Source organism: Alteromonas lipotrueae, assembly GCF_019249255.1.
Taxonomy (GTDB): Bacteria; Pseudomonadota; Gammaproteobacteria; order Enterobacterales; family Alteromonadaceae; genus Alteromonas; species Alteromonas lipotrueae.
The window spans coordinates 57,672-109,179 of the sequence record NZ_JAESDJ010000014.1; the positions used below are offsets into that span (position 1 = coordinate 57,672).

At 41.0% G+C, this 51,508-nt stretch carries 36 protein-coding genes (1 of these 36 running past the window's edge); 32 read left to right on the plus strand and 4 right to left on the minus strand.

Annotated features, from left to right (window positions below; translation table 11 throughout):
* The 14 genes from KYS23_RS16680 to KYS23_RS16745 form a co-directional block, all read left to right on the plus strand.
* Positions 1–761, plus strand: the 3' portion of a protein-coding gene (locus KYS23_RS16680; RefSeq protein WP_041452624.1) for a DNA-directed RNA polymerase subunit alpha. 229 nt of this gene lie to the left of the window's left edge; 761 of the gene's 990 nt are visible here — the last part of the coding sequence; its start codon lies off the left edge, out of view; it ends in the stop codon at positions 759–761.
* 41 nt (positions 762–802) lie between these two features.
* A complete protein-coding gene (gene rplQ / locus KYS23_RS16685) occupies positions 803–1,204 on the plus strand; it encodes a 50S ribosomal protein L17 (protein ID WP_013786212.1) in 402 nt (133 codons plus the stop codon).
* 254 nt (positions 1,205–1,458) lie between these two features.
* On the plus strand, positions 1,459–3,015 hold the full coding sequence (locus tag KYS23_RS16690; protein ID WP_218419445.1) for a hypothetical protein: 1,557 nt from the start codon (positions 1,459–1,461) through the stop codon (positions 3,013–3,015).
* Positions 3,016–3,017: 2 nt separating this feature from the next.
* Positions 3,018–5,312: a coiled-coil domain-containing protein gene (locus KYS23_RS16695; protein ID WP_218419447.1), complete on the plus strand. Its 2,295-nt coding sequence runs from the start codon at positions 3,018–3,020 to the stop codon at positions 5,310–5,312.
* A 108-nt stretch (positions 5,313–5,420) separates the two neighbouring features.
* Positions 5,421–5,738 (plus strand): hypothetical protein, encoded by a 318-nt coding sequence (locus KYS23_RS16700; protein ID WP_218419449.1) that lies wholly within the window; start codon positions 5,421–5,423, stop codon positions 5,736–5,738.
* The gene (gene wecB, locus KYS23_RS16705; protein ID WP_218419450.1) at positions 5,735–6,865 is read left to right on the plus strand and encodes a non-hydrolyzing UDP-N-acetylglucosamine 2-epimerase; all 1,131 of its coding nucleotides are present in this window, start codon (positions 5,735–5,737) and stop codon (positions 6,863–6,865) included. Before KYS23_RS16700 ends, wecB begins: the two co-directional genes overlap by 4 nt.
* Positions 6,855–8,075, plus strand: a complete 1,221-nt coding sequence (wecC, locus tag KYS23_RS16710) for a UDP-N-acetyl-D-mannosamine dehydrogenase (RefSeq protein WP_218419452.1) — start codon at positions 6,855–6,857, stop codon at positions 8,073–8,075. The genes wecB and wecC overlap by 11 nt, the downstream gene beginning before the upstream one ends.
* A 100-nt stretch (positions 8,076–8,175) precedes the next feature.
* Positions 8,176–11,619: a glycosyltransferase gene (locus KYS23_RS16715; RefSeq protein ID WP_218419454.1), complete on the plus strand. Its 3,444-nt coding sequence runs from the start codon at positions 8,176–8,178 to the stop codon at positions 11,617–11,619.
* Complete coding sequence (locus KYS23_RS16720; RefSeq protein WP_218419456.1) at positions 11,619–13,703, plus strand: glycosyltransferase family 4 protein; 2,085 nt, start codon at positions 11,619–11,621, stop codon at positions 13,701–13,703. The genes KYS23_RS16715 and KYS23_RS16720 overlap by 1 nt, the downstream gene beginning before the upstream one ends.
* Complete coding sequence (locus tag KYS23_RS16725) at positions 13,703–15,298, plus strand: heparinase II/III domain-containing protein (protein WP_218419458.1); 1,596 nt, start codon at positions 13,703–13,705, stop codon at positions 15,296–15,298. The genes KYS23_RS16720 and KYS23_RS16725 overlap by 1 nt, the downstream gene beginning before the upstream one ends.
* Positions 15,299–15,314: 16 nt before the next feature.
* Positions 15,315–16,385, plus strand: coding sequence for a GSCFA domain-containing protein (locus KYS23_RS16730; protein ID WP_218419459.1), 1,071 nt, complete (start codon positions 15,315–15,317; stop codon positions 16,383–16,385).
* Positions 16,382–17,140, plus strand: coding sequence for a hypothetical protein (locus tag KYS23_RS16735; protein WP_218419461.1), 759 nt, complete (start codon positions 16,382–16,384; stop codon positions 17,138–17,140). The genes KYS23_RS16730 and KYS23_RS16735 overlap by 4 nt, the downstream gene beginning before the upstream one ends.
* A 55-nt stretch (positions 17,141–17,195) precedes the next feature.
* Positions 17,196–18,017, plus strand: coding sequence for a class I SAM-dependent methyltransferase (locus KYS23_RS16740; RefSeq protein WP_218419463.1), 822 nt, complete (start codon positions 17,196–17,198; stop codon positions 18,015–18,017).
* Positions 18,018–18,029: 12 nt separating this feature from the next.
* A complete protein-coding gene (locus tag KYS23_RS16745; RefSeq protein ID WP_218419465.1) occupies positions 18,030–20,609 on the plus strand; it encodes an asparagine synthase-related protein in 2,580 nt (859 codons plus the stop codon).
* A gap of 25 nt (positions 20,610–20,634) precedes the next feature.
* On the opposite strand, the gene KYS23_RS16750 is transcribed toward KYS23_RS16745, so the two are convergent.
* On the minus strand, positions 20,635–21,558 hold the full coding sequence (locus KYS23_RS16750) for an alginate lyase family protein (protein WP_218419467.1): 924 nt from the start codon (positions 21,556–21,558) through the stop codon (positions 20,635–20,637).
* Between the two features lie 535 nt (positions 21,559–22,093).
* Between KYS23_RS16750 and KYS23_RS16755 the strand changes: the two genes are divergently transcribed.
* The 15 genes from KYS23_RS16755 to KYS23_RS16825 all read left to right on the plus strand — a co-directional run bounded on the left by KYS23_RS16755 (position 22,094) and on the right by KYS23_RS16825 (position 43,879).
* Positions 22,094–24,715: a glycosyltransferase gene (locus KYS23_RS16755; protein ID WP_246604462.1), complete on the plus strand. Its 2,622-nt coding sequence runs from the start codon at positions 22,094–22,096 to the stop codon at positions 24,713–24,715.
* Between the two features lie 52 nt (positions 24,716–24,767).
* Entirely contained in the window at positions 24,768–26,444 is a 1,677-nt protein-coding gene (locus tag KYS23_RS16760) for a hypothetical protein (protein WP_218419471.1), read from the plus strand.
* A 27-nt stretch (positions 26,445–26,471) separates the two neighbouring features.
* Positions 26,472–27,659, plus strand: a complete 1,188-nt coding sequence (locus KYS23_RS16765; protein ID WP_218419473.1) for an ATP-grasp domain-containing protein — start codon at positions 26,472–26,474, stop codon at positions 27,657–27,659.
* Positions 27,660–27,665: 6 nt separating this feature from the next.
* Positions 27,666–28,358, plus strand: a complete 693-nt coding sequence (locus KYS23_RS20865) for a CatB-related O-acetyltransferase (RefSeq protein WP_274608568.1) — start codon at positions 27,666–27,668, stop codon at positions 28,356–28,358.
* Positions 28,359–28,379: 21 nt separating this feature from the next.
* A complete protein-coding gene (rffA, locus tag KYS23_RS16775; protein WP_218419475.1) occupies positions 28,380–29,513 on the plus strand; it encodes a dTDP-4-amino-4,6-dideoxygalactose transaminase in 1,134 nt (377 codons plus the stop codon).
* A 77-nt stretch (positions 29,514–29,590) separates the two neighbouring features.
* The gene (locus KYS23_RS16780; protein ID WP_218419477.1) at positions 29,591–32,626 is read left to right on the plus strand and encodes a glycosyltransferase; all 3,036 of its coding nucleotides are present in this window, start codon (positions 29,591–29,593) and stop codon (positions 32,624–32,626) included.
* A gap of 257 nt (positions 32,627–32,883) precedes the next feature.
* The gene (locus KYS23_RS16785; RefSeq protein WP_246604464.1) at positions 32,884–33,438 is read left to right on the plus strand and encodes a hypothetical protein; all 555 of its coding nucleotides are present in this window, start codon (positions 32,884–32,886) and stop codon (positions 33,436–33,438) included.
* Positions 33,439–33,460: 22 nt separating this feature from the next.
* Positions 33,461–34,774, plus strand: coding sequence for an alginate O-acetyltransferase AlgX-related protein (locus tag KYS23_RS16790; RefSeq protein ID WP_218419479.1), 1,314 nt, complete (start codon positions 33,461–33,463; stop codon positions 34,772–34,774).
* Between the two features lie 27 nt (positions 34,775–34,801).
* A complete protein-coding gene (rfbA, locus tag KYS23_RS16795; protein ID WP_218419480.1) occupies positions 34,802–35,686 on the plus strand; it encodes a glucose-1-phosphate thymidylyltransferase RfbA in 885 nt (294 codons plus the stop codon).
* 43 nt (positions 35,687–35,729) lie between these two features.
* Positions 35,730–36,275, plus strand: a complete 546-nt coding sequence (gene rfbC / locus KYS23_RS16800; protein WP_218419482.1) for a dTDP-4-dehydrorhamnose 3,5-epimerase — start codon at positions 35,730–35,732, stop codon at positions 36,273–36,275.
* A gap of 9 nt (positions 36,276–36,284) precedes the next feature.
* The gene (gene rfbD, locus KYS23_RS16805) at positions 36,285–37,145 is read left to right on the plus strand and encodes a dTDP-4-dehydrorhamnose reductase (protein WP_208806307.1); all 861 of its coding nucleotides are present in this window, start codon (positions 36,285–36,287) and stop codon (positions 37,143–37,145) included.
* 18 nt (positions 37,146–37,163) lie between these two features.
* Positions 37,164–38,243: a dTDP-glucose 4,6-dehydratase gene (gene rfbB / locus KYS23_RS16810; RefSeq protein WP_218419485.1), complete on the plus strand. Its 1,080-nt coding sequence runs from the start codon at positions 37,164–37,166 to the stop codon at positions 38,241–38,243.
* Positions 38,244–38,330: 87 nt separating this feature from the next.
* Positions 38,331–40,046 carry a glycosyltransferase family 2 protein gene (locus tag KYS23_RS16815; protein ID WP_218419487.1) on the plus strand — a complete coding sequence of 572 codons (1,716 nt, stop codon included), beginning with the start codon at positions 38,331–38,333 and terminating at the stop codon, positions 40,044–40,046.
* 42 nt (positions 40,047–40,088) lie between these two features.
* Positions 40,089–41,276 (plus strand): nucleotide sugar dehydrogenase, encoded by a 1,188-nt coding sequence (locus KYS23_RS16820; protein ID WP_274608569.1) that lies wholly within the window; start codon positions 40,089–40,091, stop codon positions 41,274–41,276.
* 221 nt (positions 41,277–41,497) lie between these two features.
* Positions 41,498–43,879, plus strand: a complete 2,382-nt coding sequence (locus tag KYS23_RS16825; RefSeq protein ID WP_218419489.1) for an Ig-like domain-containing protein — start codon at positions 41,498–41,500, stop codon at positions 43,877–43,879.
* Between the two features lie 83 nt (positions 43,880–43,962).
* Here KYS23_RS16825 and KYS23_RS16830 read toward each other — a convergent pair whose 3' ends face one another.
* Complete coding sequence (locus KYS23_RS16830) at positions 43,963–44,877, minus strand: LysR family transcriptional regulator (RefSeq protein WP_218419491.1); 915 nt, start codon at positions 44,875–44,877, stop codon at positions 43,963–43,965.
* 109 nt (positions 44,878–44,986) lie between these two features.
* Here KYS23_RS16830 and KYS23_RS16835 point away from each other — a divergent pair, with 109 nt between their 5' ends.
* Genes KYS23_RS16835 through KYS23_RS16845 form a run of 3 tightly spaced genes read left to right on the plus strand, consistent with a single transcriptional unit; the run spans position 44,987 to position 49,144 of the window.
* On the plus strand, positions 44,987–46,693 hold the full coding sequence (locus KYS23_RS16835) for an ABC transporter transmembrane domain-containing protein (protein WP_218397872.1): 1,707 nt from the start codon (positions 44,987–44,989) through the stop codon (positions 46,691–46,693).
* Complete coding sequence (locus KYS23_RS16840) at positions 46,686–47,729, plus strand: efflux RND transporter periplasmic adaptor subunit (RefSeq protein ID WP_159534713.1); 1,044 nt, start codon at positions 46,686–46,688, stop codon at positions 47,727–47,729. Before KYS23_RS16835 ends, KYS23_RS16840 begins: the two co-directional genes overlap by 8 nt.
* A gap of 8 nt (positions 47,730–47,737) precedes the next feature.
* Positions 47,738–49,144 carry a TolC family protein gene (locus KYS23_RS16845; RefSeq protein WP_218419493.1) on the plus strand — a complete coding sequence of 469 codons (1,407 nt, stop codon included), beginning with the start codon at positions 47,738–47,740 and terminating at the stop codon, positions 49,142–49,144.
* 79 nt (positions 49,145–49,223) lie between these two features.
* Here the strand turns inward: KYS23_RS16845 and KYS23_RS16850 are convergent, their stop codons facing one another.
* Entirely contained in the window at positions 49,224–50,099 is an 876-nt protein-coding gene (locus tag KYS23_RS16850; protein WP_218397875.1) for a hypothetical protein, read from the minus strand.
* A 118-nt stretch (positions 50,100–50,217) separates the two neighbouring features.
* Complete coding sequence (locus tag KYS23_RS16855) at positions 50,218–50,943, minus strand: hypothetical protein (protein WP_373996607.1); 726 nt, start codon at positions 50,941–50,943, stop codon at positions 50,218–50,220.
* Positions 50,944–51,508 lie beyond the last annotated feature (565 nt).

Consider the following 51,508-nt stretch of genomic DNA (forward strand, 5'->3'; position numbering starts at 1 on the left):
ACGTAATTGAAATCTTGCTAAATCTTAAAGGTTTAGCGGTTCGCCTTGAAGGTAAAACTGAGGCAACCCTAACTCTAGTGAAATCTGGCGCTGGCCCTGTTGTTGCTGGTGACATTCAGCATGATGGCGACGTAGAAATTGTTAACCCTGACCACTTAGTTTGTACTTTAACTGGCGAAGCTGAAATCAGCATGCGCATTAAAGTAGAAATGGGTCGCGGTTATGTACCAGCTTCTACCCGTCGCTCCTCTGAAGAAGATGATCGTCCAATTGGTCGTTTATTAGTTGATGCTTCATACAGCCCAGTAGAGCGTATAGCTTATAGTGTAGAGTCTGCCCGTGTTGAACAACGCACAGACCTAGACAAATTGATTATCGATATGGAAACGAACGGTACTTTAGATCCTGAAGAAGCGATCCGCCGTTCTGCGACTATCCTAGCTGAACAGCTTGATGCATTCGTAGATTTACGTGATGTGTCTGAGCCAGAAGCGAAAGAAGAGAAGCCGGAATTTGATCCGATTCTACTTCGCCCAGTTGATGACCTAGAGCTAACTGTACGTTCTGCTAACTGTTTAAAAGCAGAAGCTATCCAGTACATTGGTGACCTGGTTCAGCGTACTGAGGTTGAGCTACTTAAAACGCCAAACCTTGGTAAAAAATCGCTAACTGAAATCAAAGATGTTCTAGCATCTCGTGGACTTTCTCTAGGTATGCGCCTAGAAAACTGGCCGCCTGAGAGCATCGCTGAAAAAGATTAATCAGGTTTTTAATAAACTGATTTGTAGAGAAGGATAAAACTATGCGCCATCGTAAGAGTGGTCGTCAGTTGAATCGCAACAGCAGCCATCGTCAAGCTATGTTCAAGAACATGGCCGGCTCTTTGGTCAAGCACGAAGTGATCAAAACGACGTTACCAAAAGCGAAAGAATTACGTCGCGTTATTGAGCCTCTTATCACTATGGCTAAGCAAGACAGCGTTGCAAACCGCCGTTTAGCTTTCGCCCGCACTGGTGATAAAGAAGTTGTTGGTAAACTATTCAACGAGCTTGGTCCTCGTTACGAAGCTCGCCCAGGCGGATACACTCGCATTCTTAAATGCGGACTCCGTGCTGGCGACAATGCCCCTATGGCATACGTTGAACTAGTAGACCGTCCAGTTGTTGAAGCTGAAGAAGAAGCAGTAGAAGCAACTGAAGAGTAATAAATACTCGATTAGAAAAGGGGTCTGAGTGAAAACTCAGGCCCCTTTTTTTGTGTTCTTACATTACGATGTGTGGAGAACGATTCATTGAGTTTTTTTGTGTAAATGGAAGGTATGCTTAACAAAGCGGTAACACATATAAGCTATCAATAATGACATAATCTGATAGTATCTATGTCTTAAAAGGATAATTATAAACCATGTTGTTTTTTGCTTAAGTTGCATTGTTTGCCGAGTTCTTCTAGGAGAGAAAGATGGTAGTTTTGTGCGCGTTGGACCCCTTTAACCTCATCCAACGTATTTTTCATGAATCTTCTTTAAAATTTGTACCCACCTTTGATGATTTACAGAGTCACCAGAATAACAATGTTTTCCTTGCAGAAAGCGAAGAAAAGCTTCTAGAGTTGCTTTCAGCTAATACGGAAGCTAGTTTGGGTATTTTGATTCCTCCTACTGAACTTTTGATATCCGAAGCACTAAGCTCATCAGGTAGCCTGAAACTCGAACACGTATCAGATACGCTCAGTCGTGCATTAAAGCTACAAACCCAGAATAGATTAAGAATTTCGTTTATACCTCTTTGCAGTATTTGTGGTACAGACAGCGAAATCCTAGATATAACAGTTCAGTTTGATGTTACAGACATTTTAGCCAATATTTATAGCCAACAGTTGTTGCTGTCTAATTATGTTTTATACACGAATGCTGAGTTGAAAAAGTTAGACAAACGCATAAAGGCTTCGTTGCGTTTTCCACATAAAGATATTCTACCAACAGTGGACGTTGAAGAAGTTATAGAGCGTAAGCAGAAGGAAAAAGACGAGAAACAACAATTAGCGCACGATAATGCCAAGTTGGTTGACGAAATCCTTAGTGTACAGGAAGCGCTAGAAGTGAATATCTCTAGGCTTGAAGTCGAAGAAGAAAGATTTAATGAGTTAAAAAGACAGAGCGTTACCAAAGAAACGTCATTGAAACAGGTAGTTGATGAGCAGTGTAAAGCGCTGGATTTTTCTGTTGAAGCATTACTGACTACACAAGAAGAATTAGAGATACAAGTTGTAGCAAGGAAAAGCCTTTCCTCAGATTTAGCGCAAGCTGAAAAAGCGCATAAAAAATCAAAAAATCAGGCAGTCAAATTAAAAGATGAGTTTGAGAAGCTAGAAGAACTGTACAACCGAGAACGCTCTGCACATGAAAAGCTCAAACAAGAGCATAAACAGAAATGTGCTAAATATGCAAAGAGTATAGCCAAGTTAGAGCGACAGCTAGAAGATAAAGCTAGAGAATTAAAGGAAAAGAGCCAGAGTCTGACGCTGTTTGAAAAACAAAAAGACAGAGAACTAATTAAACTAGAAGCGAAAATCAGTGAACAGGAAGACATTGCCCATGAGCTACGAACAGACTTAGCAAAGTATCGAGTAGCAACGATGTCTCCCTATTGGCGCCTTTCTCAAAAATTCGAGAAGCTAAGCCATTTATTAGATAGGAAAGCGACTGACCGTAATCAACAGTTGTTGGATGCAAGTCTTATTTATACAAGCGATTTATTTGATGCTAAGTGGTATTTAGAGACCTACAAAGATGTTGCTGCAGTAGGTATTGAGCCTATGCAACACTATCTAAGTTCCGGAGCATCTGAGGGCAGAAACCCTTCATCACGTTTTGATGGAAACTGGTACCTTCAAAGGTATCCTGATGTGGCGGAAACGGGCATGAATCCGTTGTTGCACTATATCAAGCATGGACGTGAGGAGGGACGTTCTATTTCTCCTCTTATGATTTCTCATGAGAGAAGGAAGTCAAAGTAGTCATGAATAAAAAACTTTTATGGTTAGGGTGCGGTGAAGCAAACCACTCGCCTGAAAAAACACAAGACTATGAACATTGCTATTTCTTTGAGGCTCGACAAGAAGCTCTGAACAACATCAGGGGTAAATTTGAAGGCTCAGTTGAATTGGTAAATGCAGCAGTTTCAGTAAGTGGTGATTCAAATAACTTAGAAATATATTCTATTGAAGAACTGAGTTCACTAAAGGTGCCAACCGGCCTAAAAATACTGTTTCCCGGCTTAGTTGTTGAGGAAACTAGGGAGGTCGAAGGCATAAGTCTTTCAGACTGCCTCTCATTGTGTGAATTGTCAGGACACGACAATACGTTGATTGTTGATTTGCCGTGTATTGCAGGCGAAATCATCGAGTCTCTTATCCAAATAAGTGACATTGAACTCTTTTCTTGTATATATGTGTCTGCAAGTATTGAAACACTTTATGAGGGCGCCAAAACTGCAAGTGAGCTTGGATTGTTGTTTAACAGTGGTTACTTTGAACTAAATTCAACTAATACTGATGACCCCGATATTCCATTGTTCAAATACATGTACGATGAGCGTTTAGCCAACCTTGGTACTGTAAGCGCGCAGCTAGAAATTGCAGAGGGACAAGCAAAAGAACTAAAAAGGACATTAGTAGAGCTAGAAGCTCAATTGGCCTCGAAAGATTCTGAAATAGCTCAATACCATACTCGTTCAAAAGAATATGAAACTGAGTTAACTGCTAAGGCTCATTCTATTGAGGAGAGTAATCAAAAAGTAGAACAATTATCCTCTGAAAATCGTTCGTTAAAGAATTCACTAGAGGTTGCAAGTAACTCATTAAAAGATAGCAGAGTCGCTTTTACTGCTCTAGAAAAAGACCTTGAAAAGGCAAATTTAGAAGCGCAAAAACGTATATCTGAAAATGAAAAAATACGCATTCAGCTTCAGGATTCAAAGAGTAGTGTTGACACGTTTACAATAGAGGTTGAGACATTAAACAGTACGATTAATTCTCTAAAAGCTAAACTAGAAACATCAAACAATGAAATTGAATCGCTTAGGTCGCAATTAGAAACGTCAAACAGTGTGACTAAATCCCTCAATGTCAAATTGGGCGACTCTAATAGCGAAATCGAATCACTCGCCTTGCACCTAAACACTTCGGAAAACGAAATTGAAAAGTTAAGCGCTGCATTGAAAGCATCGGTAGAGGAATTATCGCAGCGTAATGATAGTGCCGAAAAGGACATCCTGAAAATCAAAGCATTAGAAGACGCGCTTAAAAAATCTCAGGATAAATGCGACGAAGTTTATTCTTGGTTTGCAAGTAGGAAAAAGCAGGTAGAAGTCCTTGAATCACAAATCAATTCACTAAAACAGGAAAGGGAAACCCTACTGGCTTCTCGTGACACTCAAAAGTCAGTGAAAGAGCTGGAAGCTAAGATAGATGCATTATTCAAAACACAAAGCAATGAAAGCGTTGAAATAGCAAACGTATTAGGGCGTCATATTACGAAAAGCGAAACGAACACTCGCAAAGAACTATTGGCGTTAAATAAGCTTCAAGATGTGCTGCATAACAAGGAACTCATTACGTATAGCTGTGGGGAGTCACTTAGTTCAGAAAGTCTTCTTTTCCTTACGTCACTTATCCGACTCAACAACTACGATGTAATCATTGAATTTGGAAGTGGTACTAGCACAGCCGTAATGGCAGATGTCGTCGCATCTAAAAATATGCGAAACAAAACTCTGCATCTTGGCGATGATTCCAAGCGCTCAAGAGAGCAAGATAAGCTTACTGAAATAGAAAGTGGAGATTTCAGAAGTCTACCTAATTACATCATTTCCTTCGAACAGTCAGAGACATTTTTGGGAAATACTTTAAATTTATTAGAAAACGCAAACTCAAACCAGTTTGTAGACCTTTGTCTTTCCCCATTAATTGATAATAAATACAGTTCTGTCGATTCTACACTGTTTTACGATTGCGAAGAGAAGCTAAGGGAAGTCAAACGTATATTTGATGGCCGTAGTGCAAATATCCTCGTAATAGTTAATGGACCTCTCTTGAAAAGTAGTTCAGCGGATGGCCGCGGTGCCGCACTCCCGTCAATATTAGACAAGCTTTCCATGCATACCGTTGACTTCTTTTTTGAAGAAAATAACGCTGAATTAAGGCAGAAGCTTATCACTAGTTGGCAAACTGAAACAGAAAGGAGAGGGCTTTCTTTTAATTTTGAACCGCTTAGCGACAGCGGAGAGTCGTTGTTAGTTAAAAGTAGGCCATAGTGAGACCAATACACTTGATTAATGCAATCAGAATCAATTGTGGTAGTATTCGAGAGTCGCTAATGGTATACCTTTGGGCGCAATAGAAAAAAGTTATAGAGCACGAAGATGAGTAGTGGAAAGTATTTGTATATGAGAGAAGCTAACCTCTTGTTTCGAGAAGAAAAATATCAAGAGGCTGCAGAAAAATATGAGCTTGCTGGAGCGGTGCTGGGTAAACATTTGGTTGAAGTTAATCTTTGGCTTTGTAAACAGCGTGCTGCTAGCAAAAAAAGTTCACAAGACGTGCATCAATCTCACCTCATTTACTCCGAAGAAGCACAGAGTAACCAAAAGCAACTAGAACAATCTCAGGCGCTTGTAGAAAAGTACTATAACCATGTACAAGAGTTACGATTTAAACTGATGGATTTAGAGAAACAATGAAAATATTAACCGTGTTCGGTACACGCCCTGAAGCGATAAAAATGGCTCCTCTAGCATTGAAACTGGCTGAAACACAGGGCCTTCACGCTAGGGTATGTGTAACCGCACAGCATAGGGAAATGCTTGATCAGGTTTTAGAGCTGTTCGAGCTGAAGCCTGATTATGATCTAGATATCATGAAGCCCGGTCAAGACTTGACAGATGTTACTACTAATATTTTGCAAGGTATGAAGCCTGTGCTAGCTGACTTTAAGCCAGATGTGGTTTTGGTGCATGGTGATACAGCTACCACTTTTGCTACAAGTCTAGCTGCTTACTATCAGCAAATAGCAGTGGGGCATGTTGAAGCTGGCCTGAGAACTGGAAACATTTATTCGCCGTGGCCGGAAGAGGCCAACCGTAAACTGACGGGGGCAATTACCACCTATCATTTCGCGCCCACAGATATCTCAAAGCAAAACTTATTGAACGAGGCTGTGGCAGAGTCTGCTATTACTGTTACGGGAAATACAGTAATTGACGCGCTTTTAAGTGTCAGTGAAAAATTCAAGACCGATGCAGCTTTAAATAGTCGAATGGCTGGAGAATTCAGTTTCTTAGACGAAAACAAGAAGCTTATCCTTGTAACAGGTCACCGAAGAGAAAGTTTTGGCGGTGGTTTTGAGAGGATATGTCAAGCATTAGCAGCTACTGCCGAAGCACACCCAGAATGTCAAATTGTTTACCCTGTTCATTTGAATCCGAATGTCCAAGAGCCAGTTAATAGGTTGCTGAATGGTGTTGACAATATTACCCTGATCAAACCGCAAGACTATTTGCCTTTTGTTTACCTTATGAACAAAGCGCACATCATCCTAACTGACTCTGGTGGCATCCAAGAAGAAGCGCCTTCTCTTGGCAAGCCTGTACTTGTGATGCGTGATACAACTGAACGCCCTGAGGCAGTTAAAGCTGGAACAGTAAAGTTGGTTGGAACCGATGTCGAAGTGATCAAGCAACAACTTTCCCTATTACTTACCAACGACAAAGAATATAAAGGGATGAGCTTTGCCCATAACCCGTATGGCGATGGAAAAGCGTGCGAAAAAATCATCGAAGTTTTGATGGAGACAATAAATGGAAATTAATAAAACTGTTTGTGTTGTTGGGATGGGCTATATCGGCTTGCCAACCGCTGCACTTCTTGCAAATCGTGGCTTCCGCGTACACGGTGTTGATGTAAACAAAAAAGCAGTTGATACAATCAATAAGGGTGAAATTCACATCGTTGAACCCGAGTTGGACACATTTGTAAAATCGGCAGTGAACAGCAATATGCTTTCCGCTCATTTAGAGCCAACTGAAGCCGATATTTTCTTAGTTGCTGTACCCACGCCTTTCCATCACGACAAGCTTAATTCAGTGACAAACTCACCTATTCCAAACTTGGACTACGTAAAAAGTGCCACGCAAGCGATCGCACCATTTGTAAAGCCAGGTAATTTGGTTCTGTTAGAGTCTACTTCACCAGTAGGCACCACTGAAATGATGGCCGCCGAGCTCGAAGCTGCAGGGGTAGACCTTTCTGAAATTCATGTTGCTCACTCACCTGAACGTGTATTGCCAGGGCAAATAATGCGTGAGCTCATTGAAAATGATCGTGTTGTTGGTGGTATTAACCCTGCTTCAACTAAGGCGGCTGCTGAATTTTATCGTACGTTCGTTGAAGGCGAGGTGTTAGAAACGACATCAAAGACAGCAGAGATGGCTAAACTAACAGAAAACGCTTTCCGTGATGTGAATATTGCCTTTGCAAACGAGTTATCCATGCTATGTGATGATATGGGTACCGATGTTTATGAGTTAATTAGACTTGCAAATCACCATCCTCGAGTCAATGTGCTGCAGCCCGGTTGTGGCGTAGGCGGGCACTGTATCTCAGTCGATCCATGGTTTATCGTTAACTCTGCTAACGGCAAAGCAAAGATGACTGAACAGGCACGCAGAACGAACGATTACAAATCTGAATGGGTTGCCGAAAAAGTGAAGAATGCCGCACTCGAGTTTGAAAAAGCACAAGGTCGTCCTCCTATAATTGCATGTATGGGACTTGCTTTTAAACCTGATATTGATGATCTGAGAGAGTCTCCTGCGCTTTACATCACTCAAAAACTAAACGAAAGCCACAATGTAGTTGCTGTCGAACCAAATATCGAAGAGTTTGATGGGCTTAAACTGGTGTCTGAGGAAGAAGCGAGTAATGCTGATATTCTTGTTTACTTGGTAGCTCACAAAGAATTCAAAGCACATGCATTTGGCGAAAAATCTATCGATTTTGCAGGCCTGTTCAATCGATAGTCCAGCATGATATCTCAAAGCCGGCTAGACGTTCTCGTTTTGTCGGCTTTTTTGTAGTTCCTCAAAATTCTTAATATCCCCTTGCACGGAACATGCAGTTATGAAAAAAGATAAAGTTGTTCAATTAGCACAAGAGCTTGCGTCCGAAAAATCCCATCAAGTCTATTCCTCTATTAAAAATCGAATTGCCTACGTAGTAAGTCACGGCGCAAGTTATGCTAGCAATGGCTATGCCGTACGAACACAACGAGTGGCTCGGTCTCTTATAGACAGTGGGAAAGATGTATTCTGCTTCGTGCGACCCGGAAGACCGTGGGAACTAAATGCTAACGCTGCAAATTCAATCAAACCCGTGGTTGATGTAAACGGAGTGCGTTACATCCATTCTCGATGGGAAAATGACAACTACAGGATAAGTGAGCAAGAACACTTAAAACAATCTTTTGCTCAGTTTTGCGAATTGTTTCAAATCTACAGACCTGAAAAAGTTATAGCAGCTTCAAACTGGAAAATTGCCTTGCCAGCTTGGGCAGCTGCTAAAGCACTAAATATTCCATTTGCTTACGAAATAAGGGGTTTTTGGGAACTATCTCGTATTACAAGAGAGCCAGAATACAAAGAAACACCAAGCTTTAAAAAGGAAAGCATTAGGGATACTTTTGTTGCCAATCAGGCAGATAAGGTTTTTACACTAAGTTATACAATGAGAGCTGAACTTACTTGCAGAGGAGTAAGTCAAGAAAAAATAAGTGTCATTCATAACGGATTAGATACGTTACCTCATATCGAAAGTGCCAATAGCCAATTGAGAAAAGAACTTGGTATTTCAGATTCTGATAAAGTGGTCGGCTATGTAGGTAGTATTACTGAATACGAAGGACTTGAAGCATTGATTGAGGCTTGCCGTCAATTGATTGAAGACGGAGAGCAAATAAAGCTGCTATTAGTGGGTGATCATCAACCTGTGGATGGTGTTGATGGTAACGAATCTGATTCGGATTCGTCATGGCTGATTAGAACAGGGAGAGTATCTCAAGATAAGGTCCCAAATTATTTCGCACTTATCGATACAATAGTTATACCGAGAAGGAACTTGGATGTATGTCAAATTGTTCCTCCTATGAAAGCTATTGAAGCACTTTCATATGGGAAGAAACTTGTTATCTCTAACTTACCAGTACTGAAAGAAATCACTGAAAAATTTAGCAGCGTTTATTATTTCGAGGCCGATAATATTAATAGCCTAAAGGAAGTGCTAATACAAAGCTTACACGCAAAGACAGTGGCTCCAGATTGGCATAACTTAAAGCAAAGTCTGATTGATACGACCTTAATGGGAGAAAGCTTTTCTGGAGATATATCGCTTGATTCTGTAACTGAAACTGTAGCTTCTAAATCGGACGAGGGCGATGAACAGTTTGATAAAAAAATTATGCTTAATACACCTGAGGTATCTTGGTTTACATATGATGTTGAAGACCCGTGTGAACTTCGCGTTCTGGGTCAAGTTGCTTACCAAAACACAACTAAGAAAGAAAGAAAAGCAGTATTACTTGTAAAGGCCTTTGATAAGCAGGGAAATGATGTTTCCAAAGCGCTAGGAAAGCTTGCCTTCTCATCTCATTTGCAATCTAAGTTTAAGTACATTGCTGACACTAATAAGCAAGTTAAGCTTCTGCACAAGTTAGCGTTACCGCCAGAAGTTAGAAAGATTGAAGTTGGTTTGTGTGCATTCAACTGCGAAAGTTCGGAGTTCGTCGAAGTCCGCAATTTCGATGTTACGATGTCACCAGAAAACCGCGACGGGAGTGTAGAGCAGGCGCAGTCAGTCACCAAAGATCCTTCATGGACTTCTTTTTCGGTAAGAGAGTTTGTTCCGCATACATTGACTGCCAAATTTAATTTTGAAAATCAAAACGAACAACGCAAGAAGTCGTTAATTGCAAGAGTTAAATTCCATGATAGCGAAGGCAATGAATTAGAGGGTAAGCATCAAGGTTTACTTCAGTCTAAGACGGTAGGAAACTTTGTATATCTAGAGGTTACTTGTGAAAAAGTAGCTAAAATAATTCCACCCAAAGGTGCGACAAAGCTAACGATTGGCCTACAAAAGTGGGATGCTAAAGGGAGTGTTTTCGTTGAGCGTCCTATTCAGTGCGCATCGAATGTTCAAAAAATAGCAGATACAAGTAAGGCTTCAGAATTAAGAAAAGCACTGCAAGCAACTCCTGCCCGACCCTTAGCCAACGTCAAGGTTGCAGCTATTCTCGACGAGTTCACAATGGAATGCTTCAGAATGGAAGTAGACCTTGTGCCGATTTCGCCAGAGAGTTGGGAAAATGAGTTGGATGCATCTCGTCCCGATTTTCTTTTTGTAGAAAGCTGTTGGTTTGGCAACAAGAACAAGTGGGGTGGTCTAATATACGGGTATACCTCTAATGGTACCAATCAAATGGACAGCTTGGTAAATGTTATTAATTACTGTAATAGAAAAGGTATACCAACCGTTTTTTGGTCCAAAGAAGATCCTGTGCACTATAGTCGGTTTGCTCCTACTGCGAAGCTGTTTGACTATGTTTACACCACCGATGCAAATATGGTGCAAAGCTACAGAAGCGAGTATGGCATAGATGCAGAGGCGCTTTCTTTTTTCTGCCAGCCCAAAGTGCATAACCCAGTTGAAGTTATAGCTCGCTCACCAAAAGCAGCGTTTGCAGGCTCTTACTATTCTGACAAGCAAGAGCGTTGTGATGATTTTCACACTATTTTAGGGGGCTTGGATGATGCTGGTGTACCTTACGAAATTTATGACCGTTGTTTGAAGCGCGGTGTGTCCCATCTTCAATTTCCAGAATATTTCAAAAAACATGTAGTCGGTTACTTAGAGCCTGATGAGATGTGGAAGGCTTACAAGGGGTATCGTTATACGGTGAATATGAACACTGTTAAGCATAGTCCGACTATGTTCGCCCGTCGTGTATACGAGTCACTAGCGTCAGGAACACCAGTAATCAGTAACTACTCTGAAGGTGTTGTAACTCAATTTAGCGGAATTGTTTGTGCTAGCGATAACAAGAAAGACATCATTGACTATGTAGAAATGCTGAAAGATGAGAAGGAATATAAGCGAATCGCTGAGCAGGGTGCTAGAGAGACACTCGGCAGACATACTATTGCTGATAGACTAGAGCAAGTTTGTAAGCGCGTAGGGATTCCTGTAATACCGCATCTACCTGTAGTGAATGCGGTTATTACAGCGGGTACGGTTGATATGGTAGAAAAGGCGAGGAAGCTTGTGAATTCACAGACGTATTTTGATAAGCGTCTGGTTGTAAATTTAGAAAATAGCAATGAGCTTTATCCTTATCTCAATATGAATAGCGATAAAGAGATTTTTAGAGTGTTAACTGAATTCGCAAAACCGCTTGAGGGTGTGAGTGTAGACGTAGACTTGAATGACAATATTGCAAAAACGTTAATGGAAGACGTGGCAATTAAAACGCAATACGACAATCTTCACCCAGCGATAAGCGAGAAACAATAATGAGAACAATAAAGTTACTTATCTACGCCGATGTAAACCTAAATATAATGGACGGCTCTTCCGTTTGGCTCGCTGAGCTTTTGGCCCTAATCGCGAAAGACCCAAGAGTACAGCTCGACTTCTTGTCTAAGGCGACCCATCAAGGTGGCCCATTGAATGGACAGGTAGATAAACTGGTCAACATCAATCGCATTGAAAAAAGTACTCGGCCATTAAAGCCAGAACAAGCGGCTCAAGCTATCGAGCAATTGGACAAAGAAAACAATTACGACCGAGTGCTTGTGCGCGGTAATATTGAAATGGGTAAGGCATTAGTTAAATTCCTTGCCGGCAGACTTGCTTATTATACGCTGGAGCCTTTTCAACGTCGCCATGAACTGTCGGTGAAAGAAAAGGTGGAGGTATCTGAACTGCTAAACGCAACAGCATTTGCCATAGTACAAAGTGAAAGAATGCGAGAGAGCTATAGCAGTGAGTTTGATTTGCCCAAAGAGCATATTTACATTTTACCCCCGCTAATTCCGCCTATCATGAAGCGACCTAGCTTCCGTAATCAACTTAACAGCGTTTGTTACACTGGGAAGTTCTCTGAAGAGTGGGGCACTCCAGATTTGGTAGATGTATTTAAGTTACTGAAAGAGAAGCTTCCCTACGCCAAGTTAAATATTGCAGGAAATAAGTTTCACGGTGAACTTGGAGGTAGGAAAGATGAAATTCAAACCTATTTCGAGTCTGAAGACAGTGTTAACTGGGTTGGCGTCGTTTCTAGAGAAGAAAGCATAGCGCTTTCTCGTCAATCTGATATTGGTTTCGCACTTCGCTCAACAAAAATTGACAATGATGAATCTCAGGAGTTATCAACTAAGCTTTTTGAGTACATGAGCAGTGCGAAGCCGGTCATTTTAAGACCCACAAAAGTACACAAAGACTTACTCGGTAGTGACTATCCATTATTTGCAAAAGATAATACTGATGCAGTTAATAAAATTCATGATGCTTTGACAGATGTAGTGCTTTACAAAAAGGCATCTGAAATGTCTTATGAAGCATACAAAAATTTCGCCAAGTCGGTTGATCACAACGAAATAATCGAGCGATTAATTTGTTACCAGAAAAAGACAATCTTATTCGCAGGACACGATCTCAAATTTTTGCAAGATGTAATTTCTGCCTACGAAAAAGATAGTAATTACAACGTGCTTATTGAACAATGGAATGGCCATACAAAGCACGATGAAAATGAAAGCAAGTCAAAGCTAGAAGCTGCTGATGTTATCTTCTGTGAATGGGGATTGGGTAATATCCGCTGGTATTCGAAAAATAAAAAGCCTGGGCAAAAACTTTTAGTAAGAGTTCACTTACAAGAAAATCAGGTTCCTCAATATCTTGATGAAGGGAACTCAGACAACATCGATCAATTTATCTTTATCGCACCGTATAGGTATGAAGAGTTTGTTGAGATGCATGAATTGCCAAGGGAAAAATGTAAACTCATTTTCAATACGGTAGATTGTGAACGTTTTGCGTTGGATAAGAGCGACGATGCTAAGTTTACACTGGGGTTCATCGGGATGGTGCCATGGCGCAAGCGTTTCGATTTAGCACTAGACATTTTTGAGTCTTTGTGGAAAACCGACAGCAGATATAAATTAAGGGTGAAAGGAAAAACGCCACATGATTATCCCTGGATGAAAGGGCCCAAGTTTGCTGACGAATTTGTAAAGTATGAGGAACAAGACGCTCGTATCGCGGCGGCTAAGTGGAAAGATAACGTTATTTTTGATGGTCACGGTAACGATATGCCAGAATGGTTTCAAAATATAGGCTATATCTTGTCGACAAGTGATTTTGAAGGCAGTCATCAAGCTGTAGCTGAAGGAATGGCGTCAGGTGCGATTCCAATCATCTTGCCTTGGGCAGGGGCGGAAACGGTGTATCCCCGAAAATATGTATACGGAAACCTACCCGAAGACTTTGAAGCCCCGATTTTCGAAACGGCTAAGTCGAAATCCATAATGAAATACGCCAAACATCACTTTACTACGAGCCACATAGTAAGTCAGATAAGGGAACTAATTGGGTAATGGCTGTAACAACACAGAATAATTCGCTGAAAAATGTTTTTAAGAGCGTTAATGACGCTCAGGTTTCTTTTTTTTGCAGAGAAAACACAGGCAAAAGTCTAGAAGCGAAAGATAATTTACTTGCAGCGATAAATGAAAGCATAGTCAAAACTAATAGTTTCGAAGATGCCGATATTGACTTCCGAACTTTCAACTGGGATCCAACAGGACAAGACCGGAATTGGTGGTGGCAAGTACAAGCACTTCCGTTTTTAGCCTGGTTCGTGGCGTGTAGGAAGTTGCTTTCCGCGCCAGAACGAAAACTTGCAGCGAAGTTTTGCAAAGATAGTCTTATCAATTGGATTGAGATAATCCCAGAGGATAATGACAAGACGCTAAGATGGCATGATCATGCAACGTCGTATCGATTGACCAACCTCTTTAATTGGCTATTTTGTTTGTGGCTGGATGATGAACTGAATGAGTTCGTAGAAAAACTTGATAGCCCTTATCTGATGGAAGATATTCTGAAAAGGCATATTGCTTGGCTGTCTGAAGACGAAAACTACTCAAAGCACACGAATCATGGTTTCGATCAAGCCACCGCTGTATTCGTTATTGGTTTGTACACCAATCACTCTGTTTGGAAGCTGTTTTTTGAATTGTCTGAAAATCGATTAATTGAAGAAATTGAATTCGCGTATACGGAGGAAGGCGTACATAAAGAAAACAGCCCGGGTTATCATATATTTATGCTAAGACGCTTAACTCGATTTCGCAAACTAGGTGAGTTGCACGCTAACAAGGTATCTGAAAAAGCTGCGTTACTTGAAGAGCGTGCCACTAATTTTAAAAAAGCTCTTACTCTTGTTGATGGAACCTTGCCAATAGTTGGGGATACACGAGGCGGCCATTTCGTTGAGAAGTATGATTTCCCTCGAGACTTGACCGTTTATGACTATTCAAAGTCAGGTTACGTGATTGTTAAAGGATACATTTTAGACAAGCCGCTGTATCTAATGGTCAAGAATTGTTTTGACTCGGTATATCACCGACATGATGACGACCTCCACATTTACCTGAGCTATGACAATATTGATTTGTTGTCAGATGGCGGACTTGGCGCACATAATGAGAAAGACCCTCGCAGAATATCACTTAGAAGTAACGAGTGTCATAATGTTCCTTATATTTGGGGCGAAAAAGCGACTAGAAATAGGAAGGCGCTCGCTGGCGTTCCGACACTACGTGTAACTAAGGGGTTTATTGTCGCGGAGAGCTTTTTGTATGGACAGAAAATAAAGCGCACTATCAATATAAGTCAGTTAGCGTCCGGTATGATTGAAATAACAGACAATATTGAAGGGGCAGAAAAAGGAATAATGGAAAACCTTTTCTTCCACCAGTTTTCTAATGTCTCTTTAGAAAATAGTCAAGCTACTATCAGTGTTGATGGACATCAACGAATGATTATTTCATATGGTAGCGAAAACATTAAGGTTGCAATAAAGGAACGGCCTTTTTCTAAACAGTATGGAGTTTATGAAAGTACTCCTTCATTGGAAATAGATGCTAGTAAACATGGTCGGTTTAGCTTCTGCGTTCGGCTAATTTAGATATATTGGAGAAGATATGAAGTCACCATATCAAGGTCTATCGAGAGATGCATTCTGGCGCACAGGTGTCGCTGCAAAAAGTATTGAAAACTTAGCGAATGTTTATCGACCCAAAAAACCAGTTAACAAGACCGAGAAAGTAATAACCTTGGGTAGTTGCTTTGCTCAGCATATAGCTAGAAATATGAGAAAGCGAGGATATACGGTATTTGATTCTGAGCCGCCTCCCAAAGGTTTACATGGGTTAGCTGCAAATAAGTTTGGCTACGAACTGTTTTCAGCTAGGACTGGCAACGTTTATGTGATGAGGCAGTTGCTCCAATTGTTTGAAGAAGCATTTGGGCTTTGGAAACCTTTGTCGGTAGTTTGGGAAAGAAATGGTCGTTATTTTGATGCAATGCGACCTTCAGTAGAGCCAGAAGGGCATGCTAGCTCAGAAGAGGTGATAGCGCACAGAGAAAGACATTTGTCCTGTGTCAAAACAATGTTCAAAACAGCCGATGTTTTCATTTTTACTCTGGGCCTCACCGAAGCTTGGATGCACAAAGATTCCGGTGATATTTATCCAACTGCACCGGGGACTATCGCTGGAGAATTTGATGATTCTCAATATGAATTCAAAAACTTTACTTTCTTAGAAATTTATGAAGATTTCATGAAATTAAAGGCTCACATCAAGCGCGTAAATCCGAAGCTTAGGTTCATTTTGAGTGTTTCTCCAGTTCCTTTAACTGCAACAGCTTCCGGCCAACATGTATTAACTGCAACGACATATTCTAAATCGGTGCTTCGGGGAGTTGCTGGTCAGTTAGCCGCGGAAAATGACGATATAGATTATTTTCCTTCATTTGATATTTTAACTTCAACTTTGGCGGCGGGTAAATTATACGAAAAGAATTTACGTTCAGTCTCACCAGAAGGTGTCGGAATTGCAATGAACACTTTTTTCAGTGTTAACGAATCGGGAGACGCTTTCATTGAAGATATAGGCGAAGATACGTCCGTGCCTTCTGACTATTCAGATCCGTCTCAAAATTCTGATGAAGAGTTTTGTGAAGACGTGCTACTTGAGGCATTTAACAAATGACAAAAATTGCGTTAATAGGTAATTCTCACACAGCAATGCTTAAATTGGCATGGGATCAATTAAGCTATACCAAAACGAACGTTTCTATTGACTTCTATATTTGGAGATCAACGGGAGAAAATCGTTTAGTTATTAAAGGGGTAAATGGAGAAACACAAATCGACCAAATCAAGATTCTTCCCGGGTTAGCTAGTACAGTTGCCCTAGACAATTACGATGCAGTTTTAATTTGTGGCCTAGGTTTTGAGTTAAAACAATTTTTGGATGTTTATAGAACACACAGGTTAACTTCACAATCTGAGACAAAATTTTTAATATCCGAAGACTGCTTTAACGCAACAGTAGAAGAGTTAACTAAAAACTCTCTTGCCTTCAAGGTAAACCAAGCACTAGTCAATGCTGGGTTTAAGAAAGTATTTCTTGTGCCTACTCCGCGTTCGTCTGAATATCTCCTCAATGGTGAATATACAGATGATGTCCATCAGATTTGTATTGATAACGAAGAACAATCATTTGTAAGCGAAACTTTTGTAAATGCATCGCAATACTTTTGCGAACTTGGTACTGAAGTACTTCATCAACCAGACGAAACAATCGTTGGAGAGATATGCACTGATAAATTATTTAGTAATGCATATGGTACTCCGGAAAGTGAACGATATTTTGAGCTGAAAGGAAGAAGGGACTTAATTCATATGAACGAAAAGTATGGGAAGATAGTGCTTCAGTCATTAATAGGAAAAAGCGTTCAGTGACTGATGTCTTTCTATAAGTTGACAGACGTTTCAGTTGCCGGGGAGAGCTGATTTTATGAGTGAATCAAGAAAAAGCGTTGAAAGTCTAATAACGTCTTTGCAGCAAGCTTTATTCAAACGTATTGATAAACAAGAGCGTACGCACCGCAATCTGGTAAACCAAGTTTATTCTCAATTGGAAAGCTTGTTTTGGTTAGAAAAGAAGTTGTCACTGAAAAACCAGCTCCCTCCACTAAGAGGTTGGGCGACGTCGCCTGATGTGCTTCTAAAGTTACACTCTTTCATTACTGAATCAAAGCCCAGCTGCGTTGTTGAATTTGGTAGTGGAGCATCGACAATTGTGATTGCTGACGCCTTAAAGCAAAATGGAAGCGGAGAACTTTATTCGTTTGACGATAGCGATGAGTTCGGCGGTAAAACACAGAGTAATTTGAAAAAAGAAGGGTTGGAGAGTTTTGTCAACCTGACAATTGCGCCCTTGGTGCCTTGGTTGGGTAGTCACCTTGCCCCTGAGGATGAAACTCCCTATTGGTATGATGTTAAAGTTTTGGATAATTTAGACTCGGTCGATTTGGTCTGGGTTGATGGCCCGCCAGGAAAAACGTGCAAATTTAGCCGGTTTCCAGCAGTACCAGCTGTGATTGATAAATTTCATTCCTCCTCTCAGGTATGGATGGACGACACTATTCGCGAAGAGGAGACGCAAATTTGCGAGGCATGGTCAGAGTTGACCAAAATGTCGTTGGAATTTTTCTCGCTTGAAAAGGGGGTAGGCGTTCTTTCATATAGTGATGAAAACAATGTCTTGGACAATAAACCGAACGTCACAATATCAGAGCCAAATGATTCAATTGTTTCAAAACTTGATTTTAGTTAGCAGTGTTATGCCATGAGTAAACAAATTAATTGGGAAGCGTGGGCTAGCTATTTCTTTTTTGGTTACCCTTTGGGAAATGCTCGCTATTTAAAAGATGTCGATACCACTGAGCCAGCAGATTTAAATCTTCCTGTAGAGAGAGTTCATTTAGAACCTGTAGTCCAAACAATTTCTAATTATGAGTATGCTACTCAACAAGCTGCGGATATTTTTCTTCACGTTCTTGAAACACTACTGCAGCATCGAGCTAATTTCAACCCCGTAGTGTTTCTAAGTGGGGGGTGGGACTCAAGAGCAATACTGGCTGGCATCCGAAAAGTAGCGCCCGAACGAAATGTTGAGGCTTACACGACGACTTATGATGGCGGAAATAACAAAGAACAAGTTTTTGCTGCACAAGTAACCAACTGTCTGAGCGTACCTCATACCATAATCGAGTTATCTGATAATTATTATCAGTCATTTAGTGAGCAAGCGCTAACAGAAAGTGCTTTTTCTACTAATATGCATATTTGGATGCATGACTTTCTCAAAAAAACTCCGCTTACCAGAAACCATGTAAATTTTGATGGATATGCAGGCGATTTGATTTTTAGAGGAATGAAGCAAGGTATCGATGACGACCAGTTGTCTCCAGACTCTGATGAATTTTTCCGTCGTTTCAGAGTACAGATTCCGTCAACCGTGCTTTCAAAACCTGTTTATAACACGTTAGAAAAGCTTGCTAGAAAGGCGCTTGCAGATGAATTAGCTAAGTACCCAAGTGAAACACGGGCGTTAAACTTTCTTATAAACAATCGCGGTGCTCGAGCGGTAGGCTATTCAATTGCAGCGCAAAGGAAGCATATAGAGGTAGAGCTGCCTTTTATGGATAAAAGGCTACTTCAATTGGCCACAGAGATTGATCCTGCAATTCGTCTAAGCCCTAGCTTTTACCCAGATGTTTTGAAGAAAATCAATGCGGAGGTTGCCGTACTTCCTTCAACAAATAGTCCCGAACCAGAACAAATAGGGTGGACGGAAAAGCCAATAGTTAAACACTCTGAAGCAAATCTTAAGTTCATGCTTGATGAAATAGGTGGGTTGGCAAAAGATTTTGGCAATGCAGGTGGAATTTTAGATTGGTTTACACTAGACCCCGCAAAAACTGTCAATAACGAGCGCGAACAGCCCTTCTTAAGACGTCACAACCAAACTCTTGAATCAGTTTATCTCTACACAAAATGGTTTAGACATCATCATAATCTCCTGGCCCCATGCAATGTGCTTAGTGATAGTTTTGCTCTAGATGAAGAAATCACCGCTTCTACAAAGCAACCTGTCACAGAGAATTTTGAGGAAATAAAATCAAAATATAAATCTGAAATTGAGGCCCTAAATAGCAATCACCAGCTTCATTTTAACCTGTCTGTCGACGTTGAAGCATTTTCAATAAGTGATTATTACGCAAGTCAAACTGCGTATGAAAATGAAGTAGATAAGCTCATTTTTGCTGATTTTGGTGATGGTTCTGTGCTCGAGTCCGAGCTGCTGTCGAAGAAAATTCCTTGTACGTATTTTATTGAGAGTTACTCGCCACTTTTGAGTGGTAGTGATGAATTCTCGCGCGTTATATCTTTCTTCAATCGTGAGCACACTGAAATTGGTTTACATTGTCATGCATTTTCTATAGACGAAGGCATCAAGAAGCACCTCAATTTGCAGCACGAGTGGTATCGAGACGAAAAGAAACTTACAGAAGTACTGCTCTGGGGTAAACAGCGCATTGAGTCAGCAATGCCTAATTCACAAGCAATCACTTCTTTCCGCTCTGGTAGGTTGGACATTTACCCAAATATGGAAATTTGCATTAAAAATGCGGGCTTTAGCATTGATAGTTCTCTATTGGATAATGTGGATGAAAATTACTTTGAAACGCGGTCTTCAATTATTGGTAACGGCGTTTTTGAAAGTGTCTCTCTATCCGAAGTGCCACTCACTAGTTATCGTATTGGTGACAAAGTTAGAGGGTTAAACTTCAATAGCACCTCATTTGAGCAGGTCTGCCATTTAATTTATCTTAGCATTAAGTTCAAGCTGCCCTGTTTAACAATACTGCTTCATAGTTGGAGTTTTGGCAAAGGGGGGCAAGCAAGTTTGTTGGGTAAAAATGTTCACTATGAGCCCGATGAACATTTGATAGAAAAGTTTAGGCACTTAGTTAGTTTTGTCGAGCAGGTTTCGAATATGCAGTTTTCTACTTTATGTGAAACTGTAAAAGTGACTGAGCACCAACCTAAAGGTGAAAAATGTCAGCAAGCTAATCGACTCAATTTAAAACCTGAGTTAATAACTGTGACTTGCGAAGTAAACCAAGGTTCGTTAATTGCTTCTACACATGTCAATCAAGACCATTTAGATGGGGTTTTCGTTTACGCTTTCTATTTAGTTGTTAATGGAGAGGTGGTTGATAAACATTTGTACAAGGCAGATAACCTAACAAAGTTTGATATTTCTACTTACGATAATAGCGCGGAAATCGCTGTTAGAGGTTTTATAAAACGAGAAGGGGATGCGAAGCCCCTTATTGCGCGAACACAGGTGGTTGGTTAGATTGAAAAGTTCATGCATGGGGTGTTCATTTGTGAGTAATTCCATCCCACGACATAAATAGGTCTTTGAAACCGCCAGGGTACCAAGTCTGCACCATTTTTTTAAAAGCTTCCGTTTGCTCTTGCTTTTCTAACCGATTATTGTAGTGGTTAAATGCTATTTGATATCCAGGTCGGTTAAAATTAGCGTTTTCATAATCCCCCTTTTTAAGGCCTTTTGGGTTAGCTAACTCACCGATGAAAAGCTTAGAAAAGTGGTCTAAAACAGTTTTAAGCCTGGACTGCTTTTCCCCCTTAAACTGCAGGCCGTATAAATCAACACCCTGGTGCCAGGCTATTTCGGCTGTTTGGATCCATGCAGTCAACGTGTATTGCGGGTGCCATGTGTCTCTTAAATAGTCAGATGTTAAAGCACCATCTTCGGTACTTAAGGTTTTTAAATAGTGTTTAAACGATTTAACTCCTTCATTGAAGATGGCGTAATCGTTAAGGTAAACGCCTACTGCTACATCACTTAGTGAAGCTGATGCCCCCCAATTGTTTGGCTTTTTCGCTTTCTTTGAAAACGCGTGTAATTTCAGTACAAACTCATCGAACTGCTTAACGTGCTCCTCACTCCAGTTTCCTTTAGCATTGTCGTAATAGCGGATAATTTCTGCTGCACTTATCCACACTGGCAGCGTCCAAGCTGCTTCTAGATAAGCTTGAGCTCTATTACCTTTTACTACCTTAATTGTCTGAAATGTTTCAGCCCATCCATTCAAAATGCGCTTTGTATTTACTAGATATTGCTTTTTGCCTGTCATCACCCACAACAGTGCGTTCGCCCTAGCAGCATGGGCATCCCCTCTAAATGCCTTTTCATAATTGTTAGAAACATGTGATTCAACTTTAACTACAGCATAAGGGGTGTATGGGCGGTTTATATCTGCGAATTTGTTGTCAAGCAATGTGCTAAGTGCCTTAGAAGAGATTTTATTTTCAGCAAAATTCTTGTGTAGCCTCTTTAAATTGTCCTGTGAGTTTAATATTCCAGGGTGCGTAAAGCTTTTACAGTGGGTCAATGTAGTAAATAGCAGCGGCACTAAAAATACACAAACCATTAATAATGTTATGTTTCTTTTCAAGAGTACTTTCCTTTTGCTATGCATCAGCTTCTTTCAAAGGTGAACGGACTAGGTAGCTACAAAATTCGAAATACGATAAACTATCGGGTCAGGAAGCAATTGGCAACTTTTCAAGTTGTCTTAATCTATAAACTGCAATATTACTTATTATCGGTTGTCTTTTTACATGGTATTTAAAACGTTAAATAAAGGATTTCGTAGGGTATTTTCTAAGGCATCTTCTAAGAAGTCAGAGATCGAACTTTCGACCAATATTATTAATCAAAGTGGCAAATTTGATTCAGAGTGGTACCTCAAAACGAATCCAGATATTGCAGTTCACAAATATTGGTCCAAAAAACCTATTCAGCACTATTTTATGCATGGCGCACGAGAAGGGCGTAACCCCAATCCTTGGTTTAATAGTCATTGGTATTTAGAAGAGTACGATGATGTGCATGAAGTGGGTATGAACCCCTTTCTTCATTACATTATGCATGGAGAGTCGGAAGGACGTTTTACAAAACCAAGGCGCGCCATAGAAGGCGACATTGCCCACTCACGTGAAGGTGAAAGAAGAAAGTATGCTTCTTCTAAAAGCGTAGAGCGTGGTAGCGGGGCCATCCCAGGTCTAAAAGCCTCTATGAAAAGTGTTGATTTAATAAGACGTCAAATATTGAATAATGGTTTTGAAGCGGAGGGCTTAAAAGATCTTAAAGCTTCGTTCAAAAGAGGCAGTAAACTTAAAAAGCTTATTGCAACTCAAGAATTGGCGCTTTACTCGCTTAATTTAGGTACAGAAAAAGGTGCTATGGATTCGCTTAAGTACTTGGATTACTGTGAAAAGCATGACATCTATGGCTTAAAGACACGTGATGAGTACATAATCATGCGCGTAGAAGCGCTGTTAGCAAGAGGGCATAGAACTAGCGCTAAGCAAATTATCGAGTCGGAAAGTAAGAAAGCTAAAAATGCCCCAGACAAAAATCTCGCGCTTGCTAATACGCATTTATCATTAGATAAAAAGCTAGTACGTATAAATCGTATATATCGCGATTACGGCCTATCGCAAATAGGTATAAATCAGACTGAAGGCTGTGAGCCATACGTAGGTTTGTATACCGAAACTACTAACAAGACAGAGATTCCTTTTGCCGAACAGCCACTAATTACCGTCATTGTACCTGCATACAATGCTGAAGATACGATAGGTGTAGCGTTAAAGTCATTGTGTGAACAGACCTGGGAAAACATTGAAGTATTAGTTGCTGATGATTGTAGCACAGACAATACTAGGGCGGTGGTGCAGGGTTTTGCTGAAAAAGACAGCCGAATAAAGCTAGTTAAGGTGCCAAAGAATGGTGGGCCTTATGTAGCGAGAAATTACGCATTATTAGAAGCGCAGGGTGAATTTGTAACATGTAATGATGCTGATGACTGGTCACACGCTCAGAAACTAGAACTGCAGGTTAAGCACCTACTAGAAAATCCAGAGGTCTTGGGGAACACATCGAAGCAAGCGCGCTCCAACCCAGATATGACATTCTATCGCCGAGGTAATTTCGGGCATTACATTTTCACTAACATGTCATCATTCATGTTTAGACGCGTTGAAGTTCTGAACAAGTTAGGGTTTTGGGATAGTGTTCGCTTTGGAGCAGACTCTGAATTCATTAGGCGTTTGAAAAAATCTTTCGGTGCTGGAGCTGTAGTTGACCTTGTAACTGCTCCTCTGTCCTTTCAACGACAGTCTAGTGAGTCACTAACAGGAAGTTCTGCGTTTGGCTATCATGGTTTCTTCATGGGAGCGCGTAAAGACTACTTTGAGAGTTATCTCGAATATCATAAAAAGAACGACGCGATCACTAAATATGCATTTCCTCTTGAGAACCGCCCCTTCGACATTCCAGAACCAATGCGACCGCAAAGAGCGACTAAGGACAGCGATGGCTTTCGTCATTTTGACGTTATTATAGCTTCTGATTTTCGATTAGATGGCGGCTCTACGCTTTCCAGTGTTGAGGAGATTAAAGCAAATAAACGAGCTGGGTTAAGAACAGGCTTGGTACAGATGTATCGCTATGACTACAACCCTAGAAAGAAAATTAATGCAAAAATAAGAGATTTACTAGACGGCGAATCAGTTGAAATGGTTGTTTATGGTGAAAAGGCGTCATGTGAACATCTTATTTTACGTTATCCTCCAGTTTTGCAGTATAAGCAAAAATATGTGCCAGAGATCAATACACAGCGAGTATCTGTAATAGTTAACCAACCTCCCATGAGTGACTATGGTGAAAACGCAACGCTAAGGTATGAGCTTGACGTTGCTAATAAGCAGGCAGAAAGTCTATTTGGTAAAAAGCCAGCATGGTTCCCTATCGGACCAGCAGTGCGGGAAGCATTAATAACCCATCACGCAGATACAGTTCACAATATCGAGCTTGCTGCAAAAGACTGGCCTAATATTATTGATATGGAAGAATGGTTTAGGGGGGCTTATGAGCCGAATAATGTTTGTCCCAAAATAGGTCGCCATTCAAGAGATAGCTTGCACAAGTGGCCTGGTGATAAAGCAACGCTTTTGCAAATATATCCTGCAGGAAAAGATGTCAAAGTAAGCGTTCTCGGAGGCGTACAGTCTGTTAAAAGTGTCATTGGTGAGATACCGAATAATTGGGAAGTTTTCGAATTTGGAGAAGTGTCACCAAAAGAGTTCCTTGCTAAACTTGACGTTTTTGTTTATTACACTCATGCAGATTGGGTTGAGTCCTTTGGCAGGGTTGTGCTAGAGGCGATGGCTGTAGGTGTTCCTGTTGTATTACCTCATATTTATAAGCCCTTATTTGGTGATGCAGCTATATACGTTGATGAAAACGAGGTTAAAGGCGCTGTCAAAAATATAGTTACAAACCGCAGTGTTTATGACGAGTACGTGGAAAAGGGGCTAAACCTAGTGCGAAGTAAGTTTAGTTACAAAGCGCACGTAGCTAGACTGTGATTTGTTATTTACCAAATTTCTAAAGCGGGTTTACCTGGATGTACAAGTAAAAATGGAAGAAGCTAAAATAGAAAACCTCCTAAATAAATTTGATGCAGAGGGGGCGCAAGCTTTCAGTGACGAAATTACTGAAATACTTGAAAAGCGAAGCGAAGCCGAATTTAGCACTGCAGTTTCTGTAATAAATAAACTCAATAGCTTAAATTGTCTAAACAAAAATGATGTGGTTACTCTATTGACTAATGTTAAGTCCTGTAAAGCGTCAATGCTTTGGAAAATAACATTTTTATTAGAAGTCGATATAGTAAACGACGAGATTTGGAATGAGTTTGTAGATACAGTACTTACGAAATCGAACGAAGTAGAAGATTATCGCGGTATCCATTCGCTCAGTAACAAAGTATTTAGAAGGATGGGGGGAAACGCGTTAAGGCACTTCCAACCGCATTCCGAAAAAATACTCGCTTTGAGATCAAAGCTTCAATCTTGTGATATTGCTGTAGATCTCCAAGATAAAGCTACTGATATCAGTCCTTCTATCTCATCCGACGCGCCACTGAAAGTTGCATGCGTCATATCCACTTGGCCACAGAAAACGGATAGTACCCATATGGGAGTTGTCTATCTGTTAAGAGAACTAGTGACCAATGGATCAGAAGAAAACGAGTTTCATTTAATAATTAGCGGTGAGAGTGAGAATTTTTCTCCCTATGGCAGGTTAACTTCACTAACTGAAGAGGTTACGCAATCACAAGTTAATCATTGGGTGTCAAACGGAGGAAAGCGGGAGCACCTGTACTCTAATATAGACATGAAAAATGACGCTTCTACCAAGAATGTGAAGATTATCGACGCCGTAAACCACGTTTCTTCTATAAAGCCTGATCTAATCATATATATTGGCGGTCCATACGAAAGTACATTTTTCAGAAAGTTGATGTTTCCGTACTTCGCAACGTGTGTTGTTCCTACTTCGATCAATGGTACGCCAGCACCTGGGTTTGATGGTGTTATAGCTACAAGTGACGAAGCCGCAGAGAAATTCACGAAGCGCTTTAAAGGCTTAACATACCAAGTGCCTAAGCCTTTCATGCTTTTTCAGAATAGCAATGAGTACAGCGGTTGGTTTCCTAAAGTGGACAATGGCAGTATCGTTGTCGCAACAGTGCTCGGTGGAAATAGAATTCAGAAGTGCCTTTCAAACCTAAGCGAAAGTGAGATAAACACTATAGCTAGCATTTTTCTAGATAACGATAGCCTTACTTGGGTACTCGTAGGAAAAACGGACATGCAAAAAATAGCTGGTTTATCTGAAGATTTTAAGTATCTAGTTGAGAAGCATAGAATTGTATACATTGAATACGTTACAGAAATTCGCTCATTTTTACGTAAGCTCGATGTATTCTTTGTAATACCAGGAATGACTGGAGGAGGACAAGGTGCTCAAGCTGCAATGTTTGAGAACGTTGCTGTAGTGTGCCCATTTGTTTGCGATGTGGGTGGTATCGTCCCAAAGGAAGGGAAATTTAATAGTATCTCAGAATGTAAGGATGTATTTGAAAAGGTTCAAGACGCTCCGTTTTTAACTGAGTTAAAAGAGGCTTGTAATACTGCAGTAAAGAGCAATTCTATTGAAAATGTAGCTACTGAATGGCAGACAGCATTCAAAGGTATGATAGAAGATGCTCGTACTCGACTAAAAATAAAGAATACTTCTAATCAACCTTGATGCTAATCAAACGTGTTGGCGGGTAATATGAAAAAAATAATGATTTTAGGCGCTGGTGTTTATCAACTCCCGTTAATAAAAAAGGCAAGAGATTTAGATCTTCACACTATAGTGGTTAGCCCTCAAGGGCCTTATCCAGGCATCTCATACGCAGATGAATTCATAGAGGCAGATACAACTGACGTTGAAAATGTACTAGCTCATGCACGTAGAATAGATATAGACGCTGTATTGACCACGGGTACAGATGTAGCAGTACCGACAATTGGTAAAATTGTTGATGAGCTAGGCCTTAGGGGTACTTCATACGGGCCATCGTTAATAAGTATGGACAAGACCCTAATGAAAAAGTGTCTTGTCGACAACAACATTCCCACAGCAAGGTACTTTGAGTTTCTTAGCAGTGAGACGTCGAATGCTCAAAAAGCTGCCGAAGAAATAGGCTACCCCGTAATGGTCAAAGCGTCAGACTCTTCTGGAAGTCGCGGAGTAATAAAAGTGAACGACAACTGTGATTTTGAGGCTGCGTTTTCCACTGCTGCCGCTCATACTAGAAACAATAAAGTTATTGTGGAGCAGTTTTTAGATGGCCATGAAATTGGCGCTCAAGCAGTAGTGATTGGTGATAGCGTACTGGCTATATACGTACACAATGATACCGTCTCAGCTCCTCCAACGAATACACCTGTAGGACATTCTATCCCTTGTAGTTTAAGCGATAGCTTAATTGAGCGAGTCAAAAAGGTAACGGAATTAGCTATTAAATCAGTGGGCATAACGGATACAATTGTTAATGTTGACTTGATGATAGTTGATGAAACGCCATTTATTATTGAGCTAGGTGCGAGAATGGGAGCAACATGTCTTCCCGAAAATATATCTACTTTTTGCGACTATGACGTCTATGAGTTGTTATTGAATATTAGCATGGGTAGTGGGGTTCTAAATGAGCCGGCTAAAATGCAGCCAAATGCATCACTTTTACTTACGAGTGAGCGTACAGGTACAATAAAATCTATAACAGTTCCTGAACACGTAAAGAACGATAGTGATTTAGTACAGCTTAATATTGATGTTAAACTTGGCGATTATGTAAGAACATTTAAAGTCGGCCCTGATAGGCTTGGCGATGTCGTTGTCAAAGGGGCAAGCGCAGAGTTGGCGGAAAAGAAAGCTAGAAAACTAGCCAGTGAAATTATTTTTGAAGTGAACTAGAAAAGCATGTCACATGAAATGCTAAACGACAATAAAATTTCTGAGACTGCAAATATATATAGAGACTGTAGAGTACTGGGCAGTTCATTAGAAGAATACTCGACAGTCGGAGACAACACCAGAGTAGAATTTAGTCGCTTATCTTATAGGGCTAGGTTAGATCGGAACAACTACTGTTATAAATCGAATCTAGGTAAATACACATATACGGGTATGAACTCAGTAGTCATAGCCGCAGACATAGGTGCTTTCTGCAGTATATCTTGGAATGTATCTATAGGGGGAGCGAATCATGACTTTAAAAGAGTTACTCAGCACTCTTTTTTATATAATGACAGAGATAAGCTACGCCCTTTAGAACTTCCGCCTGCGTATGACAGGTTAGCCTCTGAACTAAAAATTGGTAACGACGTCTGGATAGCTGCAGGGGCCGTTGTTTTGAGAGGGGTAACAATTGGCGATGGGGCGGTCGTTGGAGCGAACGCAGTTGTTACTAGGGATGTCCCGCCCTATGCAGTTGTGGCTGGCAATCCTGCAAAGATTATCAAGTACCGCTTCGATAGCGCTATTATCAAGGCATTAACTCTATTAAAATGGTGGGAATGGAGCGATGAAAAAATTAAAAAGCATTACGGTGTACTTTCAGAATCCCCAGATCTTGATAGCTTAAACAAAGTTATTTCTTCTAGCGCTGAGTAATTTTAGGATTTCTACTTGTAAATGATTTACTTCAATAAACCTCCCTTAACGGGAAATGAACAGCAATACGTATTAGAAGCCATGTCTAGCAACAAAATGTCGGGGGACGGTGAATTTTCTAAACGTTGTCAAACATGGTTCGAAAACCGCCTTGGTAATAGTTGTAGAACACTATTAACACCTTCCTGCACTCATGCGCTAGAAATGGCTGCGATACTTGTTGATGTGCAGCAAGGCGATGAAGTCATCATGCCTAGCTATACCTTTGTTAGCACGGCAAACGCATTTGCATTGCGTGGGGCTACCATTGTATTTGTTGATGTAAACCCACTTACAATGAATATTGATGACACACTTATCGAGGAAGCTATCACTGATAAGACTAAAGCTATTGTGCCCGTGCACTATGCCGGCACTTCTTGTGATATGGATAATGTTATGTCTATAGCTGAGAAGCATGGCCTTGTAGTGATTGAAGATGCCGCTCAGGGTGTGATGAGTAGCTACAAAGGAAAGCCGCTTGGCACAATAGGGCATTTAGCTGCATTTAGTTTCCATGAAACCAAAAACTACACAAGTGGTGGAGAAGGTGGCTTGCTAATTGTGAACCATAACGAATACTTTGAGCGAGCGGAGATTATTCGAGAAAAAGGAACCAATCGAAGTAAGTTTTTTCGAGGCATGGTAGATAAGTATAGTTGGGTAGATATTGGTAGCAGCTATTTGCCTTGTGAATTACAGGCAGCTTATCTTTGGGGGCAACTCGAGAAAGCGGAAGAGATCAATGACAACCGTCTTTCTGCATGGGCTAGTTATGCTGAAGGGCTTTCTGATCTGATAAGTCGCGGACTTATCGAAGGTATGAATGTACCGAGTGATGTGCAACACAATGCGCACATGTTTTACATAAAGCTCAAAGATAGTGACGAGCGTAGTGCGATGATAGAGCATCTCAAGAAGGATGGAGTGTTTGCAGTTTTTCATTATGTGCCATTACACTCTGCAATTGCTGCCAAAAGCACAAGCCGTTTTTCAGGTGAAGATAAGTACACCACTATCGAAAGTGAAAGGTTGTTAAGGCTTCCATTGTATTACGGAATGTCTGAAAGTGATGTTTCAAGTGTAGTATCTTCAGTTAGCAGCTTCTTTGAATAAAAGTACTGTTATTAAATATTATTTTGCAGCTGAGCTTCTTCGTGACGTCTACTGTTCTATCTAAACTAAAAGTTGTCTTGGCAGAAACTTTTAGATACCGGGAGAAAAAAGCTATACAGCTTATTCTTCGCTCGAGCTTTTTTAACTGGCAGTTTTTCGCAGAGCAAGTGGCTTCGGAAGTATCGATTACTTCTGAAAAAACAGCGATTAAATACTATTTGCACCATCCTGAGTCATGGTTCTTGAGAGTGTCGACATACTTTGATGGGGATTGGTATCTATCAAATTATGAAGATATTAAGCAATCTGGTGTTAACCCGTTAATACATTATCTTGAACATGGAGTTCGAGAAGGGAGGGTTCCTGTTAAAAATCTAGCATTGCCTTATGAAAGGCACTTATGGGCTGGCCTAGATGATATTATGGTTCCGAAACTTGAGGCGTTATTAAATGCTCATGACTCAAGTCCCCTTCAAAGAAGCTATGCTTTTTGGGCTTTGTCACGCTGGTTTACTTGGAAAAAAGAGTTTGAGAAAGCCGCAAAGTACCTTAAACAGTTTCATGAATTAAAAGTTGTATTCCCTTCCCACCCAGGGCCAACATTACTGCTAGTACACCTTTGTATTGAGCTAGGATATTTTGAGGAGGCTAACCAGTGGCTCGAAGTTGCAAAAGAGAAATTTCCAGAAGGTAGTGACGTATCGCTGTTAAAGTCTAATCTAATCCACAAGCAAAAAGCATTGTCTGATGCTATTAGGTTAGAAAATATCAATTTTACTTATCAAAAAAACAACCTACCGTTAATAGCATTGAAAAACAAAGCCTTGCCGCTTTCATTGAATAATATCTGCTCACGAGGACTTGCGACAAGTAAACACAATGAGGTAGTTAGTGTTGTTGTACCTTGTTTTAATGCTGCTAAATATATTACACGGGCTCTTGATGGCTTGCTTGCACAAACGTGGAGCAAACTAGAAGTAATTATTATTGACGATTCAAGTAGTGACCAAACAGTCCAAGTGATAGAAAGCTGGATTGAAGAAAATAATAGCTTCTTTGGCGATAAAACATTTTGGCTTATACGAAAGACGGAAAATACTGGTGCTTATGCTTCGCGTAATGAGGGAATGAGCAGGGCTTCGGGTCAGTACCTCACAGTACATGATGCAGATGATTTTTCCCATGCAAGCAAAATAGAGCTACAAGTTAAAAGTATAGAGGCTAGAAAAGGCAAAGCCAGTATTTCGTACTGGGTTAGATGTAGTGATTCACTATATTTTGAACGTTGGCGTATGGAAGATGCGTTAATCTACCGAAATGTATCGTCACTTATGATAATTAGAGAAGTTCTCAATGAGCTTGGCTATTGGGATCAGGTAAGGTTCGGAGCTGATACGGAATATTACGAGCGGATCATTGCTTATTACGGTGAGTCAGCCATTATTGAAGTATTACCTAGTGTCCCACTTTCCTTTGGGTTGAGTGATGATTCATCCCTGACACAGACAAAATTTTCTCATTTAATAACCCAGTTTTCTGGCGTGCGTAAGGACTACATAAATAGTGCGAGGCTATGGCATAGAACTAATACTAAGAAGCTTTACGTAGCGCAAAATGAAAAAGTAAGAAAGTTTCCTATTTCTGACTCCCTTCTTAGTGACTTTCAATCTAATGCAATTCCTTCTCGTCTAGAGGATATACTTCGCTATTCACCACATTGGTCTGAAAGCTGGTACGTTCGAAAGTATAAGCCAATCCAAGAACTTAATATTGACCCTATTACTCACTTTATTCAAACAGGGAATCACCAAGGTTTTGAAGTAGGACCATCGTTACCTCTATCGTTCTTCAGACACTATAAGAAGCTCACTATCGAGTCGGTTTTAAAGTTAAATAAGATAGACACTGAGGCTGGTAAAATTCCACTATACATTAATGGAAATGGAATAAACGATAACACATCTGTCCTGCTGTGTGCTCACGCTGCAGACAGTACGATTTTTGGCGCAGAACTAAGTTTTGTGGATATGGTAAAGGCCATATCAAACAATGGTTATAATGTGGTTGTCGCTTTGCCGTCAGCAGAGAATGAGCTTTATATAAACTCTCTTAAGCCCTACTGCAGTCGAATTTACTTCATAAACGACATATGGTGGCAACGAGGAGCTTCGTTTTCCTCAGAAGTTTTAGTTCAATATAAAGAACTATTTAAGGCAGAAGACATAGCTTTAATTCATGTTAATACTATGGTTCAGCACAATGTCTATGAAGCTGCGCGACAACAAGGCATTCCTGTTGTAACTCATGTTCGCGAGCTACTCAGCGCTGATGCAACCTTAAGAGAGACGCTATGCACAACCGCATCAGAAGGGTATAAAAGAGTCCTTGATTACTCGCATATGGTAATCGCCAACTCTCAGAAAATGAAGAGCGATATTTTAGACTGTGTAGCAGGTTCCCATGACTTTAATTCTAAGATTAAAGTAATTCACAATGTGTTTAATGTTCCTGAAGTTGAGATGCGGGATGTTAGCTGCGAGTTGGGTGAAGTGGTTAGATTTGGTTTAGTGAGTAGCAACATTGCTAAGAAAGGAGTTATGGATGCAATTCACCTTGCAGCGTTATTGGAAGAGCAAGGCATAAACAATGCGCTGATAGTCTTAATTGGTCCGAAAACAGACTTCATTGAAAAGCTCGAAAGAGAGCAGAGGCAAGGACTGCATAGCCTGGTTAAGTACGTTGGTTATATGAGTAACCCTGACGATATATATAAAAATTTAGATGTAGTGCTGAATGTTTCGCACTTCGCAGAGTCTTTTGGAAGGACAGTTTTAGAGGGAATGACGTATGGTAAGCCATCCTTATGTTACGAACACGGAGCATTGACTGAACTAGTGTGTGATTGTGAAACAGGTTATTTAGTGCCTTACCGCGATTATAATCGCCTTGTGAATATGGCAATAAAGCTAGTTAACGAAAAAAAGGCATATACTAAAATGAGCAGAAATGCTCGAGCAAAAGCGAAGAAAGAGTATTCGGTTACAGCTTATGAGTCAGCTTTGAGAGAAGTTTATCTAAATACTCTAGATAGCCATGGTAAAAATGCCTGTTGAGTGATTAATAAGTGTAGTGAAAAATTAATCGGTTTAATTTTAGCGAAAATAAAAAATTTCTAAGCATCAATATTTTCAGATATTTATAATTTATGTCGTATAGGATCCATCCCTTTTGGAAAGTAGAAAAGTTGCTTTCTCCTCAGGCGAGTTCACAAACCTCTCCACATAGGAATGTGGCCTTGCTTTCCCATCATATACCGAAAACTGCGGGAAGCTCTCTTCGGTTAGCTTTGGAGGCAGGCTTGGGGCGGCGCATGGTGTACGGTATATATGAAAATACAGGTGCATCGACTATGTCGGAAGGCCGAGATATTTGGGTTCCGTCAAAAGCAAAAGTCCTTCATGGTCATTTTAAGCCAGACCAGAACCATAAATACTTATTTCCTCTTGCTAAAAGGGCGGTGTGGGTTAGAGACCCTATCGAAAGGCTATGGTCGCTTGTAGGTCACCTTATTGCTTTAAAAGAGAGGCACCCTCACTTTTCCTTACTCAAAACCAGTTTACCGAAAAGTAGTTTTAATTCACAGGAAGATATAGTTAAGGCTCTGATACTCGAAGATAAAATTAAAGCCTTTACACATGCTTACGCCAATTTCTTTAAATCAGTTCCCATTGAAAAATTCGAATTTGTAGGCTCAAAGCATAACTATATAGATGACCTTACAAAATTATCGGAAATGTTAGGAATCAACTTTAAGAAGTTTGAGGTAAATAGAAGAACTCCACGTTCACAAAAGCTTCCTGCTAGTCTCAAGCAGTTGGAGCCTTATTTAAAACATGAGTATGCAGTAGTGGGCGATTATTTATGATAAAGAGCAAAAGGAAGTTTTAATGGCTGTTTACTCAATTAGCTCGGATAGAGCGAGCTTATCTGATGAAGGTGTTCTTCAGTGGCACCTTGATTTTCCAACGAGAAATGAAACTATCGATGATAAAGAACTTAAAGACCACGGCCTTCTTTTTCAAGGGTGGGTATTAAGTGAAAGCCTCACTTCGTTATCTTTGGTATTGCTAAATGGCAATGAAACAATTCAGCTACCCATTTCCCGCAACCGTCCTGATGTTATTTCTAAAGTATTAGGCCACGAAGCTGAAAATCACCCATTGCTCAAATGCGGGTTTTCAGAGCGAATTAAACTAAAGCAGTCTAGCTTTTCACTGGGTATTGTTGAAAATGGCAAATTCACCGAGCTGCTTTCAGGCTCTGTGGATGGACAGTTCAAAGTTTTAAAAGGCAAAGATAAATGGCTATTTCTAGATAACGATACGAACAAGAGCATTGAACAACACACTGGAAAATTGAAGTTATCACGAACCGCACAACACGAGTGGAAAAATTACTTGTTGTCACTAGATAAGTTTTCTCATTCTAGAAAATTGCCGGTTTGCATGTTAATAGCACCTTCGAAAGAGATGGTTTATGAGGATTTCTATCCTTATAAATTTTCGAAAAAAGCGCCAATAAGGACCCTGAGGGGCCTTGTTCCAGAGACGCTCAGCTTTTTGCTGCCTGTCGAAGAACTTAAAAGTCTAAACGAGCGTTCTTTTAGAGTGTGTGATACTCATTGGTCTTTACATGGCGCAAAAGAAGCATCAATACTACTGACTAAAAAATTAGTAGGGGATTGTATTGATACGAATGAAGTTTTTAAATCGGACAGGTATCGTTCGAGGGAGGTCACTGGAGATTTAGGCTCTAAGCTTTTCCCGCCTCAACGTCACGTCGAAGATAGCATAGTAAATTTCAATTACAGACAGAAAGTCATTTTTGACAACAATATCGAAAATTTTGGGCGCATTATAGTCATGCATAACGATGAAGCTAGATTGAAGAAAACGCTGTTAATATTTGGGTCATCGTCATCGTATACAATGTTTCATTATTTATGTAGGTTGTTTAAAACAGTAGTTTTTGTTCATAGCGCTGGAAATGTTGATCATGAGGTCATAGACACCTTAAAACCAGGCTATATTTGCATGCAGACCAATGCAAGATTCGTTATCAAAGCTCCCAAGTTTAACGACTCAATTATTAAATACATTGAAGAAAAAAAATGTAGAGTTAAAATAGAGAAGCCCTACAGCAAGTCAGTTCCCAAGGAATGTGAGGGCTATATCGAATTCTTCAGCGAAATGCTTTGCTGACAGGTATTTTTGAAACGTGGAGATTGTATGAACAGAAAAGGAATAATACTAGCAGGTGGTTCTGGCACACGTTTGCACCCATTAACTAAAGTAGTCAGTAAACAGCTTATGCCCGTTTATGACAAGCCTATGATCTTCTACCCGCTAGCGATATTAATGATGTCGGGTATTAGAGATATTCTCATCATTACCACTCCTCAAGAGCAGCAACGTTTTATTGAACTTATAGGTGATGGCAGTGCATTAGGCATTAACGTTCAGTATGCTGTTCAACCTTCTCCAGATGGCTTAGCCCAAGCGTTTTTAATTGGTGAAGAGTTCCTAGCCGGTGATAGCTGTACTTTAGTACTTGGCGATAATATCTACTATGGTCATGATTTAAAACGGTCACTTCAAAATGCTTTTAAGCAAGAGCACGGTGCTACCGTTTTTGGTTATCACGTAAACGACCCCGAGCGCTATGGCGTAGTTGACTTCGATGACAACTGGAATGCGCTTTCTATAGAAGAAAAGCCTGAAATACCCAAATCAAATTACGCGGTTACTGGCTTATATTATTATGATAATCGTGTGGTAGATTTTGCTAAAGAAGTGAAGCCCTCACATCGTGGTGAGCTTGAAATTACCGATCTTAATAACCTTTATCTGCAAGACGGCAGCTTGAAGGTTGAGTTAATGGGCCGTGGTTCAGCTTGGCTAGATACTGGCACTCTTGATTCATTGTTAGATGCAGCAAATTTTGTTGCAGCTATAGAGAAGCGTCAAGGTTTGAAGGTGTGTTGTCCCGAGGAGGTTGCCTATCGCATGGGTTATATTAACGCTGAGCAGTTAGAGCAATTAGCGGCACCGCTTAAGAAAAGTGGGTATGGCGACTATTTAATGAAAGTCATAAACGATCGCGTGAAAGCGTAGTTATAAAAAACCTACAGCTAACAAATTGGAATAGTGCACAGCAATGCAAATTATAGCGACAGACATCCCAGACGTGAAAATCATTGAGCCGAAAGTATTTGGCGACGAACGCGGCTTCTTCCTTGAAACCTTCCGAACTGACTGGTTTAAGAAAGAATGTGCAGACGTCGACTTTGTACAAGATAACCACTCAAAAAGTAGCCAAGGTATTCTTCGTGGGCTGCATTACCAGTTAGAACAAACTCAAGGTAAACTGGTTCGCGTAGTCAGCGGCGAAGTATATGATGTCGCTGTTGATATGCGTAAAGATTCACCTACGTATGGAAAGTGGGTTGGCGTTTTACTGTCGGCTGAAAATAAACGCCAAATATGGGTACCTGCAGGTTTTGCTCACGGTTTTTATGTAACCAGTGAGTCTGCTGAGTTCGTATATAAGTGTACCGACTACTATCACCCAGCGTCAGAAGTGTCGGTTAAGTTTGACGACCCAACTTTAAACATCGATTGGCCTTTAGTTAACGGTGAAAAGCCATCTTTATCTGGAAAAGATGAAAACGGCGTAGCGTTTGTCGATGCCCCTACGTTTTAAGGATTAAACATGAGTATTGTAGTTATTGGCAATGCTGGCCAATTGTCGTTTGAGTTGGTGCGTATTTTAGGTGAAGACACTATTTGTTTAGGCCCTGAAGATACTGACATTACCAACGAATCTGTACTATCTGAAACGCTAAGCAAACTAGCGCCAAGCGTTATTATTAACGCGGCGGCTTATACTGCGGTAGATAAAGCTGAAGAAGACTTCGACTTATGCCACGCGATCAACGCTACTGCCGTTGAAAATTTAGCGAAGTACTGTAAGCAGTCAGGTGCATTTTTAGTACATGTATCTACAGATTACGTATTTAACGGTCACAAAGGTTCGCCTTACCTCACTGATGACACTATTGAGCCTCAAGGGGTTTACGGTAAAACCAAAGCAGATGGCGAAAAAGCCTTGCTGGAACTACTGCCTAACGCAAGCTGCTTAATTCGTACTGCGTGGGTGTATTCATCACATGGCAATAACTTTGTGAAAACCATGCTGCGTTTAATGGCAGATAAACCGCAATTGTCGGTGATTGACGACCAAATTGGCACGCCTACGTGGGCTAAAGGGTTGGCAGAAGTGTGCGTAAGTGCAGCGCAAAATAAAACCCAAGGTGTATATCACTGGACTGATGAAGGCGTAGCTAGTTGGTACGATTTCGCGTTAGCCATTCAAGAGCTTGGTATTGAAAAAGGTTTGTTGTCTTCGGCTATTCCGGTATTGCCTATTCCTTCTTCTCAGTACCCCACACCGGCTTCACGACCGCATTATAGCGTGCTAGATAAAACCAGCACACGAGATACTTTTTCATCACTTAATCTTACACATTGGCGTACTCAATTGTCTGCCATGATGGATGAGTTAAAAGCATAATTATTGAGTAACACACGTATGAACACAATTTTAGTAACAGGTGGTGCGGGGTTTATTGGCTCGGCAGTAGTTCGCCATCTTATTAATGATACAGAACATAAAGTCGTAAACTTAGATAAGCTTACTTACGCGGGTAACTTAGAGTCGCTTTTGTCTGTATCAGATAACGAGCGCTATGCGTTCGAACAAGTCGATATTTGTGATGTCGACGGCGTAAAAGCCGTTCTTAATACCCATCAACCCGATATCATTATGCACTTAGCGGCAGAATCTCATGTAGATCGTTCAATTGACGGCCCTGGTGAGTTCATTCAAACCAATGTTGTAGGTACTTATACCTTGCTTGAGCAAGCACGTGCATATTGGTCAACGCTTAATGATGTGAAAAAAGAAGGCTTTAAATTTCACCATATTTCAACTGATGAAGTGTATGGTGACCTTCCTCATCCAGATGAAGTAGAAGAGGGTACAGAGCTACCTTTATTCACTGAAACTACGCCTTATGCGCCAAGCTCGCCTTATTCTGCAAGTAAGGCGTCTTCCGATCAGTTGGTGCGTTCATGGTTACGTACTTACAAGCTACCTACATTGGTAACCAACTGTTCGAACAATTATGGCCCGTATCATTTTCCTGAAAAGCTAATTCCGTTAGTTATTCTAAATGCCTTAGCGGGCAAGCCACTACCGGTTTATGGTGAAGGTAATCAAATTCGCGATTGGTTATATGTGGAAGATCATGCTCGAGCATTGGTGCTAGTGGCTCTTGAAGGGAAAATTGGCGAAACCTATAACATAGGCGGCCATAACGAAAAGCAAAATATTGAAGTAGTGAATACAATTTGCGACATTTTGGATGATGTTAAACCTAAAGACAGTAAGTATTCAGAGCAAATCACTTATGTTGCTGACCGCCCTGGTCACGATATGCGATACGCGATTGATGCATCTAAAATTGAACGTGAGTTAGGTTGGTCACCACAAGAGACCTTTGAAAGCGGTATTCGTAAAACCGTTGAATGGTATTTAAGTAATGAAGGCTGGTGGAAAGCTGTTTTGGATGGTAGCTACCAAGGTGAGCGATTAGGTTCAGGAAGTTAATACCGATAGATACTGTCGTGTTACAATATAAAGCCGTTTCGCTAGCACGAAGCGGCTTTTTGCTAATTAACGTAATGTAGTGAGTACATGAAAAAAACTGCTATGCGCTCTTTGCGAGCCGCCCTAAAACTTATCCCAAAACCTTTAAAAGATAAACTTAAAAAGAATGAGTCGTTAACGGTATTCTATGTACAAGCGGTAAGAAAATCGGGACTTTTTTATGGTGCTCCTACTAAACGAGATACGCAAAAAGCATACAATCGCCATCTGATAAATCAAGACAGAAACTTAATCTCTTCACCTCAGGTGTCAGTAAACAATCAATGCCAAGCGATTATTTTTGGAATAGAAGATACCGAAGTTACTATCGCCTCTCTAAAAGCACAGAAAGTTAATACCTATTTTGCGATCTCCATTGATAAAGAACCAAGCGAAATAGGCGTTGAAATCGCGAATATTATTTCAAGGTTAGATGAAGGTTTTCCTACCTTGCTATTAAATGCCGGAGATACGTTAGCTGAGAATGCATTGCCTTCATTCATGGCAGCATTGGGTGATGCAGCATTTGTTTATAGTGATACTGACGAGGTTGATAGCAAAGGTAAGCGCTGTCGCCCTAGGTTTTTACCTAGTTGGAATCCTGACTTACATATATCAACCGCTTATGTGCTATCAGGGGTTCTGTTTAATACTCGGGAACTAAAGTCTTTACCAATGGGTAAGTATTCAGATATATCTTCATTGGTCTGTGAAGCATGGCTCTCGAAACCAGACATTAAAGTAAACCATAGCACCGCAACACTTGTTCATTTAAATCTAAGCGATAAATTAATTACATCTGGCTTGTGCGCTTTGAAAAATAGCGTTTTACGTCACAAGCATGTTTCAATAGAGATAGGTGAAAAAACTCAAGTTAATAGTGCGCTATGGAATTTAGACTCGCAGCCACTTGTTAGTCTTATTATCCCAACGAAAAACGGCCGTGAATTAGTAAAAGCGTGCATAGATTCCATTCGCGAAAAAACTAGCTATAAAAACTACGAAATTCTTCTCATCGACAACGGCTCGGATGAAATAGAAAGTATTCAATATTTCGAGACATTAGCAGAACTGCCCGAAGTCCGTGTATTAAACTACCCTGGACCATTTAATTACTCTGCAATAAACAACTTTGGCGTAAAACATGCTAAAGGAGACGTAGTAGGGTTAATAAATAATGATATTGAAGTTATTAGCCCTGACTGGCTAACTTATATGGTTGGCCATGTGATGCGTGAAGATATTGGTTGCGTAGGGGCTAAACTACTTTATTCAGATGGTCGTATACAGCATGCTGGCGTAGTTCTCGGCTACGGCGGTGGAGCAGGTCACGCTCATAAATATTTCCCACGCTATCACCCTGGATACTTAAAACGACTTGCTGCTACGCAAAATTACAGTGCGGTTACTGCGGCATGTCTGTTAGTAAAGCGTAGCCATTTTGGTGCAGTAGGTGGCCTAGACGAAGAAAACCTCGCGGTGGCCTTCAACGATGTCGACTTCTGTTTACGGGTGCGAGAGTTGGGTGTTAGAAACCTATATTGCGCCGAGGCAGAGCTGTATCATCATGAGTCGGTCAGTCGAGGTTTAGATATTTCGCCTGAAAAGGCGGCTCGGTTTAATCGCGAGCTTGAATATCTACAAACAAAGTGGTCTCATGTTATTGAACATGACCCTGCATATAACCCTAATTTAACGCTGAAACGCGAAAACTTTGCGCTTAAGACAAAAGAAGAGCAGAGTGTTTTATTAGCTTCATATTGATAATTTATAGTCATTGCTTCTAGTTACGGAGAAAACGAAATTATGGAAAGCACACCACAAAGCATGAAAATAGCCGTTGCAGGCACAGGCTATGTAGGTTTATCTAATGCAGTATTACTAGCACAGCACAATGAAGTGATTGCGGTAGACGTAGTTCCTGCAAAAGTGGATCTTCTAAACGACAAAAAGTCTCCTATTGAAGATAAAGAAATTACAGACTACCTAAATAACAAGCAGCTTAACCTTAGAGCAACGTTAGATACTGAACTTGCTTATAAAGATGCCGAGTTTGTCATTATCGCAACGCCTACAGATTACGATGCGCAAACCAATTACTTCAATACCAACTCAGTCGATGCGGTGATTAAAGAGGTTATGCGAGTAAACCCTAATGCGGTAATGGTGGTTAAGTCTACCGTTCCAGTAGGTTTTACTGTTGAAGCAAAAGAGCGCCATGGCACTGAAAATATTATTTTCTCACCAGAGTTCTTACGTGAAGGTAAAGCCCTTTACGACAACTTGTACCCAAGCCGGATTATTGTGGGTGAGCAAAGCGAGCGTGCAAAGACATTCGCAGCATTGCTAGAGCAAGGTGCTATTAAAGAAGACATTAATGTACTTTTCACTCACAGCACTGAAGCTGAAGCTATCAAGCTTTTCGCGAATACGTACTTGGCCATGCGTGTTGCTTACTTTAACGAACTAGATAGCTATGCAGAGCGCAGCGGTCTTAACACGAAACAAATCATTGAAGGTGTGGGGTTAGATCCGCGCATTGGCGATCACTACAACAACCCAAGCTTTGGTTACGGCGGTTACTGCTTACCTAAAGACACTAAGCAGCTGTTGGCAAACTACAGTGACGTGCCTAACAACATGATTCAGGCTATTGTTGATGCTAACCGCACCCGTAAAGACTTTATCGCCGATTCTATTGTGAGTCGTCAGCCTAAAGTGGTGGGTATCTTCCGCTTAATCATGAAGTCTGGGTCTGATAACTTCAGAGCGAGTGCCATTCAAGGCATCATGAAGCGTATCAAAGCGAAGGGTATTGAGGTAGTGGTTTACGAGCCAGTAATTACCGAAGACGATTTCTTCCACTCCCGCGTAATTAAAGACTTAGAAGAGTTTAAATCCATTTCTGATGTCATCGTTGCGAACCGCGTAACAGAAGACATTGAAGACGTATTAGAGAAAGTGTACAGCCGTGATTTATTCGGCGCTGACTAACACTCATTAGCTTATGAACACGTAATAAAACCAGCTGTTAAGCTGGTTTTTTGTTTTCAATATTCACAGTATCTTACGCTTTCCATTTATATCTCTATCTGTGCCATTTATTTACATTCGACTTTCTAAGTAATGCATTTCGAACTTCCGTAAGCTATTATGCTTTGGAAATTAAATGGTATTGTTAAAAAAACTATAAAAATTGATAAGGACGTTTAGTAATGAAACATAGCATTATTGCGCTTGTTGTAAGTGCAACTTTTCTTTCTGCCTGCGGCGGCGGTTCAGACGAAAAAAACCAAGCTCCCATTCTAACTGCTGATGCTGCAGCCACGCTGAACGATTCAGCTGTTACTGTTGACGTGTTAGCGAATGACAGCGATCCAAATGGTGATGCGCTTACTATTTCTTCAGTCGGCACGCCTGATGTCGGCGAAGTCACCATTACAAACAATACATTGGTTTATACGCCTTCAGCGCAAGCAATGGGCGATGTGAGCTTTTCGTATGAAGTTACCGATGGTGAATTGTCATCAAGTTCAACGGTTACGATCACTAACCAACAGTCTGTCACAATCACTGGTATTGCAACTGATGCGCCTTTAAACAATGGAGAGGTTACTGCTACTAACAATAATGGTGACGTTCTGGCGACTGCAACTACTGATAGCAGTGGCAGATATTCACTTCCAATTCTTGTAAGTGAAAACCCTGGTTATTTAGTGCTTAACGCTAACGGGGTGGGTGATCAAATCCACGTAAGCCTAATGTCGCGGGTGGGTAATTTCTTAGATTTAAGAGCGCTTGCAAGTGAAAACAATACTAGTGAGCTTTCGGATGCACTGTTCTTAGAAAGTAAAATCACCCATGTAAGCACCGCGCTTTCTATCATGTACACTCAGTACGTAAACGACGGTGGGGAAGCAAGCTTTGACGTTTACGTCGGTGAAGCCGATTTTGAGAAAGTGTTAGACCTTGCAAGCTTTATAAAGGTACTTGCTGACAATGAAGACTTTTCGTTACCTGAAGGTACGGATACGGTTTCATTCTTTGCCGACAGTGAAGAAAATATTCTCACTACCATTCGAGCCTACTTAAATGATTTAGGGCTGATAAATGAAGACGGTACCTATGCCGATGCGTACGCGGATGCAATTAATGCTGCCCGTGTTGAAACATTAGAAGATGACACGCTTCAACAAAGCTACAGTGAATCATCGATAGCGGGCAAAACCTTTGCAACCTATAGCGCAGGAATGTACCAAGCGGCTAAAGGTTCGCCTGTTTATACATTCAATGCCGATGGAACAGGAAGCAAATCGTCAGCCGAAAACTATTACAACATTTTTTCAGATAGTGTTAGTTGGTCGGTAGATGATGGGGTGCTTGTAGTGGTGAACACCGATGCAACCCCAAGCCTTGAATTTCCGCCAAGCCCATCGAACTACCTTGAATACTTCGATGAAGAAACAGTATTGCAAATTCTTGCAGCAGATGAAGAAGGTTACTCTGCACAATGGAGAATAGAAAAACGTCCAGTTTCTGAGAGTTTCGAATTAGTGTACGAAAATGGTGGTAATGCGATTGCTCACGTTTCACAAGTTATAGAGCTAACGATAACGCCAGCAGTTGATGAGAGCTATGGAGCGCCTAAGTTTGTCACAGAGTATCCTCAAACTTACACCTCTATTTACAGTGATACTTCTGAAGTCATTTCGCTTTCTCGTGAAGATGTGTTGGCATCGCCTTGGGTAGTCGCTTACAACAGTGAGTTTGAGTACAGCTTAAACGACCGAGAAGGTAACCCGATTTCCCTAGAAGGCATGGTGAGCGATTACCTTACTTTTAACGATGACAACACGGTCACTTCTCGTTTGTTTGGTACTCAGGGCAGTTGGGCTTTCGACAGCGGTACAATTAGTTTATCTGTAAATGGTAAATCATTTACAGTAACACCGTTCAAAAAGCAGAATGACTACTTAATTGCTGTGTACGAATATGAAGAGGCCGGAAACGTAATAAAGTATGCGGCTGATATGCATGCTATCGACTTCAGCATGCCTGAAAGTTTTGACGTAACCTCTACGCCACCAATGGTGTGGGCTTCTACCATGAATACTTCGCTTTTTGTTAATGATTTACCACTAGCGGAAGATTTGTGGAGTTACTACTTTGATAGTGATGGTACTGCCGGTAGGGTTTTTGCCGAGATAGATTATTCTGATCCAGACTTACCTGATTCTCGTTTTGTGGATGACAGCGCGCTTTATAACTTTCAGTGGCAAAAAGAGGGTGACCTTTTAACGCTAAATGGTCTTAGAGAGAACAGTGCGTTTGTCTTTCAGCGTCGTTTTAAGTGGGAGCTACTTGGTGTGACAGACTCGGGGTTAATGGCTACCATTGAATATCAAGTAGGTACTATTGACTACAGCGACGGCTACAGCGTTGAGCCAGTTGGTACAGTTCCAAGGCTTAACTTCTTTATGCCACTAAACCTAGAGGATGCTTATCCAGAGATTTGGGCAAATACGGAAATTAATGGTCTTAATACCCCAGACTCACAAAACAACAGTTCAGTTTCATCACTAAAGCGTGATCAATAACGTATTGTTGGTATTTGAACTATAATTTAAGCCGAGCCCATGCTCGGCTTTCTTTTGTATTGAAAATCTTAAGTTCACTCCAACTAAGCATCCATTAGCTTTTGTGAGTAACCTAAGATAATGCGAGCCGCCTTAATAATAGATTCAGTAATAGTAAAATCTACTCGACTTTTCCCCGTAATCGCATAGTACCTTTCATTCAGCGAGTGAACTTGCCCTATACAATACACACCGTATTGCGCTTCCACATGATTTGATATGGCCGACGGCGCGCAAAACACGCCGAAGTCCTCGCTACCAAATAGCTTTAGCAGTGCGGTATCATCAAACTCTGCTACTATCTTCGGGTAGAGTTGCTCTGTTTCTAGCCAGCTCATTAACGCATGGTGAATACCGGATGTATTACCCTGAATCAGCAATGGCATATGATTTAAACAATCGGGAAAAGTCTGATTGCTTGGAAGAGGCGCTTTGGAAAAAAAGCTGAGCGCGCTTTCTCCGAGAAAGTGGCTGTTTGCACTCACTTGTGAGCCCGGTGCAATCCCCCTATCGGCCACAATGAAATCAATTGCATTAATTGCGAGCTCTTTAAGTAATCCATCGAAGCTATCTTCTTTAATAACATATTTAACGTTAGCGAAATTGCGCATAGTGTCATGGACGAAGTCATAAAAAAGCACTTTAGGTATACCATTAGTAATACCAATCACAAATTCTTTAGTATTTACTTCATCACCGGCGTTTAGTATTTCTGCTAGCTGATGGCCTTTATGAAAGATCTCACTAGCATATTGGAAGCTTACTTTTCCTTTGTCATTCAAATATAGGCGTTTATTAACCCTATCAAAAAGCGGGTAACCAATTTGATTTTCAAAAGTACTTAGTTGCCCACTAACGGTTTGAGGAGTAACGTGAAGTAATTTAGCGGCTTGCGCAATGCTGCCTTCGCGAGCCACTAAATAGAAGTAGTAAAGATGATGATAGTTGAGGTGATGCATAAGTAAGGTTTTTACGATGAACTAATAAGAATATAACAGGTTTAGTATTCTTTTATATGAATTACACTGGATAAAAGGCGAAGTATCACTCGGCGCTATTGAAGGAATTATGGGAAAAGTCATTAATTTACACGCAACGAGGAAAACCTTGTTTGCTATTTTGAAGCCAGAGTCAGGTTTTTTCTGGGTTGCCATAGCTTATGGTGTTGCTATTAGTTTAATGACATTAGCGGTGCCTATTGCGGTACAAACATTGATTAATAGTATTGCTAATATTGGCTCTGTTCGCTCGGTTGTCATACTTGCTATTGTGCTGTTTCTAACGCTCTTCGTATCGGGTATTTTTAGTGCGCTTCGAATGCGTATTATGGAATATTACGAACGCAAAGTTTATGCGCGTCTTACTGCCATTATAAGTTTAAAAACTATTATGGCGGAACACCGTTTCTTCGAAGGAAGGCAGAATACTAATATTACTCAGCGCTACTTCGATATAATGACTCTGCAGAAAAATGTGCCTTCGCTCATGGTGGATGGGTTCGCGTTGGTATTGCAAATGTTGGTGGGCTTTACGCTAGTATCATTTTACCACCCCATGTTATTTGCGTTTAACTTAGTGCTTATATTAGTGATGTATGCCATATGGAAAATATGGGGTACGGGGGCCAAACGCTCTGCTATCGAGCTTTCACATGCAAAGTACGATTCGGCCAAATGGCTAAACGACATTGCTGCCGCTCATGAATTTTTCAAATCGGCTGACCATGTTGAATATGCGGGTAGAAGTACCGACACCTTTATCAATAACTACCTCACTAAGCACAAAAATCACTTTCATTACACTTTTGCGCAAGTGGTTATGTTTTTGTTGCTCTATGCATTTGCCAGTGCGGCGTTGTTAGGTATTGGCGGTGTGCTGGTGGTACAAGGCCAGCTATCTATCGGTCAGTTGGTGGCTGCAGAATTAATAATGTCTGCGGTATTCTTTGGGCTGTCGCGTTTTACGCAATATTTAAAGCTTTACTATGAATTGTATGGCGCCGCTGAAAAGATAGGTTCTGCCCTGGTTATTCCGCAAGAAGTCGTTAATGAAAAAGCGGATCGGGTGCCAAACTCTTCGCAGTTAATTTTTAATAAGTTACACCTCACCCATGGTAGCGATACCTGTTTAATAGATTTGCAAATTGAAGCGGGTGGTAAGTACTTCATTACTACGAATAAGAGTTGGGTTCAAAAGCAACTTATTGGGCTAATGAAGCGCTACGAAAAGCCGCAAAAAGGTGAGCTACTGCTTGGTGACTTGAGCTTGTATGATTTCGATACCTATGAATTACGCCAAGCAATTAATACGCTAGACCGTTCTCTTATCGTTGAATGTTCCATCGAAGAGTATTTACGACTGGCAAACCCAAGAGCGAGCTTTGCTGAAATTAGAGCTGCTCTGGCGGCTGTTGAATTAGATACCGTTATCGATGCACTGCCTAACGGGGTTGATTCTAAGGTGTCGGTATTAGGGGCGCCATTGCAGCCGCTAGAATTCCTATTGTTAAAGCTGGCCGCAGTCATTATTGAAGAGCCCAAAGTGCTTATCATTAATCAACATTTCGACGCTATTCCGCTAGCACTGCGGCTACGGTTGTTAAACCGTTTGTCTGAACTTAGTTGTACGGTACTTTATTTTACCAACACACCTGAAGCTCATTGTTTGGACGGTGTTATTTATCTAAAAGACAGTGCCGAGGTAGTGGCAGCTGAACCTGCAAAAGAAAGCGTTGTTAGCCAAAGCGTGTCGCAGGAAGGAGCAAATGATGAATAGTGCAGAAAAGCGATTTTTAGATAATGTCAGTTCTTTATCTTCACTACATGTTCCGAAGCTTCATAAAGTGGTGTGTGGATTGGTGTTAGCGATGGTGGTGTGTGCTTCGCTTATTCTGTGGTTTACACCTTGGATGCAAACGGCTTATGGCACAGGAATGGTCGACTCTTTAGACCCAGTCGACAGAACGCAGGCGATTAGTGCCTTAGTTGATGGGCAAATAAAGCAATGGCATGTGCGAGAAGGTATGCAAGTAAAGGCGGGCGACCCTATCGTCACGTTAATTGATACCGACGCTGGCCGATTAGAAAAATTGCAATCTCAACTAGCGGCGGCAAAAGCTGGGCATCAAGCTAATGAAACTGCAGTAGCTAACGCTGAAAATAATTTAGCACGTCAAATGGGGTTACAAGAGCAGGGGCTAGTGTCCCGCAAAGATGTAGAAGCAGCGCAAATAAAGGTGCAGGAATTAAAAGCTAAGGCGGCAAGCTCTCTCTCTGCCATCAACGATGTAAGCATGAGTTTATCGCGTCAGTCTATTCAAACAAAAGTGGCGCCAGTAGATGGCACTATTATTAGGCTTTACTCTGGTGGAGTCTCAACATTTGTAAAAGCAGGTGCGGTGTTAGGGCAGTTTATCCCTTTGAACGCCAAGCGTAGTATACGAATAACGGTAACAGGGCTAGATGCGCCGCTAGTTAAAAAGGGCGCCAAGGCGCGTTTACAGTTTGAAGGCTGGCCAGTGTTTCAATTTAGCGGGTGGCCGGGTAGTTCTATAGGCACATTCGGTGGCGAGGTGGTTTACGTTGAGCCGGTGGCAAGTACCGCTGGTACGTTTCAGGTGTGGATAATGCCTGATGCAGATGACGTACCATGGCCTAAAGAAAGTGCTACGCGGTTAGGAAGCCGCGTTAAAGCGTGGGTATTGTTAGAGGAAGTGAAGTTGGGCTATGAACTGTGGCGACAATTGAATAACTTTCCTCCCCAGCAAACCGCTGAGCCCGAATCATCTCAAACTAAAACGTCGAGTTGGTAAGGGATAGCATGAGAAAACTACATGTTGTTACGTTTGCCTTTGCATTGAACGTTTCTGTGATGAGCTGTGCAGTAGCCGCAGCTCTGCCAACGGTAACTGAGCTTATCGAGTCAATGCAGTATCACCATCCTTATACTCAAGCCATTGCTGAAGGTGAAATTCAAAGCGGTGCAGATATCGATATTGCGCTTAGCGAGTTCGACCCTTTTATCGAGCAACAAACATCTAGCAGAGTAAGTGGTTATTACGATGGTTTGGCACTACAGCAACGCGCGATAAAGCCGCTTCAGTCGTTGAACGCTTCAGTTTATACAGAGTACCGTGTGTCTGATGGTGACTTCCCTGTTTACGAACAAGAATATGAAACCCTCTCTGGCGGGGAGGCCAGCTTAGGAATTTCACTTTCGTTATTAAAGAACCGAGAAGTAGATAAACGAAGAGTAGGGGTAAGAAATGCAAGGTTAGCTGCACAGCAATGGGAAGCTGAAGCGCAAGACTTGCTGAATAGCTTTTTACACAAAGGGTTAACCGAGTATTTGTTATGGTATGAGAGCGCGTTGCAGGTGATATCGGTGGAATCATTATTGAGCCGCGCTGCTGAACGTGAACGTGCACTATCTACTCGGGTTGAAAAAGGCGATCTAGCACGGGCCACGCTTACCGAGTTTAAAGCGAATATTTTAGAACAGCGTTTATTAGTGGCTAAGTTGAAGCAAAAACGCAATGCACATGCCCGAACCTTGTCTTACTATTGGCGCGATACTCAAGGTGAAATGATACCGATAACAGAAACTAAATTATCGGCAGATATTCATTGGCCTTTTAGCGTAAGTACTGCGCAAATAAGTCAGCTACGTAAACAAATTACTCAGCACCCTCAGTTAGCGTTATTGCGCATGAGTAAAACGGTGGTTCAGAACAAGCAAGTCTTGGCTAAAAATGCGCTGTTGCCGAAACTTGACCTGAAGGCGTCTTTGGCACGAGATATCGGGAGTGGACCTAATTCACTTGACGGTACAGAGAGCAAAGTGGCTTTGGCGTTTTCCTATCCGCTAGGTAATAGAAAGGCAAAAGCTGAACAAGTTAAGCTTGTGTCGAAGGGACGAGAGCTCGAACACAAGTATGTATCTAGCAAGCAATCCATCGAGCAAGCATTCGAAAAAGCTTATGAGTATTGGGTGCAAGCAAAAGAGATCGCTAGTTTACAGCAACAAAATGCAGAACTCGCCAAGCTACTATCAAGTATGGAGCTTCAACGTTTCGACGCGGGCGACAGTGATATGTTTACGCTAAACGCTAGGGCATCCAATGAAATCAAGGCGCAAATGAAAGCGATTGAAACCAATGTCGATTTATTGAATGCTGAGCTTATGCTTTATCGTGTCGTTGCTGTATTGCACACGGTTAATCACTAGTTCAGTAGATGGCCAAAACGTGTTTAATCTTAATGTTCTATTTTACCTTTAAAGCTGGCTTGCAACTAGACGAGGGCGCTTATTGACCTGATGCATATACTCGCGCTTGATTATATTGCATTAAGGTAGGTATAAGTGCGGCTGCTAACATGTAGTTGGTTTCACTAAACCACCGGTCGTCATATCGAATCTCAGCTTTACGTGTTTCACAATTTCGCATTGGGTTGCCGAACAATACATGATGTGTCGATTTTCCTAGGTTTTCGTTACGTGGAGTTTTTGGCAACGCTAAAAAGTCGTAAACGTTGTCTAGCGTTTCACTGGGGTTGAAACAAAACGGTTCGTAACCTACTACTTCGAAGGGTAAAGCGAGTTGGTTTAAAAGAGATTCCCTTTTCTTATTATCGCTTAGCCATCGCATCATCTGATACCAATAGTGGCCCTTTACCTTTTTTAATCCTTTGCGAGGCTGCGACCGGGCTAACCTAGCTTGTGAACTCGCGTAAGAGCGAACATCTCTGATCAAAAATAGCGCTCTAATATCAATAGTTTCAGAGCCCGCAAGCAACGTTAGGTGTTTTACTCCCTTAGAGGTATCTATGGGTTGGTAGTCATTACCATATAATTTAGAAAATTGAGCGAGTACACTAGCGTAAGCATCTGGATAATAATTTGGCTTTGCAGGGTTTACGATATCTAAGCTTCGCATTTTCGATAATACAGGTTGCCAAAATTCGCACTTGTCAGCGGGGGCTCCGCAACTACAAAGATGCACTTGTTTGTTCAGCCAGTAGGTCGGCCCCATCCGTAAAACCTGATATATTTCTCCAAGCGATATGAGGTTTTCATGGCATGCTAATGCCATTGAGAATACCGTTGACCCAGAATGAGATAGGCTGGTTAAACAAACGATGGGTTGTTTAAAAGGGGAGAAGTCGTTATTGTTCTGCGTCATAGCTTGTCGTTAGTCAGAGTAAATATGGAATTACCTACTCTGACTTACAAAAGCGACGAATGATCTTATCTTTACGTATTATTTACGTAAACTTGAAGCTTTGTGTAGTATTTCTGAATTAGTTATTAATAGCTGACTCAAATTCATCTTCAGATAAACCAGCGGCCATAGCATATTCTTTTAACTTGTCGTCTTGAACACCGGCATGTTGCGCAGTAGCTAATATACGAATAACTTGCTCACGTTGCTGAGACGATTCTCTTACGGCCGTTTCTACTACTGTTTTTGCATCGTTAGGAAATACAGCTAACAGTGCATCTACTACGTATTCACCAACAAAAGGCACTGCATTAAGTGCGCTCGTCATGATATCGACAATCTTGTTTGGGTGTTCTTGAGACAAAGTCTGAACAATACTGTCTGCTGCATCAGGTTGCGTTAGCACGGCAACGCGAACAATCTCGCTTAGTTCTTCAGGCGTTGCAACAGCAGCAGCTTGAACAACGAAGTCTACATAAGTAGGTTCTGCCATTATCGCCAACTGAACGATGTTAGGGCATGAGCTTACTTCTTTCTCTATAGCCAACTGTACTATTTCTTCTGTAGATGAAGGCTGAGAGGAAATAGCTGCAAAGATAATCTCTCGGTACTGATCAGGATATGTGTCTAATGCGATATCAACAATTGAAACTACATCTTGAGGGTAATGACCTGCTATAGAACTAATAGCACGTCCAACAGACATGTTTTGATCAACCTGACGTTTTAAGAACGAGGTTTGAAAATGATTTGATTGATTAGAGGTAGCTTCTTCCGGTGAAACAGTTCCATCCTTTACGTTCATACCTATCGCTGGTGTACTTACTGCGAGTACCAGCACTGCCGATGAAAGCAATGAAGTAATACGAAACATATATCCACCTTATATTTATTGCGTAGTCTATTACCACTAACGGACTACCACTTTATAGGAATTATAAACCCATCCTATTAGTAATTAGTCCATATTGTCTACTTATTATCTCATCTGAGTGAAAATTAACCGAATGGTTCAGTTTATTACACTTTTCTTAAAACAAGGGTTGACGCAGGCTCAGAAATCTCTAGAATGCGCATCCGCTTCGACAGGAAAGTGAAACAACTTACACTGGCAAAGCAAGTCACTACTTACCTTTAAGGTCAAGTGTGACGGGGTTTTAAAGAAAATGCTTTAGAAAATAAATTTTCAAAAAGTGTTGACACTGAAAGCTTCAAGCGTATAATGCGCACCTCACTCGAGCAGGGTGAGTCACGAAGAAGCAATGGCTTCTAGTGAATTGCGACAAAGTCGCAACGTTCTTTAACAATTTATAACAAGACAATCTGTGTGGGCACTCATTAAGAGTGTCACACAACGACGATTCATATTC

Excerpts from the sequence above, each read along its gene's own strand:
- rplQ (WP_013786212.1), top strand. The coding sequence starts at position 803 with ATGCGCCATCGTAAGAGTGGTCGTCAGTTGAATCGCAACAGCAGCCAT.
- KYS23_RS16690 (WP_218419445.1), top strand. The coding sequence starts at position 1,459 with ATGGTAGTTTTGTGCGCGTTGGACCCCTTTAACCTCATCCAACGTATT.
- KYS23_RS16695 (WP_218419447.1), top strand. The coding sequence starts at position 3,018 with ATGAATAAAAAACTTTTATGGTTAGGGTGCGGTGAAGCAAACCACTCG.
- KYS23_RS16700 (WP_218419449.1), top strand. The coding sequence starts at position 5,421 with ATGAGTAGTGGAAAGTATTTGTATATGAGAGAAGCTAACCTCTTGTTT.
- wecB (WP_218419450.1), top strand. The coding sequence starts at position 5,735 with ATGAAAATATTAACCGTGTTCGGTACACGCCCTGAAGCGATAAAAATG.
- wecC (WP_218419452.1), top strand. The coding sequence starts at position 6,855 with ATGGAAATTAATAAAACTGTTTGTGTTGTTGGGATGGGCTATATCGGC.
- KYS23_RS16715 (WP_218419454.1), top strand. The coding sequence starts at position 8,176 with ATGAAAAAAGATAAAGTTGTTCAATTAGCACAAGAGCTTGCGTCCGAA.
- KYS23_RS16720 (WP_218419456.1), top strand. The coding sequence starts at position 11,619 with ATGAGAACAATAAAGTTACTTATCTACGCCGATGTAAACCTAAATATA.
- KYS23_RS16725 (WP_218419458.1), top strand. The coding sequence starts at position 13,703 with ATGGCTGTAACAACACAGAATAATTCGCTGAAAAATGTTTTTAAGAGC.
- KYS23_RS16730 (WP_218419459.1), top strand. The coding sequence starts at position 15,315 with ATGAAGTCACCATATCAAGGTCTATCGAGAGATGCATTCTGGCGCACA.
- KYS23_RS16735 (WP_218419461.1), top strand. The coding sequence starts at position 16,382 with ATGACAAAAATTGCGTTAATAGGTAATTCTCACACAGCAATGCTTAAA.
- KYS23_RS16740 (WP_218419463.1), top strand. The coding sequence starts at position 17,196 with ATGAGTGAATCAAGAAAAAGCGTTGAAAGTCTAATAACGTCTTTGCAG.
- KYS23_RS16745 (WP_218419465.1), top strand. The coding sequence starts at position 18,030 with ATGAGTAAACAAATTAATTGGGAAGCGTGGGCTAGCTATTTCTTTTTT.
- KYS23_RS16755 (WP_246604462.1), top strand. The coding sequence starts at position 22,094 with ATGCATGGCGCACGAGAAGGGCGTAACCCCAATCCTTGGTTTAATAGT.
- KYS23_RS16760 (WP_218419471.1), top strand. The coding sequence starts at position 24,768 with ATGGAAGAAGCTAAAATAGAAAACCTCCTAAATAAATTTGATGCAGAG.
- KYS23_RS16765 (WP_218419473.1), top strand. The coding sequence starts at position 26,472 with ATGAAAAAAATAATGATTTTAGGCGCTGGTGTTTATCAACTCCCGTTA.
- KYS23_RS20865 (WP_274608568.1), top strand. The coding sequence starts at position 27,666 with ATGTCACATGAAATGCTAAACGACAATAAAATTTCTGAGACTGCAAAT.
- rffA (WP_218419475.1), top strand. The coding sequence starts at position 28,380 with ATGATTTACTTCAATAAACCTCCCTTAACGGGAAATGAACAGCAATAC.
- KYS23_RS16785 (WP_246604464.1), top strand. The coding sequence starts at position 32,884 with ATGGTGTACGGTATATATGAAAATACAGGTGCATCGACTATGTCGGAA.
- KYS23_RS16790 (WP_218419479.1), top strand. The coding sequence starts at position 33,461 with ATGGCTGTTTACTCAATTAGCTCGGATAGAGCGAGCTTATCTGATGAA.
- rfbA (WP_218419480.1), top strand. The coding sequence starts at position 34,802 with ATGAACAGAAAAGGAATAATACTAGCAGGTGGTTCTGGCACACGTTTG.
- rfbC (WP_218419482.1), top strand. The coding sequence starts at position 35,730 with ATGCAAATTATAGCGACAGACATCCCAGACGTGAAAATCATTGAGCCG.
- rfbD (WP_208806307.1), top strand. The coding sequence starts at position 36,285 with ATGAGTATTGTAGTTATTGGCAATGCTGGCCAATTGTCGTTTGAGTTG.
- rfbB (WP_218419485.1), top strand. The coding sequence starts at position 37,164 with ATGAACACAATTTTAGTAACAGGTGGTGCGGGGTTTATTGGCTCGGCA.
- KYS23_RS16815 (WP_218419487.1), top strand. The coding sequence starts at position 38,331 with ATGAAAAAAACTGCTATGCGCTCTTTGCGAGCCGCCCTAAAACTTATC.
- KYS23_RS16820 (WP_274608569.1), top strand. The coding sequence starts at position 40,089 with ATGGAAAGCACACCACAAAGCATGAAAATAGCCGTTGCAGGCACAGGC.
- KYS23_RS16825 (WP_218419489.1), top strand. The coding sequence starts at position 41,498 with ATGAAACATAGCATTATTGCGCTTGTTGTAAGTGCAACTTTTCTTTCT.
- KYS23_RS16830 (WP_218419491.1), bottom strand. The coding sequence starts at position 44,877 with ATGCATCACCTCAACTATCATCATCTTTACTACTTCTATTTAGTGGCT.
- KYS23_RS16835 (WP_218397872.1), top strand. The coding sequence starts at position 44,987 with ATGGGAAAAGTCATTAATTTACACGCAACGAGGAAAACCTTGTTTGCT.
- KYS23_RS16840 (WP_159534713.1), top strand. The coding sequence starts at position 46,686 with ATGAATAGTGCAGAAAAGCGATTTTTAGATAATGTCAGTTCTTTATCT.
- KYS23_RS16845 (WP_218419493.1), top strand. The coding sequence starts at position 47,738 with ATGAGAAAACTACATGTTGTTACGTTTGCCTTTGCATTGAACGTTTCT.
- KYS23_RS16850 (WP_218397875.1), bottom strand. The coding sequence starts at position 50,099 with ATGACGCAGAACAATAACGACTTCTCCCCTTTTAAACAACCCATCGTT.
- KYS23_RS16855 (WP_373996607.1), bottom strand. The coding sequence starts at position 50,943 with ATGAACGTAAAGGATGGAACTGTTTCACCGGAAGAAGCTACCTCTAAT.